44 protein-coding genes (1 of these 44 only partly in view) are annotated in these 57,671 nt (G+C 73.0%); 20 read left to right on the top strand and 24 right to left on the bottom strand.

Features of this window, described 5'->3' with window-relative positions:
* From ACFYWG_RS09440 to ACFYWG_RS09415, 6 genes are all read right to left on the bottom strand, one after another.
* Positions 1-4,398: the 5' portion of a condensation domain-containing protein gene (locus tag ACFYWG_RS09440; protein WP_389200309.1), read on the bottom strand. Its footprint begins 972 nt before the window's first position; the window shows 4,398 of its 5,370 coding nt (coding positions 1-4,398); its start codon is at positions 4,396-4,398; the stop codon falls past the left edge of the window.
* Between the two features lie 5 nt (positions 4,399-4,403).
* Positions 4,404-6,365 (bottom strand): amino acid adenylation domain-containing protein, encoded by a 1,962-nt coding sequence (locus tag ACFYWG_RS09435; RefSeq protein ID WP_389200307.1) that lies wholly within the window; start codon positions 6,363-6,365, stop codon positions 4,404-4,406.
* Positions 6,366-6,373: 8 nt separating this feature from the next.
* The gene (locus ACFYWG_RS09430; RefSeq protein ID WP_383509038.1) at positions 6,374-7,420 is read right to left on the bottom strand and encodes a TauD/TfdA family dioxygenase; all 1,047 of its coding nucleotides are present in this window, start codon (positions 7,418-7,420) and stop codon (positions 6,374-6,376) included.
* 82 nt (positions 7,421-7,502) lie between these two features.
* Positions 7,503-8,291, bottom strand: coding sequence for a thioesterase II family protein (locus ACFYWG_RS09425; protein ID WP_383509041.1), 789 nt, complete (start codon positions 8,289-8,291; stop codon positions 7,503-7,505).
* An 11-nt stretch (positions 8,292-8,302) separates the two neighbouring features.
* A complete protein-coding gene (locus ACFYWG_RS09420) occupies positions 8,303-14,674 on the bottom strand; it encodes an amino acid adenylation domain-containing protein (protein WP_389200304.1) in 6,372 nt (2,123 codons plus the stop codon).
* A gap of 129 nt (positions 14,675-14,803) precedes the next feature.
* Entirely contained in the window at positions 14,804-16,351 is a 1,548-nt protein-coding gene (locus ACFYWG_RS09415; protein ID WP_389200302.1) for an AAA family ATPase, read from the bottom strand.
* 280 nt (positions 16,352-16,631) lie between these two features.
* On the opposite strand from ACFYWG_RS09415, the gene ACFYWG_RS09410 reads away from it, so the two are divergent.
* Positions 16,632-16,826 (top strand): hypothetical protein, encoded by a 195-nt coding sequence (locus ACFYWG_RS09410; protein ID WP_389200300.1) that lies wholly within the window; start codon positions 16,632-16,634, stop codon positions 16,824-16,826.
* Positions 16,827-16,987: 161 nt separating this feature from the next.
* Here ACFYWG_RS09410 and ACFYWG_RS09405 read toward each other — a convergent pair whose 3' ends face one another.
* On the bottom strand, positions 16,988-20,539 hold the full coding sequence (locus ACFYWG_RS09405; RefSeq protein ID WP_389200298.1) for a BTAD domain-containing putative transcriptional regulator: 3,552 nt from the start codon (positions 20,537-20,539) through the stop codon (positions 16,988-16,990).
* Between the two features lie 332 nt (positions 20,540-20,871).
* On the opposite strand from ACFYWG_RS09405, the gene ACFYWG_RS09400 reads away from it, so the two are divergent.
* Positions 20,872-21,204 (top strand): nuclear transport factor 2 family protein, encoded by a 333-nt coding sequence (locus ACFYWG_RS09400; protein WP_385418802.1) that lies wholly within the window; start codon positions 20,872-20,874, stop codon positions 21,202-21,204.
* A 240-nt stretch (positions 21,205-21,444) separates the two neighbouring features.
* Here the strand turns inward: ACFYWG_RS09400 and ACFYWG_RS09395 are convergent, their stop codons facing one another.
* Positions 21,445-21,819: a peptidase inhibitor family I36 protein gene (locus ACFYWG_RS09395; protein WP_383507511.1), complete on the bottom strand. Its 375-nt coding sequence runs from the start codon at positions 21,817-21,819 to the stop codon at positions 21,445-21,447.
* Positions 21,820-22,276: 457 nt separating this feature from the next.
* On the opposite strand from ACFYWG_RS09395, the gene ACFYWG_RS09390 reads away from it, so the two are divergent.
* Both ACFYWG_RS09390 and ACFYWG_RS09385 read left to right on the top strand, forming a co-directional pair.
* A complete protein-coding gene (locus tag ACFYWG_RS09390; RefSeq protein ID WP_383507526.1) occupies positions 22,277-22,837 on the top strand; it encodes a class I SAM-dependent methyltransferase in 561 nt (186 codons plus the stop codon).
* A 237-nt stretch (positions 22,838-23,074) separates the two neighbouring features.
* Positions 23,075-23,644 carry a hypothetical protein gene (locus ACFYWG_RS09385; protein WP_376327079.1) on the top strand — a complete coding sequence of 190 codons (570 nt, stop codon included), beginning with the start codon at positions 23,075-23,077 and terminating at the stop codon, positions 23,642-23,644.
* A gap of 26 nt (positions 23,645-23,670) precedes the next feature.
* Here ACFYWG_RS09385 and ACFYWG_RS09380 read toward each other — a convergent pair whose 3' ends face one another.
* From ACFYWG_RS09380 to ACFYWG_RS09370, 3 genes are all read right to left on the bottom strand, one after another.
* Positions 23,671-24,537: a GNAT family N-acetyltransferase gene (locus ACFYWG_RS09380; RefSeq protein ID WP_389200295.1), complete on the bottom strand. Its 867-nt coding sequence runs from the start codon at positions 24,535-24,537 to the stop codon at positions 23,671-23,673.
* Between the two features lie 222 nt (positions 24,538-24,759).
* Positions 24,760-25,176, bottom strand: coding sequence for a CBS domain-containing protein (locus ACFYWG_RS09375; RefSeq protein WP_383507503.1), 417 nt, complete (start codon positions 25,174-25,176; stop codon positions 24,760-24,762).
* Between the two features lie 109 nt (positions 25,177-25,285).
* The gene (locus ACFYWG_RS09370; RefSeq protein WP_385418796.1) at positions 25,286-26,314 is read right to left on the bottom strand and encodes a LacI family DNA-binding transcriptional regulator; all 1,029 of its coding nucleotides are present in this window, start codon (positions 26,312-26,314) and stop codon (positions 25,286-25,288) included.
* A gap of 300 nt (positions 26,315-26,614) precedes the next feature.
* On the opposite strand from ACFYWG_RS09370, the gene ACFYWG_RS09365 reads away from it, so the two are divergent.
* The 5 genes from ACFYWG_RS09365 (at position 26,615) to ACFYWG_RS09345 (ending at position 32,110) form a co-directional block, all read left to right on the top strand.
* A complete protein-coding gene (locus tag ACFYWG_RS09365; RefSeq protein ID WP_383507500.1) occupies positions 26,615-28,120 on the top strand; it encodes an alpha-N-arabinofuranosidase in 1,506 nt (501 codons plus the stop codon).
* Between the two features lie 56 nt (positions 28,121-28,176).
* Positions 28,177-29,535 carry an ABC transporter substrate-binding protein gene (locus tag ACFYWG_RS09360; protein WP_389200292.1) on the top strand — a complete coding sequence of 453 codons (1,359 nt, stop codon included), beginning with the start codon at positions 28,177-28,179 and terminating at the stop codon, positions 29,533-29,535.
* 124 nt (positions 29,536-29,659) lie between these two features.
* Positions 29,660-30,514, top strand: a complete 855-nt coding sequence (locus tag ACFYWG_RS09355; RefSeq protein ID WP_376327090.1) for a carbohydrate ABC transporter permease — start codon at positions 29,660-29,662, stop codon at positions 30,512-30,514.
* A complete protein-coding gene (locus tag ACFYWG_RS09350) occupies positions 30,511-31,425 on the top strand; it encodes a carbohydrate ABC transporter permease (RefSeq protein WP_389200289.1) in 915 nt (304 codons plus the stop codon). Before ACFYWG_RS09355 ends, ACFYWG_RS09350 begins: the two co-directional genes overlap by 4 nt.
* Before the next feature lie 247 nt (positions 31,426-31,672).
* Positions 31,673-32,110, top strand: coding sequence for a hypothetical protein (locus tag ACFYWG_RS09345; RefSeq protein WP_385418784.1), 438 nt, complete (start codon positions 31,673-31,675; stop codon positions 32,108-32,110).
* A 71-nt stretch (positions 32,111-32,181) separates the two neighbouring features.
* Here ACFYWG_RS09345 and ACFYWG_RS09340 read toward each other — a convergent pair whose 3' ends face one another.
* Positions 32,182-32,505, bottom strand: coding sequence for a hypothetical protein (locus ACFYWG_RS09340; RefSeq protein WP_385418781.1), 324 nt, complete (start codon positions 32,503-32,505; stop codon positions 32,182-32,184).
* A gap of 118 nt (positions 32,506-32,623) precedes the next feature.
* Between ACFYWG_RS09340 and ACFYWG_RS09335 the strand changes: the two genes are divergently transcribed.
* On the top strand, positions 32,624-33,358 hold the full coding sequence (locus ACFYWG_RS09335; protein WP_389200286.1) for an SOS response-associated peptidase: 735 nt from the start codon (positions 32,624-32,626) through the stop codon (positions 33,356-33,358).
* A gap of 121 nt (positions 33,359-33,479) precedes the next feature.
* On the opposite strand, the gene ACFYWG_RS09330 is transcribed toward ACFYWG_RS09335, so the two are convergent.
* The 6 genes from ACFYWG_RS09330 to ACFYWG_RS09305 all read right to left on the bottom strand — a co-directional run bounded on the left by ACFYWG_RS09330 (position 33,480) and on the right by ACFYWG_RS09305 (position 41,334).
* Positions 33,480-35,765: a catalase gene (locus ACFYWG_RS09330; protein WP_389200284.1), complete on the bottom strand. Its 2,286-nt coding sequence runs from the start codon at positions 35,763-35,765 to the stop codon at positions 33,480-33,482.
* Positions 35,766-35,893: 128 nt separating this feature from the next.
* Entirely contained in the window at positions 35,894-36,280 is a 387-nt protein-coding gene (locus tag ACFYWG_RS09325) for an SRPBCC family protein (protein ID WP_389200282.1), read from the bottom strand.
* A gap of 43 nt (positions 36,281-36,323) precedes the next feature.
* Entirely contained in the window at positions 36,324-36,587 is a 264-nt protein-coding gene (locus ACFYWG_RS09320) for a hypothetical protein (protein WP_376327101.1), read from the bottom strand.
* 234 nt (positions 36,588-36,821) lie between these two features.
* Entirely contained in the window at positions 36,822-38,240 is a 1,419-nt protein-coding gene (locus tag ACFYWG_RS09315) for a serine/threonine-protein kinase (RefSeq protein ID WP_389200279.1), read from the bottom strand.
* Positions 38,241-38,411: 171 nt separating this feature from the next.
* Positions 38,412-38,828 (bottom strand): STAS domain-containing protein, encoded by a 417-nt coding sequence (locus ACFYWG_RS09310; RefSeq protein WP_389200277.1) that lies wholly within the window; start codon positions 38,826-38,828, stop codon positions 38,412-38,414.
* Between the two features lie 82 nt (positions 38,829-38,910).
* Positions 38,911-41,334, bottom strand: a complete 2,424-nt coding sequence (locus ACFYWG_RS09305) for a SpoIIE family protein phosphatase (protein ID WP_389200275.1) — start codon at positions 41,332-41,334, stop codon at positions 38,911-38,913.
* Positions 41,335-41,498: 164 nt separating this feature from the next.
* On the opposite strand from ACFYWG_RS09305, the gene ACFYWG_RS09300 reads away from it, so the two are divergent.
* The 5 genes from ACFYWG_RS09300 (at position 41,499) to ACFYWG_RS09280 (ending at position 44,073) form a co-directional block, all read left to right on the top strand.
* Complete coding sequence (locus ACFYWG_RS09300) at positions 41,499-41,858, top strand: STAS domain-containing protein (protein ID WP_385418764.1); 360 nt, start codon at positions 41,499-41,501, stop codon at positions 41,856-41,858.
* Between the two features lie 87 nt (positions 41,859-41,945).
* Positions 41,946-42,653: a hypothetical protein gene (locus ACFYWG_RS09295; RefSeq protein WP_389200273.1), complete on the top strand. Its 708-nt coding sequence runs from the start codon at positions 41,946-41,948 to the stop codon at positions 42,651-42,653.
* A 1-nt stretch (position 42,654) separates the two neighbouring features.
* Positions 42,655-43,074, top strand: coding sequence for a phage holin family protein (locus tag ACFYWG_RS09290; RefSeq protein ID WP_376327110.1), 420 nt, complete (start codon positions 42,655-42,657; stop codon positions 43,072-43,074).
* Positions 43,050-43,718: a DUF3618 domain-containing protein gene (locus tag ACFYWG_RS09285; RefSeq protein WP_389200270.1), complete on the top strand. Its 669-nt coding sequence runs from the start codon at positions 43,050-43,052 to the stop codon at positions 43,716-43,718. The genes ACFYWG_RS09290 and ACFYWG_RS09285 overlap by 25 nt, the downstream gene beginning before the upstream one ends.
* Before the next feature lie 115 nt (positions 43,719-43,833).
* On the top strand, positions 43,834-44,073 hold the full coding sequence (locus ACFYWG_RS09280; RefSeq protein ID WP_389200268.1) for a hypothetical protein: 240 nt from the start codon (positions 43,834-43,836) through the stop codon (positions 44,071-44,073).
* Positions 44,074-44,154: 81 nt separating this feature from the next.
* Here ACFYWG_RS09280 and ACFYWG_RS09275 read toward each other — a convergent pair whose 3' ends face one another.
* Together ACFYWG_RS09275 and ACFYWG_RS09270 are read right to left on the bottom strand one after the other, a co-directional pair.
* The gene (locus ACFYWG_RS09275) at positions 44,155-45,891 is read right to left on the bottom strand and encodes a serine/threonine-protein kinase (RefSeq protein WP_389200266.1); all 1,737 of its coding nucleotides are present in this window, start codon (positions 45,889-45,891) and stop codon (positions 44,155-44,157) included.
* Positions 45,892-46,150: 259 nt separating this feature from the next.
* Entirely contained in the window at positions 46,151-47,338 is a 1,188-nt protein-coding gene (locus ACFYWG_RS09270) for an MFS transporter (protein ID WP_389200264.1), read from the bottom strand.
* 88 nt (positions 47,339-47,426) lie between these two features.
* Here ACFYWG_RS09270 and ACFYWG_RS09265 point away from each other — a divergent pair, with 88 nt between their 5' ends.
* On the top strand, positions 47,427-48,188 hold the full coding sequence (locus tag ACFYWG_RS09265; RefSeq protein ID WP_389200261.1) for a DeoR/GlpR family DNA-binding transcription regulator: 762 nt from the start codon (positions 47,427-47,429) through the stop codon (positions 48,186-48,188).
* A gap of 114 nt (positions 48,189-48,302) precedes the next feature.
* Here ACFYWG_RS09265 and ACFYWG_RS09260 read toward each other — a convergent pair whose 3' ends face one another.
* Complete coding sequence (locus ACFYWG_RS09260) at positions 48,303-48,809, bottom strand: MarR family winged helix-turn-helix transcriptional regulator (protein WP_389200259.1); 507 nt, start codon at positions 48,807-48,809, stop codon at positions 48,303-48,305.
* Between the two features lie 50 nt (positions 48,810-48,859).
* Between ACFYWG_RS09260 and ACFYWG_RS09255 the strand changes: the two genes are divergently transcribed.
* Entirely contained in the window at positions 48,860-49,276 is a 417-nt protein-coding gene (locus ACFYWG_RS09255) for a nuclear transport factor 2 family protein (RefSeq protein ID WP_389200257.1), read from the top strand.
* Positions 49,277-49,366: 90 nt separating this feature from the next.
* On the top strand, positions 49,367-51,538 hold the full coding sequence (locus tag ACFYWG_RS09250) for a hypothetical protein (RefSeq protein WP_389200255.1): 2,172 nt from the start codon (positions 49,367-49,369) through the stop codon (positions 51,536-51,538).
* 376 nt (positions 51,539-51,914) lie between these two features.
* On the opposite strand, the gene ACFYWG_RS09245 is transcribed toward ACFYWG_RS09250, so the two are convergent.
* From ACFYWG_RS09245 to ACFYWG_RS09235, 3 genes are all read right to left on the bottom strand, one after another.
* Positions 51,915-52,118, bottom strand: a complete 204-nt coding sequence (locus ACFYWG_RS09245) for a cold-shock protein (RefSeq protein WP_307039491.1) — start codon at positions 52,116-52,118, stop codon at positions 51,915-51,917.
* Positions 52,119-52,361: 243 nt separating this feature from the next.
* Positions 52,362-53,087, bottom strand: a complete 726-nt coding sequence (locus ACFYWG_RS09240; RefSeq protein ID WP_389200252.1) for a GAF and ANTAR domain-containing protein — start codon at positions 53,085-53,087, stop codon at positions 52,362-52,364.
* A 256-nt stretch (positions 53,088-53,343) separates the two neighbouring features.
* On the bottom strand, positions 53,344-53,730 hold the full coding sequence (locus ACFYWG_RS09235) for a gas vesicle structural protein GvpA (RefSeq protein WP_383508866.1): 387 nt from the start codon (positions 53,728-53,730) through the stop codon (positions 53,344-53,346).
* Positions 53,731-54,061: 331 nt separating this feature from the next.
* Here ACFYWG_RS09235 and ACFYWG_RS09230 point away from each other — a divergent pair, with 331 nt between their 5' ends.
* Together ACFYWG_RS09230 and ACFYWG_RS09225 are read left to right on the top strand one after the other, a co-directional pair.
* A complete protein-coding gene (locus ACFYWG_RS09230; protein WP_385418741.1) occupies positions 54,062-54,739 on the top strand; it encodes a hypothetical protein in 678 nt (225 codons plus the stop codon).
* A 104-nt stretch (positions 54,740-54,843) separates the two neighbouring features.
* Positions 54,844-57,552: an ABC transporter substrate-binding protein gene (locus tag ACFYWG_RS09225; RefSeq protein WP_389200250.1), complete on the top strand. Its 2,709-nt coding sequence runs from the start codon at positions 54,844-54,846 to the stop codon at positions 57,550-57,552.
* Positions 57,553-57,671 lie beyond the last annotated feature (119 nt).

The raw sequence follows: 57,671 nt of genomic DNA, 5'->3' as shown, positions 1-57,671 counted from the left end.
TTCCAGGAGGGTGCCGAAGCCGGGATCGCCGGAGGTGTCGGTGCGCAGGACGAGGGTGTTGACGAAGAAGCCGACCAGGCCGGACAGCGCGTCGTCGCCGCGCCCCGCCACGCTGGTGCCGAGCGCCAGGTCGGTCCCCGCGCCCAGCCGGGTCAGGCAGGCCGCGAGCGCCGCCTGCACGGCCATGAACAGCGTGGCGCCCCGGGACCTCGCGGTCCGCGCCAGGGCCCGGTGGGTGGCGGTGGGCACCGTGAAGCCGGTCAGCGCACCGCGTCCGGACGGCACGGCCGGGCGCGGCCGGTCCGTCGGCAGGTCGGTCAGCGGCGGCAGCTCCGCCAAGGTGTCCTGCCAGAAGCGCAGTTCGTCGTCGGCGCCGCCGTCGGCGAGCACCTGCCGCTGCCACAGGGTGTAGTCGGCGTACTGGAGGGGCAGGGCGGGCCGGTCCGGCGCCTGTCCGCGCGCCCGCGCTTCGTACGCGGCCGCCAGGTCGGCCAGCAGCGGGCCGGTGGACCAGCCGTCGGCGGCGATGTGGTGCAGCAGCAGGACGAGGGTCTGCGGGCCGTCGCCCTGCGGGTGCAGCAGCCAGGCCCGCAGGGGGATGTCGCGGGCCAGGTCGAAGACGTGCGCGGCGGCGGCGTCGACGGCCGCCGCGGGATCGGCGGGCCGGCCCAGCTCGAGGTGCGGGCGGGCCCCGTCCAGCACCTGCTGGTACGGCTCCCCGCCCTCGCTGCCGTAGACGGTGCGCAGCACCTCGTGCCGTTCGGCGACGTCCGCGAGCGCGTCGGCCAGCGTCATCGGGTCCAGCGGCCGTTCCAGCCGCCGTACCAGGGCGATGTTGTAGGTGGCGGACGGGCCTTCCATCTGGTCGACGAACCACAGCCGGCGCTGGGCGTACGACAGCGGCAGCCGCGCGGGACGCCGGTCGGCGGGGACGGCCACCGGGCGGGGCCGGGACACCGTGTCGTCCGCCCCGGTCTCGGCCAGCCGCCGGTGCAGGGCGAGGGGGGTCGGTGCGAGGAACAGGTCGCGGATGCCCACGTCGACGCCGAGCACCGCCTTGACGCGGTTAACCAGCTTGCTGGCGAGCAGCGAATGCCCGCCGGACTTGAAGAAGTTGGCCTCGGCGGTGAACGTGTCGCGCCCCAGCGCCGCGGCGAAGAGCCCGGCGAGGATCTCCATGCGCGGGGCGTGCGCGGCGGCCCCGGCGGTGGCGGCTCCGGCGGTGTCCGCGGCGGGCTGCCGCGCGGCCGTCGCCGCCAGCCGCTCGCGCCGGGCCGTCAGGGACCGCTCCTCCTCGGCCGTCAGCAGTCCGAGGTCCGACACCCGTGCCGCGGCGTCGGTGGCGACGGACCGCAGCGCGCGTGTGAACACCTCCAGCAGCAGGCGGGCCGTGTCCGCCTCGAACAGGTCCGTGGCGTACCCGAGGTGGAGGTCCATCCCGGCGGGGCCGCCGTCCGCCGTGCGGCGCACGGCGCAGTGGAACGACAGGTCGAACTTGGCGGCGCCCAGATCGGTGGTGGTCGCGGTGGCGGTCAGCGCGCCGAGAGCGGCCCGTTCGGCGGCGGTCTCCTGCACGGTGAGCATCACCTGGAAGAACGGGTGCTCGCCCAGGGCGCGCCCCGGCCGTGCGAGCTTCTCGACGAGCAGGTCGAACGGGAGGTCCTGGTGGTCGAAGGCGGCCAGGTCGGCGTCGCGCACCCGGTCCACGAGTTCGGCGACGGCCGGATCCCCGGACAGGTCCGTGCGCAGCACCAGGGAGTTGACGAAGCAGCCGACCAGTTCGTGCAGGTCCTGGTGGGAGCGGCCGGCCACCGGAGTTCCGACGGCCAGGTCCGGGCCCGCGCCGACGGCACGGAGCGCGGCCGCCAGGGCCGCCCTGACCACCATGAACAGGCTGGCTCTGCGCTCCCGCGCGAGTGCCGTCAGCGCGCGGTGGGCGCCGGCGTCCAGGACGGCCGTCACCGCCGCTCCGCGCCCCGACGGCTCGACCGGCCGCGGGTGGTCGTACGGAAGGTCCGTCCGCTCGGGCAGGCCGGACAGGGTCTGCTCCCAGAAGGCCAGCAGCCGCTCCCGTGCCGGCCCGGCCAGCAGTTCGCGCTGCCACAGGGCGAAGTCGGCGTACTGCACGGGCAGTGCCGGCCAGGCGGGTGCGCGGCCCGCGAGGCGTGCCGTGTAGGCCTCGCCCAGGTCGCGCACCAGCGGGGCGAGGGACCAGCCGTCCGTGGCGATGTGGTGCACGAGCAGGACGAGGACGGCGGTGCCGTCACCGGGCAGGAACACCCGCGCGCGCAGGGGGCCTTCAGACGCGAGGTCCAGGTGCGAGCGGCCGAAGGCGGCCACCCGCCGGTCCAGTTCGCCGGGCGGGCAGGGTTCCCACTGCGGCGGTCCGTCGGGGATCAGGTCCGCCGGCATCACCCGCTGGAAGGGTTCGCCGTCCTTGGACCCGTACACCGTGCGGAGCACCTCGTGCCGGGCGCGGACGTCGGCCAGCGCGGCGGCGAGCGCCCGCCGGTCGGGCACCCCGTCGAGGCGCAGCACCAGTGGCGCGTTGTAGGCGGCGGAGGCGCCCTCGATACGGCCGAGCAGCCACAGGGCGCGCTGCGCGGCCGACAGGGGCAGCAGGGCGGGGCGTTCCCCGGCCGGTACGGCCGTCAGCTGCGGCCGGTCGTCGGCGCGGTCGGTCCGTGCCGCTTCGTCGAGCCTGCGGTGCAGCGCGGCCGGGGTGGGCGCGAGGAAGAGGTCGCGGATGCCCACGTCCGTGCCGAGCGCCCCGCGGATGCGGTTGACCAGCTTGCCGGCGAGCAGGGAGTGGCCGCCGTTGCGGAAGAAGTTGGTGTCCGCGGCGACCGTCTCCCGGCCGAGCACCTCGGCGAACAGGCCGCACAGGATCTCCTCGCGCGGGGTGAGCACGTCGGCCCGGACGGCCGCGGGCGCGGGCCCGGCGCTCGCGGTACGCCCGGTGCGGGCGGGGCGCCGCCGCAGGGCCTGCCGTTCCCCGGCACTCAGCAACCGGAGCTCGCCGACGGGTCGCCGCGGGTCGGCGGCGAACGCGGCCAGAGCCTCGAGGTAGGCGCCGAGCAGCAGCCGGGCGGTGTCCTCGTCGAACAGGTCCTCGGCGTACGTCAGGGCCACGTCGATGCCGTCCGGGCGGCCGTCCGCGGTGTGGTGCTCGGCGCAGTACCAGGTCAGGTCGAACTTGGCCGCGTCCAGGCCGGTGTCGGCGGTGCGTCCGGTGATGCCGCCGGTGAGGAGGAGGGGATCCGGGCCTGCGTCGTCCGCCGCCACGGTCAGCATCACCTGGAAGAACGGGTGGTGGCCGAGGGCCCGTTCCGGCGCCAGGTGCTCCACGAGCACGTCGAAGGGCAGGTCCTGGTGTTCGTAGGCGGCCAGGTCGGCGTCGCGGACCCGGTCGACCAGTGCGGACACGGCCGGGTCGCCGGACAGGTCGGTGCGCAGGGCGAGGGAGTTGACGAAGAACCCGACCAGGTCGTACAGGTCCTCCTCCGGGCGGCCCGCGACGGGCGTGCCGATCACGATGTCCTCGCCGGCCCCGGCGGCCGCCAGGGCGGTCGCCAGCGCGGCCCGGGCCACCATGGTCGGCGTGGCGTTCCGGGCGCGGGCCAGGGCCAGCAGGCCCGCATGGGCGGCCGCGTCCAGCCGGCCGGTGACGGTGGCTCCGCGGCCGGACGGCTCGGCCGGGCGGGGCCGGTCGGCGGGCAGGTCGAGCAGCGCGGGCGCTCCGTCCAGTGCGCCGCGCCAGTGGGCCAGTTGCTCGGCGGCCAGGCTGTCCGGGTCGGCCGGGTCGCCCAGCAGTTCGTGCTGCCACAGCGTGTAGTCCCGGTACTGGACGGGCAGCGGCTCCCAGGCCGGCGCCCGGCCCGCGCACCGGGCGGCGTAGGCCACCGCCAGGTCGCGCAGCAGGGGGCGTACGGACCATCCGTCGGTGGCGACGTGGTGGAGCAGCAGGACGAGCACGGAGGTGGCCGGGGAGGGGACGGTGGCGGTGCCGGCGGTGGGGGCGGTGCCCGTGGTCCCGTCACCGGTCCGGAACAGCCGGGCGAGCAGCGGCGGCCGGGCGGTGATGTCGATCGGCTGCCGGACGAACGCGGCGACGGCCGCTTCGCGTTCAGCGGGTGCGCAGTCCTCGACGGCCAGCGGCTCGACGGCGGAGGCCGGCCGCACCTGCTGGTAGGGCTCCCCGTCGGCGCCGGCCGCCAGGACGGTCCGCAGCACCTCGTGCCGCTCCACGACGTCGGCCAGGGCGGTCCGCAGGGCATCGGGGTCCGGCACGCCGTCCAGGTGGAGCACGACGGGGGCGTTGTAGGCCGCGGAGGGCCCGTGCAGGCGGCCCAGGAACCACAGCCGGCGCTGGGCGAACGACAGCGGGATCACGGTCATGGTCCTTACGCGTCCTGGCCCGGCGCGGCGGCGACGAGCGTGTCGATGTGGGCGGCGAGGTCGCGCAGCCGGGGGTTGGCGTAGACGGCCTTCACCGGCAGGGCGACGCCGAGTTCGGCGCGGACCCGCGACACCAGCTTGATCGCGAGCAGGGAGTGTCCGCCCAGTTTGAAGAAGTTGTCGTCCGGCCCGATGCGGGAGGCTCCGAGCACGGTGGACCAGACCCCGGCGATCAGCGCCTGGGACCGGGACAGCGCCGGGTCGGCGGCCTCGGGCGCCGCCTTCCGCACGGCGGGAGCGGGCAGTGCGGCCCGGTCCAGCTTGCCCTGCGTGGTGGTGGGGAAGCGCTCCACGGCCACGAAGGCCGCCGGGACCATGTACGCGGGCAGCGTCGCCGCCAGGTGTGCGCGCAGGGCCGCGGCGTCCGCCGGGCCGGCCGCCGGGTCCTGCGGGCGGTGGTAGGCCACCAGGCCGGGGGCGCCGTTGACGTCGTCGCGCAGGACGACCACGGCTTCGGCGACCCGTGCGTGTCCGGTCAACGCGGCTTCGATCTCGGGCAGTTCGATGCGGTGACCGCGCAGTTTGACCTGCCCGTCGGCCCGTCCGAGGCAGACCAGCCGGCCGTCCGGCAGCAGCCGCACGAGATCGCCGGTGCGGTACATGCGGGCGCCCGAGCCGTCCGGGTCGGCGATGTAGCGGTCCGCCGTCAGGGCCGGGCGCTTCCGGTAGCCGCGGCCCACGCGCGGGCCCGCCAGGTACAGCTCGCCGCTGCCGCCGGGCGGCACCGGGCGCAGCGCCTCGTCCAGGACCCGTCCGCGCAGGCCGGGCAGGACCGTGCCGATGTGCGGTTCGTCCGCGCCGTCGATCCAGCCCGCCGTGGCGTCCACGGTGCATTCGGTGGGCCCGTACAGGTTGACCGCGCGCAGCACGCCGGCCGTGGTCCGCTCGCCGATCCGCCGCCACAGGGCGGGGCCGATCGCCTCGCCGCCGACGAGCAGGGTCAGGGGGCGCGGCCCGCCGTCGGCCGTCAGCAGCTCCAGCAGCGGTTCGGCGTGGGCGGGAGTGATGTCCAGGGCGGTCAGGGCCTGCTCGTCGACGAAGCGGGCCAACAGCGCCGGGTCGGCGCGCGTGTCGTCGTCGACCATGACCAGGGTGTCGCCGCGGCACAGCCGTACCCACTGCTGTACCGAGGCGTCGAAGGAGGGCGAGGCGTTCCAGCCGACCCGGCCGGTGCCCGGGCCGGCGATGCCCTCGGACTCCAGCTCGGCCAGCAGCGCGGAGACCGCGGCCCGGCCGATCTCGACGCCCTTGGGGCGGCCGGTGGACCCCGAGGTGTAGATGACGTACGCGAGTCCGTCCCCGGGGACGGGCACGGGCTCGTACGGCGTCTGCGTTTCGCCCGTGGACGCCGTGAGGTGGCCGACGGTGACATGCGCGGTGCCCGGTGCAAGGACGTCGGTGCAGCCGTCGGGGACGACGACCAGGTCGGCGCCGGAGTCCGCCACCAGGTAGCGCCGCCGCTCGGCGGGGAGTCTCGGGTCGACCGGGAGGTAGGCGGCGCCCGCGGTGAGGGTGCCGATCAGGGCGGTCACCAGGTCGGCGCCGCGCGGCAGGGCGAGGGCGACGACGCTCTCCGGGCCGATGCCGCGGGCGGCGAGCCGGCCGGCGATCCGCATGGCCTCGGCGCGCAGCCCGGCGAAGGTCAGTTCGCGGTCGGCGGCGACCACGGCGGTGCGGCCGGCGGGCGCCTGGGCCAGGCGGTCCAGCAGGTCGGTGACGGACGGGGCCGGGCGCTCAGCGGTGTCCGCGACGGCGGCGCCGCGCTCCGGGGTGCGCGTGGCGGTGGCGAGGTGCTCGGCGGTACGCGCAGCGGTGGCGGGGACCTCGGTGGTGTGCGTGGTGGCGGTGGCAGGAGGCTCGGCGACGCTCGTGGCGGAGGCGGGGCGCTCGGGCAGGACGGCGGTCATGGCGGCGGTCACTCTCCGGAGAAGACGGTTGTGGCGGGCTCGGTGGTGGGGGCGCAGTCGGCGAGCGCGATCGGCTCGCCCATGGCGACGAGGATCTTGCGGTCGCCCTTGAATGCCTCGCGGCCGTGTGCGCACAGGACGTTGTCGACGAGCATGAGATCGCCCTCCTGCCAGGTCTCGCGGACCGTCACCCGGTCGTAGACGGCGTTGATGGCGTCGACCTCGTCGTCGGTGAGGCGGCTGCCGTCGCCGAGGTAGGTGTTGAAGGGCAGGCCGTCCTCGCCGTACGTCTCGACCAGCACGTCGCGGACGTCCGGGTCGAGGGTGCGGCTGTTCCAGAACGCGAAGTGGTTGAACCAGCTCCGCTCCCCCGTGACCGGGTGGGTGACGATCGCGGAGCGGCGCTGACGGGTCACGAGCGAGTCGTCGTCCCGCCACTCGAAGCCGACGGTGTTCTCCGCGCAGTACGCCTCGGCGACGCTCCTGTCCTCGGTGGCGAACGTCTTGTACCAGGGCAGCCCGGCCAGTTCGGAGTAGTTGCGCACCAGCAGCCAGCCCATCCGCTCGAAGCGCGCGACCAGGTCCGGCGGGAGCAGGCGCAGCGCCTCCCGCATGTCGCCGACCGTGGTGGCGCCGCCCTCCTCGGGCGCGATGACGCAGCCGAACAGCAGGACGCCGGGGAAGTCGAGGGTGTAGCTGTTCTCGTTGTGCAGCCGGATGGGCTGGACGGCGGGCAGGTCGGTGGAGGAGAAGACGCCCTCGCCGAAGTCGGTGCGCGGGGTGGCCTTCTCCTTGTAGCCGGCCCGCTGCGAGATCAGCGCGTCACGGGCGGCGGCGAAGCTCGCCGCGTCCCGCACGGGCAGGCCGCGCAGCAGGACGGCACCGGAGCGGTGCAGCTCGGCCTGGATCTGCTCGCGGTGGACCGTCAGCCAGGCCACGGCCTCGTCGAGTCCCGCGGCAGCCGGAACGTGCACGACGACGGGCTTGCCCGGTTCGCGGACCGGGGTGATCGAGCCCGTGGCGGGAACGGCCGGGGCGTCTGCGTAAAGGGTCATGAGGAATCCTTGGAAGTGAGGAAAGCGGGAGGCGGATCGGGTCGGCCGCGGGGCCCGTCAGGCGGCCGGGGTACGGGGCCCGTCAGGCGGCCGAGGCGGTGACGCGGGCGCCGACGACGGAGGACAGCACCGAGAAGAACCGCGGCAGCTGGTCCTGGAAGTAGAAGTGGCCGCCCGGCAGGACGTGCTGGGTGAACGCCCGGCCGGTGACCTCGGCCCAGCGGCCGAGGGAGGCGGCCGGGGCGACCGGGTCGGCGTCCCCGCCGATCACCGTCACGGGGCACTCCACACGGGCTTCGGCCACCGGGCAGCGGTAGACGTCGTCGATGGCGAAGTCGGCGCGGATGGACGGGATGACGATCTCCCGCAGCTCCGGGTCGTCGAGGATGGCGTCGTCGGTGCCGCCGCGCTCCTTGATGGCGGCCACCAGCTGGTCGTCGTCCAGCCGCTCGGGGTGGACGACGGCCGGGTTGTCGAGGAACGGCGCCCGGCACGCGGAGGCGACCAGCGCCCGCGGCGTGCGGCCGGCCGCCTGGAGCAGCCGCACCACCTCGAAGGCGACCAGGGATCCCATGCTGTGTCCCAGGACGACGAGGTCGTCGGTGGCCCCGGGAGGCAGGCAGGCGGCCACCGGTCCGGCCAGGTCGGCGATGTCGCGCGGCAGGTCCTCGGCGAACCGGGCACCGCGCCCCGGGTACTGGCCGATGAGCAGCCGCACGTCGGCGGGGAGGTGCTCGCGCCAGTCGGCATAGGCGTGGGCGTTGCCGCCGGCGTGCGGCAGGACCAGCAGTGCGGTGCGCTGCGGTCCTTCACCGGGCAGGTCCCAGACCACGTCGTCGGGCGCGGGAGTCGGTGCGGTGTGGTCGGTCATGCGGAACTCCGTTACTGGTCGTCGGTGCGGCGGCGGAGGGTGGGCCGCACGCGCTTGGGTGCGGCGGAGCCGGTCGCCCGCCGGGATTCGATGTGCTGGGCCAGGGCGGCCGGGGTCGGGTGCCGGAAGACGTCGCGCAGGGTGAGCGACGCCCCGAGGGCGGTGCCGATGCGGTGGATGAGGCGGGCGGCGAGCAGGGAGTGCCCACCGTGGTCGAAGAAGCTGTCGTCGATCGACAGCACGCCCTTCACGGGCAGCGTTTGGGTGAACAGGTCGAGCACGGTCGTCTCGAGCGGGGTGCGCGGGGCACGTCCACCGCCGCTCGGCTCAGGCGCGCGGACGGCGGGCAGCGCGCGCTTGTCGATCTTCCCGTTGGGCGTGAGCGGCAGCCGGTCCAGCGCGACCACGAACGCCGGGACCATGTGGTCCGGCAGCCGCTCGGCCAGCCAGCGGCGGATCTCCTGCGGGTCGGGGCCGGGAGCGGCGGTGGGCACCACGTAGGCGGTGAGGTGGTCGGTGGCCAGGAGGACGGCCTGGGCGATGCCGGGGTGCCCGGTCAGCACGGTCTCGATCTCGGTCGGCTCGATCCGGAAGCCCCGGATCTTGACCTGCCCGTCACTGCGGCCGGCGTAGTGCAGCTTGCCGTCGCCGTCCCAGTGCGCCCGGTCACCCGTGCGATAGAGCCGACTGCCTTCAGGGCCGTAGGGGTTGGGCAGGAAACGGGTGGCGGTGGTGGCGGGCTGGGCCAGATAGCCGTGCGCGATGCCCTCACCGGCCAGATACAACTCCCCCGTCACACCGGGCGGCACCGGACGCAGACGCTCGTCCAGGACGTAGGCGAACTTGTTCACCAACGGCCGGCCGATGGACACACTCGCGCCCAACTCGACGCCACGGTCCACCGTGTGGGTGGTCGTGAACCCCATCGACTCGGCCGGGCCGTAGCCGTTGGTGACCGTCAGGTGTGGGTGAACAGCGTGCAGGCGCTTGATGTGTGTCGGAGAGGCCGGCTCACCACCGGTGAACACGATCCGGGTCGTCCCGAAGGTGTCCGGGTGCTCGTCGACGAGGTAGTTGAACAGGCTCGACGACAGTTGCAGCATCGTCACCCGGTGCCGGACCGACAACTCCGCCACCCTCGCGGGCTCCGGCCGCTGACCGGCCTGGAGCACCGTCGTCCCGCCATGCAGCAACGCACCCCAGAACTCCAGACTGAACGCGTCCCACGACACCGGCGAACACTGCAGGAACACCTCCCCCGGCCCGAACCGGGCATACGACTGCGCCGTCACCGTCGACACCAGATTCCGGTGCGACGACACAATCCCCTTCGGACGCCCCGTCGACCCCGACGTGAACATCACACAGGCGGTGTCCTCACTCGCGACCGGAAGGCGCAGGTCTTGCCCGTCACGTGCGGCGATCGCCCGATCTTCGCGGTCGATCAGCACCGACGGACCGCCGATCCCCCGCGCGTGCTGCGCCGCGTCCGTGATCAGGACACGCAGTCCCGCCTCCTCGACCGTCCCGCGCAACCGCTCATCGGGAAACTCCGGATCCAGCAGCACATACCCGGCACCCGCCTTCACCACCGCGATCAGGGCCACGGCGAAGTCGAGACCGCGCTCCAGCAGCACACCGGCCAAGTCCCCACGCCCGAGCCCCTGCGCCCGCACATGCCGCGCAAGGCGATTGGCGCGACGGTTCAACTCTCCGTAGGACAAGGTCGCGTCACCGAAGACCACCGCCGGAGCATCCGGCCGGCACCGCACCTGCTCCTCGAACCCGGTCGTCAGCACAAGCTCCTCACTGTGCCGCACCGACCTGCCGGACCACTCCCCCACCATCCGCCGGCGCTCCGCGGTGTCGAGGATCTCCAGTTCCGAGAGGGCGGTCTCGGGGGCGGCCACCGCGTGCTCCAGCACGCGACGCAGGATGGCCACCATCCGTTCGACGGTCGGGCGGTCGTAGAGGTCGGAGCTGTACAGCACTGTCCCGGCCAGGCCGGCGTCCTCGTCGGCGGCGAGCAGGAACTCCAGGTCGAACTTGACCGACCCGGTGACCGGTGGCTCGGCGGCAACGACCTGGATCCCGGGGAGGTCAGGAAGCACGGGTGCGCCGGATTCCAGTGTGAGACAGATCTGGAACAGGGGATGCCGGGCCAGGGAACGCGCGGGGTTCACTGCCTCCAGGACGAGGTCGAACGGCGCGTCCTGGTGGCTGAAGGCGTCCAGGTCGGTCGTCCGCACGCGGGTGAGCAGCTCCCGGAAATCGGGGTCGCCCGAGGTGTCGGTGCGGAGCACGAGGGTGTTGACGAAGAAGCCCACCAGGTCCGTGAGCGCCTCGTCGGGACGGCCCGCGACGGGGGAGCCGAGGGGGATGTCCGTACCGGCGCCCAGCCGCGTCAGGGTCGCGGCCAGTGCGGCCTGGAGCACCATGAACGGGGTGCAGCGTTCGGCACGGGCCAGTTCGAGGACGCGCTTGTGCAGGTCCCGGCCGAAATCCACCCGGATTCCGTCACCGCGCCGCCCGGCGACCGCCGGCCGCGGCCGGTCCGTCACCAGAGCCAGTTCCTCGGGCAGGTCGGCAAGCGCAGTGCGCCAGTACGCCAGTTGCTCGTCGAGCACGCTGCCTTCCAGCGCCGAGCGCTGCCAGAGAGCGTAATCGGCGTAGTCGAGGGGCAGCGGCTCCCAGTCGGGGGCGCGGCCCGCCGTCCGGGCCGCATAGGCGGCGGACAGATCCGCGAACAAGGGGCGCAGGGACTGCCCGTCGGTGGCGATGTGGTGCAGCAGGACGAGCAGGGTGGACCGACCGTCGGCTTCGCGCAACAGCGTGATCCGCAGCGGGTGTTCGGTGGCCAGGTCGAAGGCGTGCCGGGCCGCAGCGTGCAGCTCGGTCTCGGCCTCTGCCGGCGTCACTTCACGGATCTCCACGAACACGCCGGCCGCGGCCTCCTCGGCGGGCGTGACGACCTGGTACGGCTGTCCTTCCGCGGTCGCGAAGCGGGTCCGCAGCGGTGCGTGCCGCCGCACGAGATCGCCCACGGCGGCCCGTAGCGCCGCGGTGTCCACCTCGCCGCCGCTCAGCCGGAACGCCATCGGCACGTTGTAGGCCGTGTCGGGTCCGTGCAGCCCGGCCACCAGCCACAGCCGTTGTTGTGCGGAGGAGAGCGGCAACCGGTCGGGGCGTGCGACGGCTCGGGTGAGGGCCGGAAGGGCCGGGCGGCCGGTGGCTTCCGTGATGCGCCGGGCCAGGGCGGCGGGGGTGGGGTGCCGGAAGACGTCGCGCAGGGTGAGCGTGACGCCGAAGGTGGCGGTGATGCGGTGGATGAGGCGGGCGGCGAGCAGGGAGTGCCCGCCGTGGTCGAAGAAGCTGTCGTCGATCGACAGCGGCGCGGCCGAGCCGAGCACCTCGCCGGTCATGTCGCGCACCAGCTCCTCGAGTTCGGTGCGGGGGGCACGGCCGGATGAGGTCAGTGGGGCTTCCACCTGCGGCAGTGCACGTCTGTCGATCTTCCCGTTGGGGGTGAGAGGCAGCCGGTCCAGCAGTACGAAGTGGGCGGGCACCATGTGCTCGGGGAGCCGCTCGCGCAGCCAGGCGCGGAGGGCGGCGGGCGTGAGGGGGGAAGTGGGCACCACGTAGGCGGTGAGGTGGTCGGTGGCCAGGAGGACGGCCTGGGCGATGCCGGGGTGCCCGGTCAGCACGGTCTCGATCTCGGTCGGCTCGATCCGGAAACCCCGGATCTTGACCTGCCCGTCACTGCGGCCGGCGTAGTGGAGCTTGCCGTCGCCGTCCCAGTGCGCCCGGTCACCCGTACGGTAGAGCCGACTGCCTTCAGGGCCGTAGGGGTTGGGCAGGAAACGTGTGGCGGTGGTGGCGGGCTGGGCCAGATAGCCGTGCGCGATGCCCTCACCGGCCAGATACAACTCCCCCGTCACACCGGGCGGCACCGGACGCAGACGCTCGTCCAGGACGTAGGCGAACTTGTTCACCAACGGCCGGCCGATGGACACACTCGCGCCCAACTGCTCGGACCGGTCGACGGTGTGGGTGGTCGTGAACCCCATCGACTCGGCCGGGCCGTAGCCGTTGGTGACCGTCAGGTGTGGGTGAACAGCGTGCAGGCGCTTGATGTGTGTCGGAGACGCCGGCTCACCACCGGTGAACACGATGCGGGTCGTCCCGAAGGTGTCCGGGTGCTCGTCGACGAGGTAGTTGAACAGGCTCGACGACAGTTGCAGCATCGTCACCCGGTGCCGGACCGACAACTCCGCCACCCTCGCGGGCTCCGGCCGCTGACCGGCCTGGAGCACCGTCGTCCCGCCGTGCAGCAACGCACCCCAGAACTCCAGACTGAACGCGTCCCACGACACCGGCGAACACTGCAGGAACACCTCACCCGGCCCGAACCGGGCATACGACTGCGCCGTCACCGTCGACACCAGATTCCGGTGCGACGACACGATCCCCTTCGGACGCCCCGTCGACCCCGACGTGAACATCACACAGGCCGCATCCTCACCCGTGAGCGCCACGTCGAGATCGCCCTGCTCGCGCTCCTCGATCGCCTCGTGTTCGCGGTCGATCAGCACCGACGGACCGCCGATCCCCCGCGCGTGCTGCGCCGCGTCCGTGATCAGGACACGCAGTCCGGCCTCCTCGACCGTCCCGCGCAACCGCTCGTCGGGAAACTCCGGATCCAGCAGCACATACCCGGCACCCGCCTTCACCACCGCGATCAGGGCCACGGCGAAGTCGAGACCGCGCTCCAGCAGCACACCGGCCAAGTCCCCACGCCCGAGCCCCTGCGCCCGCACATGCCGCGCAAGGCGATTGGCGCGACGGTTCAACTCCCCATAGGACAACGACGCGTCACCGAAGACCACCGCCGGAGCATCCGGCCGGCACCGCACCTGCTCCTCGAACCCGGTCGTCAGCACAAGCTCCTCGCCGTGCCGCACCGACCTGCCGGACCACTCCCCCAGGACCTTCTGCCGTTCACCGGCGTCCAGGACCTCCGTGCGGGACAGCGCGAGGCCGGGCCCGGCGAGGAGGCGTTCCGCGAACCTCACGAAGCGGTCCTGGTGTCCGGCCACCGCCTGGAGGTCGCAGACCTCGGGGGAGGCGTCGAAGTCGATCCGCAGGCCGAGGTCGGGCCCGAGGTCGTAGACCCCGACCGCCAGGTCCTCCACCGGACCGTTGCCGAGGTTGTGCTGGACGGTCGGCAGGCCGAAGAAGCGCTTGCCGGGGGCGAACGCCATGATGTTGACCTGCGGGGAAGCGATCCGCCGGGCCGTCTCGCCGAGGCCCAGATCCCGGCAGACGTCCTCGTAGCGGGCCCGCTGGTGCCTCAGCCCTTCGCGGGCTTGTGTCCGCACCGTGGTGAGCAGCTCGGCGAGGGAGTCGCCGGCGCGGACCGGGACCCGCAGGGGAATGACGTTCGACATCATGCCGGGGGTGCGGCGGGCCAGTTCGGTGCGCCGGCTCGTCACCGGCAGCCCCAGCACGGGTGTGTCCGCGCCGCCGACCCGGTGCACGTAGGCCGCGACGAGGGCGAGGACGAGCATCGTCCAGGGGGCCCGGTGGGCGCGGGCGATCTCCTTCAGCCGGTCGGACCGTTCGGCTCCGAGGAGGACGGTGCGGCGGGTGAACGGCAGGGCTCCGGCCCGGGTCGCAGCGGTGTGGCCCTCGGCGAGCCTCGGCGCGGGCTCCACGTCGGCCAGGTGCGCGGACCAGTACGCTCGGTCCTCGGCGGCCTCCGGGGACGCGCGGTACGACGCGTCCTCGTCGAGCAGGTCGGCGAGCGTCCCGAACGGTGTCTCTCCCCACGGTCGGCCCGCCGCCGCGTGGTCGTACAGCTCGACCAGGCGCTCGTCGAGCAGGGCGATGCCCATGCCGTCGATCGCCAGGTGGTGGAAGGCGTGGAAGTAGAACCAGCGCTCCTCCCCCGCCTCGGTGCGGCCCGCGCGGATCAGCGCGTGGCGGGTGAGCCAGTCGTGGGCCAGGTCGAAGGGGCGGGCGAGTTCGGCGTCCATCCAGGCGCGGGCCGCCGCCACCGGGTCGTGCTCGCCGCTCAGGTCGACGATGCTCAGACTGCGTCCGAGGGGCTTGGCGTGCACCTCCTGCCACAGGGTGCCGTCGTCGTCGCTGCCCACGCCTCGGATGCGCAGCGCGTCGGCTTCGCAGGCGAGCCGGTACCAGCAGCAGGCCAGCAGGCCGGTGTCGAGCGGTCCGGTGAGTTCGCGGTACTCCCCGATGTTGTAGCGGCAGCCGGAGGTGTCGAGGCCGTGTGCCATCCAGATGTCGCGCTGCGCCGCCGACAGCGGCAGCCGCACAGTGGAGGGCCCGTACGCGGTGCCCTGTTCCGACGCGGTCGGGGACATGGGGGTGCTCCTCGGAGTCGTGGGGCTGCTGGAGGCGGGTGACGGCCCGGGCGGTCGTCGCGGCCGGATGCCATACAAGCCCTGGCCGGCACGCGGGAGCGGCAGTTGTTCCGGCAATACGGGAGCAGGTCAGGAGGCGGCGGCAGTTGCCTCGGCAGGCCGGGCGAGAGCAGCGCGGACCAGGCCGAGGACGTGGAAGCGGGCGGCACCGTCCCGGTACACCGCGCTCACCGTGCCGCTGAGCAGCAGGTCGCGCAGGAAGCGGCCGCACTCGGCCGGGGTCAGGCCGGTGAGCCTGGTGAGGTCGCTCAGCTCGTGTCCCCGGTCGCGGGTGTCGCCGTGGGGGGCGGCCGGCGCGGACAGGGCGTCGAGCAGGGCGCGCGGGCCGGGCTGCAAGCGGGAGAGGCGGTCGCACAGTTGGGCGCGGAAGTCGCCCGCGCCCCCGGCCGGGTCGAGGTGGTCGAGCAGGGCGGTGGGGTCCGCGGCCAGGCAGCCGCACAGGGTCTCCAGGTCGTACACCACCAGCCAGGACGCGGCCGCGACGAGCGCCCCGGGGTGGCCGTCGAGGAGGCGGCAGACGGTGGCGGCCCGGTCCCTGTCCGCGGGGGTGGCCGTGAAGTCGGGCCGGGATCGCCTCACATGGTCCAGGAAGAGCCGCACGGCCGGGGACTCGCCCGCCTCGGTGCCGTCGCCGGGCAGCCCCAGCGGGGAGAGCAGGAAGATCCGCTCACCCGGCATGCCCCACGGTGCGTCGGACGTCACGAGCAGCCGCAGTCCGGGGCAGGTGCGCAGGAGCGCGGTCAGCCGGTCGATCCTCGGGGGTGCGGCCGGCGCGCCGTCCAGCACGAGCAACGCGGGCCCCTCACCGACCACTTCGGCCAGGGAGGCAGCGGCTGCCGCACCCCTCACTGCCGGGTCGGCTCCGGGACCGTCCGGGGCGAACAGCTCGCCGGCCAGGGCCGCGAGGCGGGTGGTGAGGGCGGCGTCCTCCGGGGCCAGGTAGTCGCCGCGGTGCCCGGGGAACGCGTACCAATGCACGGGGAGACCCGTGCCGTGGAGCCGTTCGGCCACCGCGAGGGCCAGCCGGGTCTTGCCCACGCCGGTCAGCCCCACCACGTTGACCAGCCGTTCCGTACCCGACTCCGCCAACTCGGCTGCCAGGATGTGTGTCTCCCCCTCGCGTCCCGCCATCGCGTGCAGCGCGGTCGGGGGTGCCGTCGGCTCCTGCCGCCCGGGGCCCGTGCCCCGGCCCTGCTGGGCCGCCTCCTCCAGCGCGGCCCGGGCTCGCGGACCGAGCCGCAGGGCGTCCGCCACCAGCTGGACGGTGCCGGAGCGCGGCCGTCTCGCCTTGCCCTGCTCCAGGTCCCGCAGGGCCCGGACGCTGATGGTGGACAGGTCGGCGAGTTCCTGCTGTGTGAGGCCGATCCGCAGCCGGTGGGAACGGATCAGCGCGCCTATCGCGGTCGTCTGCCGGGCGGGCGTGTCGCGAGCGGGGGCGGGAGCCGCGACGACGGGCGCGGCCTGGGGGAAGGTGCCGACCGGGCGGACCTGCGTCTGAAGGGGGATGACGGAGGCGGCGTGGGGAGGGCCGAACGCGCCGGCCGGGCGAGCGGGTGCGGTGCGGGCGGGGTCGGCGGCACGGGCGGCGCGGGTGGCGAGGGCGGCGAGGCTGTCCATGGTGACGCTCCCGGTGAAGGCGGTGGTCGGTGGCGGGACGGGACGGCACGGCCCGGTTCCCGCTTCCCATCGTCCGCAGGGCACTATCCCGCCGACATCGCGCGGCGGGTGTCCGCCCGCCGCGCCGCTATCACCGGCCGTCCCCACGCCGGCGCGGGGCGTGATAGCGCGGCGATAAGGGCGGGGGCGGTGCCGGGATTCCGGTCGTTCCTAGCGTGGTGCCCACGAAGAAGGAAGCGCCCCGGAAAGCCGGGGACGCCCTACCGGAAGGACACCGATCATGGCCGTCACCCCCGTTCTCCGCGCCGCCCTCGTCACCGTCGCCGTTGCCGGAGCCACCCTCCTGGGGGCGCAGATCGCCCAGGCCGACGGCCCGGCCGCCACCACCTCCGGGACGGCCGGCACGACGGCCGTGACCTCGCCGCAGGCCACCCCGTCGCCCACCGCGTCCGGTGACACCAACCCGTGGGACTGACGTCGTCGAGGCCGGCACCCGAAGCCGGTCCCGTATCCGAACTCCGCAGCCGGCGCAGCCATCACAGCCACCGGGCTCGCCGCAGCCACCGGTGCCGCGGTCACCGTACTCACCGCGATCGCAGCCTCACCGGCGTCTCGAGGTCGCAGGGACCGGGGTGATCACCCGACAGCCGAGACGCTCTCCCCCGCCGGTCCCTTCGCACGAGCCGGCCCCATCGCGTCGAGCAGCCGCTCCGCCTCCGCCAGCTCCGCGACCATCCGCCGTTCACGGAACGCGGCCGCCGCCTTCCCCAGCTGCTCGCGGGACCAATGCCGGTCCGCCGCCGCGTCGCTCGCCGTGAGCATCCGCGCCAGGTCCAGCCGGATCAGTGCCGCCCCGCCGTGGTCCATGATCTGCTCGCGGACCGTGAGGGCCTGCGTGTAGAAGCCGCGTGCGGCCTCACCACGTCCCAACTCCGCGTGCGCGTGCCCGAGATCGCGCAGCAGGTGCCCCTCACCGATGACGTCGCCCTGGTCCCGGCACAACTCCAGCACCTCGATGAACGTGCGTACGGCGTCCTCGTGCCGGCCCTGTCCCTGCTGCAGCTGTCCGGCACGGCGCAGGGTGCGCGCCACTCCGCCCGTGTATCCGACCGACCGGTAGATCGCGAGGGCCTCGTCGAGCCGGGACTGCGCCCCGGGGATCTCTCCGCGCCGCATCCAGATGTGCGCGCTCTGCGTGAGCACGATGGCCCGGCCCACGACGTCACCGGCCTGGTCGAAGTCCCTCAGGGCCCGGTCGTACAGGGTCAGGGCCCGGTCGTCGTCCCCGCGCATCCGCGCCAGCAGGGCGAGGTCGCGGTGGCACAGGGCGAGGCCCTGGCGGTCGCCGAGCACCTGGAAGAGGTCGAGGGCGGAGGTCAGCGCTCCGTGCGACTCCTCGTGCTGGCTGCGGCCGAGGTGCAGGACGCCGAGGGAGCTGAGCAGGGCCGCGGTGCCGCGGGTGTTGCCGGCCGCGCGGGCGCAGTCCAGCGCCAGTTGGTGGGTGCGCTGCCAGTCGTCGAAGTATCCCTTGCCCTCGAACAGGGTGGCCAGGGTGGCCGCCAGGTCCCAGCACAGTTCGTCCATCCCGGCGGCCGCCGCCTGCTCGACGGCCTGGACGAGGCCGGCGTGCTCGCTGTCCAGCCACTCCAGCGGGTTGACGAGCAGTTCGTCGACACAGTTCTCCGGCGGCACCCAGCGGGGGGCCGTGCCGTGCAGCACGGTGAAGTCACCGCCGTAGATCCGGCGGTGCGCCTGCTCGGCCAGGGACAGCCAGCCGCCTGTCATCCGTTCCAGGGCCGCGGCCTGCACGGCCGGTTCGTCGTGCAGGCCGAGCTGCTCCCGCGCGAACACCCGGATGATCTCGTGGAAGCGGTAGCGGAAGCCGCCGGTGGACTCGACTCCCACCACGTCCAGCATCTGCACGTCGACGAGGGGCTCGAGCAGGTCCGACGGGTAGGGGCGGTGATCGTCCAGGAGGGCCCCGGCCAGCCAGCCCGGCAGCGTCGCCGCCTGCGCAAGGCTCAGCAGTCGCATGAGTCTGCGGTCCTCGGGTGCGAGACCGTCATGGGTGAGGGAGAGGCTGGCCCGCATGGTCATCTCGCCGTGCGTCAGCTCGTCGAGCCGGTGCCGTTCGTTCGCCAGCCGCTGGACCATCGACGCGAGGCTCCAGTGCGGGCGGGCGGCCAGCCGGGCCGCGACGATCCGCAACGCCAGCGGCAGCCCTCCGACGGTGCGGATCAGCATCTCGGCCGCCGGCTTCTCCCGGCCCACCCGGTCCGTGCCGATCACCCGGCCGAGCAGGTCCAGCGCCCGCCCGGTGTCCATCACATCCAGCTCGACGCGTTCGGCTCCGGGCAGGCCGGTGAGCCTCAAGCGGCTGGTCACCAGCACGGCGCAGTGGCTGCTGCCGGGCAGCAGCGGCCGCACCTGGCTCTCGGACACGGCGTCGTCGAGCACGACCAGCACCCGGCGCGAGGCCAGCAGCGTGCGGTACATCTCGGCGCGCTCGTCCTGGGACTCCGGGATGACGGGCCCGGGGATGCCCAGTGCCCTCAGGAACCGCCCGAGCACCTCGTTGGCCGCGGCGGGCGCGCCGGTGGTGCCGCGCAGGTCGCAGTACAACTGCCCGTCCGGGTAGGCGTGCTGGGCGAGCAGGTGGGCGACGTGGGTGGCCAGCGTGGACTTGCCGGTGCCCGGCTTGCCGACGATGACCGCCAGCCCGACGGAGCGGCGCAGGCCGTCGCCGAGCAGGGTGGCCTGGATCCTGGCGATCTGCTCCGGGTCGCCGACGAAGTCGGAGGTGTCGGCCGGGAGTTGCCGCGGGATCTCCTCGCCGGGAGGCGCGGTGAAGGGGTGTGCGGCGGACGTCCCCGCGGCGCCCGAAGGAGTGCTGGCGGCGTCGGGCGAAGTGGCTCTCCCCGACCGTGCGGCACCGGCTCGGCCGGGCTCGTTCGGGAGTGCCCCTGCCACGCCGGTCGCGCCCGGCACCGGGATGCCGCCGCCGTCCGCCGACCGCGGCCCGGGCACGGCCGACAGGATCGGGCCGGGCCTGCCCTGCGCGTGAGCATCCCCTCCTGCCCCTGCCCCTGCCCCTGCCCCTGCCCCTGCCCCTGCCCCTGCCCCTGCCCCTGCAAGGATCTCGCGCAAACCCTCCGACGCCGCACTCGCATGCGGGGCCGGCCCGACACCGACTGGTCTTCCGCCTGCCGTCCCGCCGGTGTGCGGGCCGCCGGTGTGTGAGCGGTCGCTGTGTGAGCGGTCGGTCTGCGGGCCGCCGCTGTGCGGGCCATCGGCCTGCCCGCCGTCCGCGTGCGACCCGTCGTCCGTGTACGCCGTGCGGCCACCTCGCGCATCCCGGTCGGCGCGTGACACAGGGCCGGCCGGCGCAGGGCTTGCGGACGCCGGCGGCACCTCGCCCGCAAGGATGGCCGCCTCCAGAGCACGCAGCTCACCGCCGGGCTCCAAGCCCAGTTCCTCGACCAGCAGTTCGCGCCCGGCGCGGTAGGTCTCCAGCGCCTCGGCCTGCCGCCCGGACCGGTACAGCGCGAGCATCAGCTGGCCGCGCAGGCGTTCACGCAGCGGGTGCACGTGTACCAGCGTCCGGATCTCGGCGACGAGATGACGGTGCCGGCCGAGGTCCAGCTCCAGGTCGATGCGGGTCTCCGCCGCGGTCATCCGCTCCTCGTCCAACTGGAGCGCCTTGCTGCGCAGCGTCTCGCTCGGCACACCGTTGAGGCAGGTCCCCTGCCACAACTCGTCGGCGGCGCGCAGGAGATCGGCGGCGCTGTGGAGATCGCCCTGCCGCGCCGCGGAGCGCGCGTCGGCGACGTGCCGCGCGAAGAGCAGGGCGTCGACCGACTCCCCCTCGGTCCTGAGGACGTAACCGGGCGGGCGGGTGGTGATGGCCGCGGCGATCTCGGCCTTGGTGAAGAGCTTGCGCAGGCGCGACACGCAGATCTGCACCTGGGTGCGGGCGGTGTCCGGCGGCTCGTCGTCCCAGATGAGGTCGACGAGGTAGTCGGTACTGACGACGCGGTCGGCCTCGAGCAGCAGCGCCGCCAGGATGATCTCCTGCCGTCCGGGCGGAACCCGCACGGGACCGCTCGCGCCGACGACCGTCAACGGGCCGAGGATGCAGAAAGCCACCGGTTCGGGGGCGCTCGGAGCCCCGCCGGGCGAAACGGTCATGAGTCTCCCAGCAGGAGCCGCACCTGGACAGATGGTGGAGCGGGCACAGTCTTGCTGAAACGTTCAGGCGTTGTCCATGGTGTGGAGATTTCATGACGATGAAGCGTCGTTGGCCGGATTTGATCGCCCCGCTCACGCGGACGACGGGCGAGTCTCCGCAGGCCACGACCGCACGGGGTGCGGGGTCCGGCGCGGGCCGGCGGCCGGCGTCCGGGGCGCGTTCGACGGTGATAGGCGTGCGATAGCAGCGGAATGCGGGAATCCCCCAGCCTGGTTCGCACGGCACCGCACTCACCGTCGCCACGCGGAGCAGCCGAACGAAAGGACCCGTCATGAGCATTCCGCCGCCCCGCCGCCCCGGCACCAGCCGCGTCATCACCGACTCCGGGGTCGACCACGTCCGCCTCGCGTACGACTATCTCGACGCCGGAGACATCGACGGTTACGGCTCGCTCCTGGACGCGGGCACCCTGGGGGCGGAACTGGAGCGACCCCGGCCGCCGGGCGCCCGCCACCTGATCAGCCGGATCGTCGCCGACGGCAACTACGTGGTGGTGATGGGCCGACTGGCGCCCCAGCAGCGGGAGTTCGTGGACGTCTTCACCCTGTCGGCGCAGGGCATGCTGCGCACCTGTCACCGCTACTACGCGGCGACGGACGGATGAAGGTGTGAGATCCCCACGTCACCTCGTCCCCGCGCCGCACACCGTCTCGACGGCACCGTCACCTGGGGGAACGGTGACAACCGCACCGTCGTCACCCCGCCCACCGGCACCCTGTCCGTCCAGGACACCTGACGCTGACGTCCAGCAGCAGGGCCGAGGGATATGTGAGGGACAGCCCTCGGCCCCGGCGCCGGACACCCATGCAGCCGATCTGTCACGGCCTGCCGACTGACTTGTTGATCAGCACTCGCCACGCCAGACGAGGCTCTTCAGCTCCACTCCCGTCGGGAAGGAGAGCTTGTACTCCCCGGGTCCCGGATTGAAGTGCAAACACCTGTCATAGGTGCGGCCGTCGAAGACCCAGGTGGCCTGGATGTGGTCGGACCCAGGGCTGGGATGCCCGTTGTTCATGATGAAGCCCACGCGCAGCGACCCGTACCAGTTGCCCTCCGTCTTCAAGATCGTAGGACCGTGGTAGCCGGAGGACGACCACGCGCAGACGTTGCCGGTGGGGCAGTCCGGAGGGCTGGGCTCGGCGGCTGCGTTCGGCGCGACGGCGACGACGCCGAGAACGGCGGCAGAAGCAGCAAGGGCTGCGGAGCTTCGCTTGAGCATGATGATCTCCAATGCAGTGCGACGGTGAGCAGGCGTCGACCACAGCCGCCTCAGCGGCCAGACGTCGTCCCGACTCGGCGCCTCACGGTAGGCCGCGTCGAGCCCGTCAGGTCCTGACACATGTCAGGGGTGGCATCCGTCGCCGATCTCCTGCGGGCGCCGCGCCCGTCCCGTCACCATCGCCTTCTCCCGGCTGCGGCAGCAGGCAGCGGGCAGCGGGCAGCGCCGACCACTCGGCAGGTGCCTGTTCCCGGCTGTTCCTCCCCTCTCGATCGCCGTATTGCCAGAGCGGCAACAGGAGTGGCGTGACCGGGCCAGGACGGGTGACGTTGGGCCGGTGAACGACAACATCACAGCGGGATCGCCCGCGTCTGACAGTTCCCTGCCCGGCGACGGATACGTCGGAGACCCCGCGGTGCGGGCGGAGTAGGACGACCGGTACGCCGACCGACGACAACTGTGGAGCGGCCGGCCCAACGGCGCGCTCGTGGCCGAGGCCGCCGGGCTCACACCCGGGCGGGTACTCGACGTCGGCTGCGGTGAGGGCGCGGACGCCGTCTGGCTCGCGCGCGGCGGCTGGGACGTGACCGCGCTCGAGGTCTCGGGCGTGGCGCTGGAGCGGGCGGCCGGGCACGCGCGGGACGCAGGCGTCGCCATTCGCCGGGTACATGCCGCGCTGACGGAAGCGGCGCTCCCGCCGGCCTCCTTCGACCTGGTCTCCGCGCAGTATCCGGCCCTGCTCCGCACCCCCGACGCCGCAGCCGAGCGAGCGCTGCTCGCCGCCGTGGCGCCCGGCGGCGTGCTGCTGCTCGTGCACCACGCGGGGATGGACACCCAGCAGGCGCACGACAGCGGCTTCGACCCGGCCGATTACGTCTGGCCCTCGATGGTCGCCGCTCTGCTCACCGACGACTGGAAGGTGGAGGTGAACGAGCAGCGACCACGTGTGGCACCCGACGGCGGGGCCGGCGCGCACCACACCGACGACCTGGTGCTGCGTGCGCGCCGGCTGCGCTGAGCCCTTCCGCGTGCCATGCGCTCTCCTCGTGCCGCGCCACCCCGGCAGATCCGGCCGCGCCTCCGAGTACGGGGTGCGAACTTCCTGGTCCACCGTGCGTCCCGAGGGCCCCTGCCCTGGCCTGCATCCGACTGGCCCGCCGGTGATGGCGGGATGCCCGGAGCCGGGTGAGGGTGGTCCGGTGGCCCGCGTCCGCCCGGCCACACCCCTGTGACCGCCGGACCGAGGAGCACTGCCATGTCCGAACGCAACACCGTCATCCGCAGTTTGCACGACCTGGGCCTGGCGGCCTGGTTCGGAGGCTCGCTGATGGGGGCGGTCGGCCTCAACGGAGCGGCCCGGGACGAAAGCGGCACCGAGGCGACCCGTGACCGCATCGCCTCCGCGGGATGGGCGAAGTGGACGCCCGTCAACGCCGCGGCGATCGGGGCGCACCTGTTCGGCGGTGGCGGGCTGCTCGCCGCCAACGCGAGTCGCGTCGCCACCCAGCAGGGCGTGACCGCCTCCACCGCGGCCAAGACGGTGGTCACGGCCGCGGCCCTGGCCGCCACCGCGTACGCCCGCGTCCTGGGGAAGAAGGTCGAGCTGGCCTCCTCCACCGACCCCGCCGACGCCGAGAAGGCCGAGAAGCACCCGATCGACGTCGACAAGGCGCGACGGCAGCTGGCCTACGCCCAGTGGGCCGTGCCGGCGCTGACCGGATGCCTGGTGGTCCTCAACGCCCTGCACGGCGAGCAGCAGCGCCCGGTCGAACAGCTCCCCGGCATGTGGGAGCGTGCGCGTTCCGCGGCACACCTCGCCTGGTAGCACGGGCAGGGCCGCCGCCCGGCGGCTCACTCGCCCCCGTGCTCGGCCTGCTTCACCAGTACGGCGCGGGTGTACAGCAGGTGGAAGCCCTGGCGCTGGACGTTCTGCTGGGATGTCGAGCCCGGTCGGGTCGTGACGACCGCGAGGTCGCAGCCCGCTGCGGCGGCCTCGGCGAGCCGGGCCGCCAGCAGGGCGGTCTGCACACCTCGGCGCCTGTGGGACGGTACGGTGGCCGCTCCCGTCAGCTGCGCGATCCCGTCGGTCATACGCAGGCCGGCACCGCCCACCACCACGCCCTCGGACACCGCGCTGTAGCGCCTCATCCCGGCCGCACTCACGAGATCGCGGATCGCCGCGGCGATCACCTCGCGCGGGAACTCCTCGTGCGAGGCGACCCCTTGCGTGTCGGGATGGGCGAAACCGGTCGCGATGGTGTCGAGCCATTCCTCGAATTCGGCGTCACCGCTGGGCCTGATCTCGATTCCGTCGGGCTGGAAGCGCGGGTGCTCGCCGGGCAGAGGGAATCCGAGGACATTCTCGAAGGACGTGAGGCGGTATCCCCGCTCCGTCAGCCTGGCACCGATCTGCGGGTCGGCCAGGTGGGCCAGCTCCACCTGCACCGGGGCGCCCCGTTCGGCGAAAGCACACTCGACCTCGTCGAGCAGGCCGTCGTCCGGTACGCCGCCGAATCCGAGCCCCGCGACCTTGTTGAGGGGCGAGTCGTCCTCGGCGAAAGACGCCACGCCCCCCATGACGGGCGCGAGGAACCCCGGCCCTTCTCCCTGCCGGCGATGGGCGGCCGTACTGCCCTGGGTGATGAGTTCCACCTCGGCCCGCTCGATGCGCGCGGCCAGGTCGACGTCACAGAAGAGGGGCATTCCCGTCGTATCCACCGCGGAAGAATACCGGCGACCCGGTCAGGAGCCCATCGCATTTCCGCGGCTTCGGGTGCGGGGGGGGCACAGGGACATTTCCTGGTCCACTGGCGGTGCCGGCCGCACACGCACCTGCCCCCGCGCACGGCCGGATACTTGCTCCCGCAGACACCTTGCTCGCCCGGGCGGCCCGTCCGCCCTCGCGCACGGCGGGACGCCCGGGAGCCGGCGGGTCGTGCGTCAGTCCGTCGACAGCGCCTGGAGCAGGTCGCCGACCTTCGGTTCCGGCAGTGCACGGGCGACATCCGCCTGGGCCACCACGCCGACCAGACGGTGGCCGTCGATGACGGGCAGGCGGCGCACCTTGTGCTGGGTCATGGTGCTCAGGATCTCCTCGGCGTCGTCGTCGGCGCCGATCGTGACCGCCTCGCCCTGAGCCAGGTCCCCCGCCTTCACCTGGGCGGGGTCCTTCCCGACGCCGAGGACCTTCACCACGACGTCCCGGTCGGTCAGCATGCCCTTGAGCTTGTCGTCCGTGCCGCAGATCGGCAGGGCTCCGACGCCCAGCTCGGTCATCTTCTTCGCGGCGTCGAGCACACTCTCCTCGGCGCCGACGCACTCGGCGCTCTCGGTCATGATCTCGCGGGCCGTCGTCATGAGGCACTCTCCTCGGTCTCGGTGAACGGAGGGCTGCAAGCAGCCCGGGCGCGACGATGAGTGCCCCGTGCGCCCGGGAGCTAACACGCGGTGCCGCCGGTTCCCCGCCTCATCCGTCGTGGCCGCTCGTGCTCTCCCGGACGAGCAGCCTGTGGGCCGCCGTCACCTCCCGGGGCAGGGGGCGGCTGCCCGGGGGGCGGGAGCCGTAGATCTGCTGCTCCAGCATCTCGACCGCGACGCGGGCGAGTTGTTCCTTGTCCGGGGAGACGGTGGTCAGCGTCGGCGTGCTGTAGCGGCCGTCCTCGATGTCGTCGAAGCCCGCGACCGCCACGTCGCCCGGGATGCGCAGGCCACGGGCGAGTGCGGTGCGCTGGGCGCCGAGGGCCAGGAGGTCGTTGAAGCAGAAGACCGCCTGCGGGGGTTCGTCCAGGGCCAACAGCCGCGCCATGACCTCCGCGCCGTCCCTGCGGTGGTAGGAGTCGGTCGGCGGCGCGAGCGTCTCGTCGTAGGGCAGTCCCGCGGAGGCCAGGGCCTCCTTGTAGCCGGCCAGCCGCAGGTGGGCCGTGTTGGCGTTCGGGCTGGTCTGGCGCCCGATCGCGGCGATGCGGGTGTGTCCGAGCGACAGCAGGTGCTCGGTCACCTCCCGCGCCGCGCGCTGGTTGTCGATGGCGACGTGGTGGGTCGGTCCCTCGAAGATCCGCTCGCCGAGCAGGACCAGCGCGGTGGAGTCGCTGCGGTCGGCCAACTCGTCGCGCCCGATGGTGATCGGGCTGAAGATCAGGCCGTCGATGCGCTGTTCACGGATCCCTGCGAGGACCTGCCGTTCGCGCTCCGGCCGCCCGTCCGTCTGCTCGATGATGACGGTCCAGCCGCGTTCGGTCGCCGCGTCGATGACGAAGCGGGTCAGTTCCGCGAAGTACGGTGCGTCGAGCTCGGGCAGGGCGAGGGCGACCACACCGGTGCGTCCCTGGCGCAGATTGCGGGCCGACAGGTTGGGGCGGTAATCCAGTTCCGCCAGGGCGCGTTCGACCTTCTCCCGGGTCGGCGGGGCGACGTAGGTGTAGCCGTTCACCACGTTCGACACGGTCTTCACCGAGACTCCGGCCAGGGCTGCGACGTCCTTGAGACTGGCTGCCACCAGATCACCTCCACTGCGCCTCGCGGGGCGCTCTCACTCACGCGGCGAGCACCACCCTGGCACAGGCGTTGATCGCTCCGGTCGTCGTTCGCCCCGCCCGTGGTTCGAGGCCACGATTCGAGCAACTGTCGTCCGACCACTTTACGACGCTGTTTCAACGATGTAATCGTACTCCCACAAGCAACGCACCGGTGGCGTGCGTGTGTCGTGGTCGTCCCCGTTCCGCCCTGTCCGCGGCGGCGGAACGGACGGCGGCGGCGTCCGGCTTCCCCTTCGTCACACCCCCAGGAGATCTGCCGCATGGTCACAGCCCGACTCACTCTGGACCCGGCCTTCGAGGTCGGCACCGTCGACCGCAGGCTGTTCGGTTCCTTCGTGGAGCACATGGGCCGATGCGTCCACACCGGTGTGTTCGAGCCCGGGCACCCGGCCGCCGACGAGGACGGGTTCCGCACCGACGTCCTGGACCTCGTGCGGGAACTCGGCGTCACGACCGTGCGCTACCCGGGCGGCAACTTCGTCTCCAACTACCGCTGGGAGGACGGGGTCGGGCCGGTGTCCGAGCGGCCCCGGCGGCTGGACCTGGCGTGGCGGAGCCTGGAGAGCAACGCGTTCGGGCTCAACGAGTTCATGGCGTGGGCCGGCAAGGCCGGCGTCGAGCCGATGATGGCCCTCAACCTGGGCACCCGCGGTGTCGCCGAGGCGCTCGACCTGCTGGAGTACACCAACTACCCGCAGGGCACCGCCCTGTCCGACCTGCGCCGCTCCCACGGCGTGGACCGGCCGCACGACGTGCGCATGTGGTGTCTCGGCAACGAGCTCGACGGCCCCTGGCAGATGGGCCACAAGACCGCGCACGAGTACGGGCGCCTGGCTGCGGAGACCGCCCGGGCCATGAAGCGCTTCGACCCCGATCTGCACCTGGTGGCCTGCGGCAGCTCCAACGCCTACATCGACACCTTCGCCGCGTGGGAGGCGACGGTGCTGGAGCACACCTACGAGTTCGTCGACTACATCTCGCTGCACGCCTACTACCAGCCCGAGAACGGTGACGTCGACTCCTTCCTCGCCAGCGGCGAGGAGATGGACCGCATGATCTCCGCGATCACCGCGACCGCCGACCACGTGGGCGCGCGGGTGCGCAGCGACAAGAAGATCAAGCTGTCCTTCGACGAGTGGAACGTCTGGTACCAGCACCGGTTCGGCGGCGAGTCCTCCCTGCCCTGGCGTGAGGCGCCCGAACTGATCGAGGACGTCTACGACGTGACCGACGCCGTCGTCGTGGGCAGTCTGCTGATCACCCTGCTCCGGCACGCCGACCGCGTGGGAGCCGCCTGCCAGGCCCAGCTCGCCAACGTCATCGCGCCCATCATGACCCGGCCCGACGGCCCCGCGTGGCGCCAGACGATCTTCCACCCCTTCGCCCGCACGGCCCGTCACGCCCGCGGCACCGTGCTGCGCGTGGAGCCGGACTCCCCGCTGGTCGACACGGCCAAGTACGGCCCCGTTCCCGCTCTGTGGGCGACCGCCACCCACGACGAGGAGAGCGGCGAGGTCGTGCTGTTCGCGGTGAACCGCAGTGCCCGGGAGGAGCTCGCGCTCTCCGTCGATCTGCGGGCCTTCCCCCGGCACCGCGTCGCGGAGCACATCGTCCTGCACGACGCGGACCGCGAGGCGGCCAACACCGAGGCCGCACCCGACCGGGTCAGGCCGCAGGACGTCAGCGGCACCAAGATCGACGACCACGTCCTCAGCGCGGACCTCCCCGCGGTGAGCTGGAGCATGATCCGCCTCACCGCGGTCTGAGCCCGCAGCGGCACCGCCCCTCCCTCGACACCGCACTCCCACCTCAGGAGCACGACATGACGCACAGCACCGCTTCCCCCGTCTCCCCCGTCCACCGCCGAACGTTCCTCGGCGCGGCCGCCGGTGTCACCGCGGCCGGCGTCCTCACGGCGTGCGGCGGCGGGACGAAGGTGGGTGCCGGTCAGAACAACACCGACGACGCCCCCGCGTTCAGCGGCGACGAGTACAAGGGCCCCAAGGTCACCCTGGAGTACTGGAACGGCTTCACCGGCGGCGACGGCCCGCACATGCAGGCCATGCTCGCCTCGTTCAACAAGAAGTACGAAGGCCGCATCACCGTCAAGAACACCACCCGGCGCTGGGAGGACCTCTACCCGGCGATGCCCACGGCCATCAGCGCGGGCAAGGGCCCGGACATCGCCGTGATCCACAACGACCAGATCGCCACGTTCGCCGTGCGCGGCACGCTCATGCCGCTGGACGACGTCGTCTCCGCCCTGAAGCTCAGCGAGTCCGACTTCATCCCCGCGGTGTGGCAGGCCGGCATCTACGACGGCAAGCGCTACAGCGTCCCCCTGGACGTGCACTGCCTGGCCGACTACTGGAACGCGCGGCACCTGACCCGCGCCGGACTGGACAAGGCGCCCGACGACCGGGCCGGTTACGAGGCGGCGCTCAAGGAACTGAAGTCCGCGGGCATCGCGCAGCCCTTCTGGATGCCCAACAAGTGGCCGGCGCACCTGATGTTCATGAGCCTGCTGTGGCAGTTCGGCGGCGAGTTGTACAACGAGGAGGGCACCGAGGCCCTGTGGGGTTCGGACGCGGGCGAGGAGGCCCTGGCCTGGATGACCGAGCAGATCCGCAAGGGCTACAGCCCCGCTCAGGTGGCCCAGGACTCCCAGTACAACGCCTTCAAGAACGACAAGGTCAGCTTCACCTGGGACGGCATCTGGCAGATCAACGACCTCAAGTCGACCGCAGGGAAGGTCAAGTGGAACATGTCGTCCGTGCCCACCATCGGGTCCACGCCCGCGGTGTGGACGGCCAGCCACAACTTCGTCCTGACGTCCCAGGCCGGCCGGGACAAGAACAAGGTGCAGGCCGCGAAGTTCTTCATCGACTACATGAGTGAGCGCTCCACGGAGTGGGCCCAGGCCGGCATGATCCCGGCCCGCAACAGCGTTCGCGCCACTGCCGAGGTGTCCCGGCTGCCGCAGACCCCGCTGGCCCGGAACGTCGACGTCTTCCGCTTCCTGCCGGCCCTGCCCGGTCTGGGCGACGTGCAGAGCAAGGCGCTCGAACTTGCCGTCCAGAAGGCCGTCCTGGGCCAGCAGTCGCCAGGCGACGCCCTGGCCGACGGGGTGAGGACCGCCAACAAGATCCTGGCCGACAACAAGCAGAAGTACGCGAAGTGAGGCGATCCCGGTGCGACGGCTGACGACCCCGTCCGCCACGAAGGACCCGCGAGCGCGGGACGCGGACCCCACCGCGGTCCGGGCTGCCTCACGCTCCTACCAGTGGTGGACACCCTACGTGTTCATGGCACCGTACCTGGTGCTCTTCCTCACCTTCGTGGTGATCCCCATCGGCTACGGACTGTGGATCAGCCTGCACCAGTGGGACATCAACCTGCCGGCCAAGCCCTTCGTGGGGCTGGACAACTACCGGGAGCTGTTCGACCCCGGCAGCGTGGACGCCCCCCGCTTCTGGCAGGCCATGCGCGCCACGGGCATCTTCACCCTGCTCTCGGCGCCCCTGCTGCTGGTCGTGCCGCTGTTCACCGCCCTGCTGATGAACGGCAGGTTCCGCGGCCGCAACCTCTACCGGGCCGTCTACTTCGCCCCGTACGTCCTGGGCGTGGCCGTCGTGGGTCTGCTGTGGCGGTTCCTGCTCGACGGCAACATCGGCCTGGTCAACCACTACCTGGGTCTCGTCGGTCTGCCCGACGACATCCAGTGGACGACCGACACCCCGGCGGCCTGGTGGGCCCTGGTCCTGGTCACCGTGTGGTGGACGCTCGGCTTCAACTCCGTCATCTACCTCGCCGGACTGCAGGACATCCCGGCCGAACTGTACGAGTCGGCCAAGGTCGACGGGGCCGGCGCCTGGCAGCGCTTCCGGCACGTCACGCTCCCGGGGCTGCGGCCGGTCGCGCTGTTCGTGGTGAACTCCACGCTGCTGGCCTCGGCCAACATGTTCGGCCAGTCGTACATCATCACCGGCGGGGCTCCCGCCGACGAGACCAAGACCGCCATCTTCCTCATCGCGGAGACGGGTCTGCGGCGCTTCGAGATGGGGTCGGCGTCCGCGATGAGCTTCATCCTGGCGCTCGCCCTGATGGCGGCCAGCGCGGTGGTCTTCCGTGTCTTCCGCGAGCGTCAGGAGGGGCGATGACCCACACGGAGACCCAGCAGTGGCGGGCGGCCGAGCCCCCCGTCGCCGACCGGAGGAGTCAGGCCGGCGGGCCGCCTCCCGCGGCCGCGCGGCGCCTGCGCCGGTCCCTGCTCCACCTGGTCCTGGCCGTGGTGGCGGCCCTGTACCTGAGCCCGCTCGCGTACATGGTGGTCACCTCCTTCAAGACCGGGGAGGCCGCCGGGTCCACGGATCCCCAGTGGATCCCCTCCCCCGCCACGCTTCAGGCCTACCGGGAGATCCTCACCGCCACGGACAGCCCGGTCCTGCGGTGGCTCGCCAACAGCGTCCTCGCCGCCGCCGCGCACGCCGCGCTGGTCCTGGTCACCGCGACCCCGGCCGCCTACGCCCTGGCGCGGATGCGGTTCAGGGGCAGGACGGTGTTCTTCACCTCGATCGTCGCGACGCTGTTCGTGCCGCCCATGGTGCTGCTCATCCCGAACTTCCTGATCGTCAACGAGCTGGCCTGGGTGGACAGTCTGCCCGCGGTGATCGTCCCGGGCGCGGCCGGCGCGTTCGGGGTGTTCTTCCTCCGCCAGTTCTTCCTCACCGTGCCGGCCGAACTGGAGGAGGCCGCCGAACTCGACGGCTGCAACCGGTGGCAGATCTTCGTGAAGGTCGTCCTGCCGCTGTCCAAACCGGCGTTGACCACACTCGGCATGCTGTCGTTCCTCGCCAACTGGAACGACTTCCTGTGGCCGCTGTACGTGCTGCTGAGCCCCGAGTCGCTCACCCTGCCCGCTGGTCTGGCCAACTTCCAGAACGCCAACAGCATCCACTACGACCTGCTGATGGCCGGAGCGGTGATCGCCAGCGTGCCCGTCCTGCTGCTGTACGTCGTGGCGCAGCGGTGGGTCATCGAGGGTGTCTCCCGGTCGGGTCTGAAGGGCTGAGGCCTCACGGCCGAGGGTCGACGGCCGACCGCACGGCGTACGTCGAGCAGGGGGCAGGTTGCCGACCCGGCGGTCTGCCCCCTGCTCCAACCACCCGGCCACGCTGGCGGGTTGTCGCCGTTGACCACCCCCTCACCTCGTGCGATCTTCGGACCGCCCCCGCGGTCGCGGGTGGTCACTCGACAGAAGGGCGGACGTGGTGACGACGAGCAGGAGCAGCATCAGGCACAGACATACCGCGGCCCTGGTGGCGTTACTGGCCTCGGGTCTCGTGACGGCCGTGGCCGGACCGGCCACGGCAGCGCCGGCCGCCGGACCGGTACGCGCGCCGGTCACCGCCGCACCCGGCGTCCTCGGCGACCCGACCCCCGAGGAGCAGGAGAAGCTGCGGGCGGTGGCCGGTGCAATATGGAGCCCGGAGCTCGCGGCCGGCTGGAACATGAACGCGGAGGTGGCGGACATCCTGTCCACCGCGACCGGCGAGATCCTCCGGTGCAGCGAGGCGTTCGCCCTCGTCCCGCGCCCGCCCGGCTTCGTGCCCGGGCTCGGATACCTGGTCGGCTACTGGCAGAACCTGCGCGACTACTTCCGCGCGGTCCACGCGAACCGGACGTACCGGGCCTGCGTGGTCACCGCCGCCGCCTCCTACCGCTCACCCGTCGAGATCGCCTCCATGGGCATCTGAGTCCCGGGACGTCGAGTTCCCCTGGCAGGACCGCGCGCGAGCAGCCCACGCGGCCGTACCGCCGGTGCCGCTCAGCTCCGCGCCTCCTCGTCGAGGTGCGCCAAGCCCTGCTCCCAGCGTTGCCGGCGCTCGTCCGCGGTCTGGTCCCACCAGGGGGCGCCCCGTTCCCCCAGGGCGATCTTCGCCCGGTTCACGCGTGCGCGCGCCGCCGCCTCGGCGTTCGCGTCCGCCGCACTCGTGGCCGCGCGCACCGCGCGACGGGCCGACATGAGGTGACGGCGAAGACGGGCGGCGGTCTCCTCGGGGATCGCCGGATCGGTGGCCCGCCACTTCCTCCCCTTGACGACGACGAAGTGCCCGTCCGGGGTGTGCTCCGGTGAGCGGTGTGGTTCCACGCGGACGATTCTGCCCGCCCGGCGCGCGGACGGGCGGTCGCCGCCCCGCCGCGTTTCGGGCGCGGCCTCCGCGGCGGTATCCGCACCCGGCGCGGCGCGGTCGTGGCAGAGTGGCGGTATGTGTGGCCGCTATACCTCCACCCGTGCACCCGAGGACCTCACCAAGCTCTTCGACGTCACCGACTGGCGCCCCGAGGAAACCCTCGCCCCGAGCTGGAACGTCGCGCCGACCGACCAGGTCTACGCGGTCCTCGAACGTGCCCCGCGGGACGGGGGGAACGAGGTCCGGCGGGAGTTGCGGGCGCTGAAGTGGGGCCTGGTGCCGTCGTGGGCGAAGGACCCGAAGGCGGGTGCCCGGATGATCAACGCCCGGGTCGAGACGGTGCACGAGAAGCCCGCCTACCGGCGCGCCTTCGCCAAGCGGCGCTGCCTGCTGCCCGCCGACGGCTTCTACGAGTGGCAGCAGGTGCAGGACGAGGCCACGGGCAGGACCCGCAAGCAGCCGTACTTCATCCACCCCGCCGACGGGCAGGTCATGGCCATGGCGGGCCTGTACGAGTACTGGCGCGATCCCGGGGTCGGGGACGACGACGATCCGGACGCCTGGCTCATGACCTGCACCATCATCACCACGGAGGCCACCGACGAGGCCGGCCGGGTGCACCCGCGCATGCCTCTCGCCCTCCACCCGGAGCACTACGCGGATTGGCTGGACCCCGGCCACCAGGACACCACGGACCTCCGCGCCCTGCTCACCCGGCCCGCGGACGGGAACCTGCAGGCGCGCCCCGTCTCCACGGCGGTCAACAACGTCCGCAACAACGGCGCGCACCTGGTGGACGCGGTGAGCTGATCACGCAACCGGCCGCGCCGCGGGCCGACGACGATCGAGGCCGGGTCGCCATCGGATCTCGTCGGCGTCGCAGCGCCTGCGGAGGGCCTCGTCGAGCCGGCGTCGACGGCGCCCCAGGGCGTCAGGGCGTCAGGGGCGTCGAGGCGAAGCGCTCCCACACGCGGTGCGCGGCCAGCAGCTCCTGGATCTGCTCCAGCACCGAGGTGCCGTCCCGGCCCACCACCACGCCCGGCCCGCCGGTCGCAATGCCGACCGCGTCCAGCGCCGCGTCGCCGCCCGCCCAGGCACCGATGGCCTTGCCGTGGCGGAACGCCTCGGTCAGGAGCAGTCCCACCCGCGGGTCCACGGCCCCGGGCACACCGGCCGGCAGGGCCTTGGCGTCGCGGGAGCCGTAGGCGTCGCCCCCCGGCGCGGGCGCACCGGCCACGAGAAGCGCGTCGAACTCGATCGACCGGGCCGTCGCGAACGTCCGCTGCACCGTCACCGCGTCGTCGCCCGCCCCCAGCTTGCCGCCGGTGGGACCGATGACCAGGGGCACCATCCCCGCGTCGAGCACTGCCTCGCGTACCGCCCGCACACCGTCCAGGTCCCCGTCCGGGGTCGTGATCACGCCGATGAGGCGTCCGTCCGTGGGCCAGGTCTGCCCGACCTGCGACAGGGCGGGGCTGGGCTCGACGTCGACCAGCGGCACGGTCGGTTCCGGCGCGGGCAGGCCGAGGCCCTCGGCGACCCGGGCGCAAAGTTCCGCGTCGATGTTGGCGAGCACCTGAAGGGCCCGCGTCTTGACGGCCTCCTCGTAGCACTTGCCCAGCTCGAAGGTGTAGGCGCCGATGATGTGCTCGCGCTCGATCTCGCTCATGCTCAGCCAGAAGCGGCGCGGCTGACTGAAGTGGTCGGAGAACGACTCCGGAGCCTCCCTCACCTTCGTCGCCTCGGGCACACGCACCGGCGTCTCGATGTACGCCCCCGTCTCGGCACCCGCCAGGAACGGGCAGCCGCCGTCGAGCGAGTTGGGCCGGTAGGGGGCCACGCCCCGGTGCACGGCATCCTGGTGGTAGCCGTCCCGCAGCATGTCGTTGACCGGCGAGTGCGGCCGGTTGATGGGGATCTGCGGAAAGTTCGGGCCGGCCAGCCGGGTGATCTGGGTGTCCAGGTAGGAGAACAGGCGTCCGGCGAGCAGCGGGTCGTCCGTGACGTCGATGCCGGGCACGAGGTGACCGACGTGGAAGGCCACCTGCTCGGTCTCGGCGAAGTAGTTCGACGGGTTGCGGTTCAGGGTCAGCAGCCCGATCGGCTGGACGGGGGCGAGTTCCTCGGGCACGAGATTGGTCGCGTCGAGGAGGTCGATCCCCTCGAAGGTCTGGTCGGGAGTGTCGGGGAAGGTCTGGATGCCCAGTTCCCACTGCGGGTGGGCACCGGCCTCGATGGCGTCGGCGAGGTCGCGGCGGTGGAAGTCGGGGTCGACGCCGCCCGCGATCTGGGCCTCCTCCCACACCAGGGAGTGCACGCCGAGCTTCGGCTTCCAGTGGAACTTCACCAGCGTGGTGGAACCGTCGGCCGCCACGAGACGGAAGGTGTGGACCCCGAAACCCTCCATCGTGCGGTACGAGCGCGGGATGCCCCGGTCGGACATGTTCCACAGCGTGTGGTGCGTGGCCTCGGTGTGCAGCGTGACGAAGTCCCAGAAGGTGTCGTGTGCGCTCTGGGCCTGCGGGATCTCGCGGTCGGGGTGCGGTTTGCCCGCGTGGATGATGTCCGGGAACTTGATGGCGTCCTGCACGAAGAAGACCGGGATGTTGTTCCCGACCAGGTCGAAGACGCCTTCCTCGGTGTAGAACTTGGTCGCGAAGCCGCGGGTGTCCCGCACCGTGTCGGCGGAGCCCCGGGAACCGAGGACGGTCGAGAAGCGCACGAACACCGGCGTCTCCGCGCCCGGGGCGAGGAAGGCCGCCTTCGTCACGGCGGACGCGGTTCCGTAGCTCTTGAACACGCCGTGTGCCGCCGCGCCTCGGGCGTGCACGACCCGCTCCGGAATGCGCTCGTGGTCGAAGTGCATGACCTTCTCGCGCAGGTGGTGGTCCTGCAGCAGCACGGGACCGCGCGGGCCCGCCTTGAGCGAGTGGTCGGTGTCGTGGAGCCGTGTGCCCTGTGCGTCCGTCAAGTAGGCGCCCGACTGCGCCATACGGGCCTGGGCGGCGCCGGTCGCCTGCCCGGTGGGCGACATCGTGTCGGGTCCGCTCTGGTCGGGCTTGGGCGGCAGCGGCTCACGCGGCTCCGTCGGCTCGGCGACGGAGGGGGACTGCGGGGCCGGCTTGCCGGGGATGCCCTCCTCCGGTCCCGCTCCGGTGCCCTGGATGGCTTCGGTGACCTTGTCCGCCGCCCGCTTGATGGGGTTGGGCTGGCTCATCGGTATCGTTCCTCTGCTTCGTGACGACCCCGGCCGGTACGGCCACGGCGGGGTGGGACCTGTGATCCGGCGCCGGGTACCCCGCTGCACGGGACGAATCCCTGGTCAGCTCGGCTCTTGAGGCACGGTCAGGGCCGCACCAGCCGGTGCAGGGCGAGTCGGGCCAGGGGGGCGTAGGCCAGCAGGGCGAGTCGGGGGCCTTGGGTCGTGAGGGTCGTGGTGCTGCCGTCGGCTTGGGCGCGGACCTCGTGGCCCAGCCGGAGCGCGACCGGCCCGAGCCGGACCCGCCAGGACCACTGCCGGCCCTGGTGGTCGACGGCTTCCACGGTGAACGCGGCGCGGACGCCCGCCACCGATTCGACCGTGCCGCTCATCCCGGAGGTGAGCCGCCGCCGGGGGCAGTGCACCGCCTTGATCTGGGGGGACCAGGCAGCCCACTCGTCGAGACTCGCGTACCGCTCCCAGACCAGCTCCGGGGAGGCCCGTCCGGTGGCGTGCAGCGTCAGACGGGCCATGGCCGCGCCTCGGGCCGACGCGGCGGCCGGTCCTGTGCACCGGTCACCGGGTCTGCCCCCGCAGGTACTCCGTGAGGGCGGTGCCCGGCCGGAACGTCGCCGCGCCGTCGTCCGCCCGGAAGCTGCCGAAGCTTCCCAGCGTGACGGTCTCCTGCCCCTTGAGCGCCTCGGCGATGACACCCGCCCGTTCGACCGTGCCGAAGAGCAGATCGAGAATCCGGCTGATGTCGTCCGTGCCGAGCTGCCCGCCGTCCGGGGCGTCGGCGGCACGTCGAGCGGTCATCTGGCTGAGCTGCGACTTGTCCACGATCACGTTCCCGTCGGCTGAAGGGGGGCGGTGCCTCGACGCTTCCACGATCGCGGCAGGCCGCACCGGGCGCATCTTCGGACTGCCGCGAGCGGGAACGCCCCATTGGGCCCGGCGCGCGCGCGACACACGTGCGTCCGCGCCATGGGCCGCCGCCGCCGGGTCGGGGCCCGATCGGCTCCGACGCCTCCGCCCGAGCCGGCCGCCGCCCCGCGCCTTCGTGGCCCCGTGGCCTCACCGGGCGTGTGCCGGCTTCTTGCCCTTCGAGCGCGCTCGCGCATGGGCGGGTGGTTGGCCCTGAGCCGCGGGCTCCCCCTTCGCGACCTCCTCCTCGAGGGGCTTCTCCGACGGAGGCCGCTCGGCCGTGACCGACGCCGGGGCGGGCCGGCCGGCCGGCTCCGAGCCGGAGGTGGGCGCGTCGGCGGCGCGCTCGGCGCCGGAGTCCCGCACCGGGCGGGCGGAGACCGAAGGGCTGCCCGAAGACGGCGTCGCCGGCGCGGACGACGAGCCCTTGTCGCGCAGGACGGCGGTGTCGTCGGTCCGCGACGAGCTGTCCCGGCCGGGGGCCGACGGGGCCGCCTCCCCGGAGGCGTCATGGGGCGAGAAGCCGTCGGTGACCACCAGACCGGCCGCGACCACGGCAGCAAGCGCGGCCGCGACACCGCCCGTTCGCAGACGGCCGGGCCTGGCGGCGGGCCGGGCCTCGGCATCGGCGGCACCGGGTGCGGCGGTGGAGGCACCGGACGCCCGCGCCACGAGCGGCAGGCTCCGATGGGTGCTGTCCGCCTTTTCCGTCACCACGGCAGGGACGACACTGAGAGCGCGCTGCGGAGTGGATGCGGCCGGGCCTGCCGTGTCCGCCCCGGCGAGACGGGTCAGCGCCCGGGAGCAGTCGCCCGCGGTGGGCCGGTCGCCCTCCTCCAGGCTCGTCATGCGTTCGAGGAGGGTCGCGAAGGCGTCCGGCAGGAAGCCCGGTATCACGGGTGGGCGGTGCAGGCGTGCTATGGCGGCCTCCAGGGGGCCGCCGTCGTACTCGAGCCGTCCGGTGAGGCATTCGAGGAGGACCAGGCCGAGGGCGTAGACGTCGGCGGGCTGTCCGACGCGCCGGCCCAGCACCTGCTCGGGCGAGAGGTAGGCCGCGGTCCCGGTCAGGGTGCCGGTGGCGGTGCGGGTGGTCGCGTCCAGCAGCCGGGAGATGCCGAAGTCCGTCAGGTGGGGCCGGCCCGCGGAGTCCAGGAGGATGTTGGACGGCTTGACGTCCCGGTGGACGATGTCGGCCTCGTGGGCGTGGGCCAGGGCATCGGCCAGTGCCGCACCGAGTCCGGCCGCCGCCTGCCACGCCAACGGCCCCTCGGCGATGCGCGACTTCAGGGTCGGCCCGTCGATCAGCTGCATGACGAGGAAGGCCTCGCCGTCGTGGCGCCCGGCGTCGAAGGCGGTCACGAGCCCCGGATGCTGCAACCGGGCCAGGATGACGGCCTCGCTGCGCAGGGCCTCCTCGGTGTCGAAACCCGTGCCGGCGCGGAACACCTTCACGGCGACCGGCCTGCGCAGTCGCAGGTCGAACCCCCGGTGGACGTCCGCCGCACCGCCCGAACCGATCAGCGCGTCCAGCCGGTACCGGCCCGCCAGAATCCGCGCGCATCCCCGCAATACCCGTGCACCCCGCACCTCGCGCAACCCCACCTCGATCTCCCCACCGCGCCCACGCGCACCGCTCGGACACCCGCCGGCGGCGGGCCACCCGACGCAGGTACCCCGCCGGCGCCAGCTTGCACACGGCGCCTCGGGGACCCGCCCTGCACGTCGAACCCGCAGGTCGTCTCAGGCCGGCAGGGCCTCGTCGACGCTGCCGTACAGCGGCAGCACCGTCGTCAGACGCGTGAGTTCGAGGATGCGCAGGACCTCCGGCTGCAGCCCGGTCAGGCCGAAGCGGCGACCCGCTTCGGTGCGGCTGCGGTGCAGGGCGACGAACGCGCCGAGGGCGCTGGAGTCGCAGAAGTCGACCTGGCTCAGGTCGAGGACCAGGAGGGGAACCTCCTGCATCTCCTTGGTTCCCAGGTGCCCGAGCAGCTGGGGGGTGGTGTGGTAGTCGATGGGGCCGGTCACGGCGACGACCGCGTGCCGCGGGCCGCGATGGGAGGCGAGGGTCAGGGAGGGCCCGGTGGGGAGCAGACTGCCTGAGTCGGCCGGTGCCGGGCTGGTGGGCTGGTGCGCCTCGGGTTCCTGGGGCGGGGTCATCGGGGGCGGCTCTCGGGTGGAGGGGGCGGGCAGGGCGGTGGGCGGTGCGTGCAGCGGCGGGCGGACCGGGCCGGGGCGGAGGTCATGCGGTGGCGACCTCGGCCCAGACGACCTTGCCGCCGTCGACCGAGCGGGTGCCCCAGCGTGTCGCGAGGGCGTCCACCAGGAATATGCCCCGGTGCCCGAACTCTCCCGGACCGGAGACGATCAGACGCGGCTCCTCGGTGCTGCTGTCGGTGACTTCGAGGACGACGCGTTCGCCGCTGCGGCGGAGTTCGACGCGCATGGAGGTCCTGGCGTGGCGTACGGCGTTGGCCACCAGTTCGTCCGCGATGAGCATGAGGTCGTCGGCGAGGTGGGGCAGCCCCCAGGCGCGCATGGTCTGCGATGCGAGATCCCGGGCCTCGGGGACCGCGCCGGAGACGGGCGGGTAGTCCCGCACGACGGACACCACCTGGTGGGCGGGGTCCTCCGGCCGGTAGAGGTACAGCAGGGCGATGTCGTCGTCGTGCTGCCCGTCGGCCAGGGCCTCCAGCCAGGAGTCGCAGTCGGCCTCGATCTCGCCCACCGGGCCGGCCAGGAGTTCGCCGAGTTGCCGCAGGCCCTCGTCGATGGACCGCCCTCGGCGTTCGACCAGGCCGTCGGTGTACAGCAGCAGCCGGGCACCGGAGTCCAGGCGGGCCTCCGTCTGGGCGTACTGCCGCCGTCCCACGCCCAGGGGCGGGCCCACCTGTTCGTCGAGGAACCGGACGCCTCCGTGCGGATCGCGCAGGGCGGGCGGCAGGTGACCGGCCACGGCCGCGCGCAGGTGGGTGCGGTCCCGGTCCAGCAAGGCGTAGACGCAGGTGACGATGGAGCCGGGCGCGATGTCGTCGACGAGGTCGCTCAGTTGCTCCAGGGCCTCGCCGGGGCTGAGGGCGAGGTGGGCGTAGGCGCGGCAGGCCGTGCGGATCTGGCCCATCACGGCGGCCGCCTTGACGCCCTTGCCCATGACGTCGCCGACCACCAGGGCCACTTCGCCGTCGCGCAGCGGTATGAGGTCCACCCAGTCTCCGCCGGCGCCGCGGCTGCGGGCCGCGGGGAGGTAGCGGGACGTGGTGGCGACACCCTCCACCCGGGGCAGGCGCGGCAGCAGGTGCTGTTGCAGTTCCATCGCCGCTTCCCGCTCCTGCCGGTAGCTCTGCGCGTTCTGCAGGGCCACCGCGGTCTGCGAGGCGACGCCCGTGACCAGGCGCTCGTGGCGCGGGGTGAACATGCCGGGCTCGGCGTGCCCGAAGAAGAAACCGCCGAGCACCGTGCCGCGGGAGACGACGGGGACGGCGAGGTAGCTGCGCACCGGCAGATGTCCTTCCGGCATGCCGTGGTGCGGTGCGTTGTGCCCGTAGCGGGGGTCCGCGGTGATGTCGTCCGACCGCACGACCCCGAGGCCGCGGAACGTCGGCTCGAACACCTGAGTGTTGCGCGGCATGGGGAACTTCTCGAACGCCGACCGGTCCACCCCCGAGATGACGTAGAGCAGGTACGACTCGCCGGTCTCGCCGAGGACGTTGTAGAAGAAGGCTCCGAACGCCGCCCCGGCCAGGCGGGTCGCGGTGTCGACCGCACGCTGGACCAGTGCGTCGAGGTCCAGTTCCGCGGCGAGCGTGCTGCCGATCTCCTGCAGCAGTTCCACGATGGCCGCTTCCTCGCGCAGTTCGCTCTCGCGCTGCTGGAGGTCCTGCTGCGAGCGGCGCAACCGGGCCTCGGTGGTGCGCAGTTCGGTGACGGCGTCCTGCAGGCGGGCGGCCCGCTCCGCCACTGCGCCGTCCAGGCTGTCCGCCAGGGTGTCCGCGGCCTCCGCCCGCAGCGCGGGCGGGGCGCCACCGGCCGACAGCAGGGCCAGGCGCGCGCCGGCTGCCAGGGGGCGGAACAGTTCCACGGTCGTGCCGGGCAGTTCGCCGGGGCAGGTGAGCGTCACCACGAACCACTCCCCCGCCGTCAGGGGACCGCCGAAGACCAGGGCCCAAGGGGAACCGGGTCGCCTGCCGTGCTGCGGCGAGTCGCCGTCCGCGCGGTCCAGCTGCAGAACGGCGGCGCCCGCTTCGTGCACGGGTGTGTCGTCAGCGGTGCCGGTCCGGCCGTCGGCCCGTTCGAGGAACCGGCGCGCCGGGGACGCGCCCGCCGCGGCTCGCGACGACGGGGAGGAGACGGCGGCACCCCTCGCGTCCGGCGGATCGGCCGGCGGCTCGGCGGCGTCCGGGCGGAACTCCCGCAGCGGGCCGAGCACTCCGCGGGGAGCGAGACACACGCTGACATCCGGGCGCCCCGTGCCTGGGCCCGTACGCAGACGGCCGTGGAGGAAGTCGGCCAGCGCCTGCGCCCCCGCGTCGAGCGTCGGCGCCGGCCGGACGGCCTCCCGTAGACGCGCACCGCACTCGGCCATGTCGGCGAGGTCGAAGGCGGAGAGGTCGTACGAAGCCGGGTCGCCGACCGGGTGTCGTCCGTGGGCCGAATGCCGTGCAGCCATGGTCAGACGATAAAGCACGTCGGTGAGCTTCCGGTGAGCTTCACGGGGCGCCGGTGACGTGATCCCGGCATGCCTGGGCGGCACACCTGCGGTGCTGCCGGTGTCATGGCGATCACACCGGGGGGCACTGGATCTTCGTTTCGCTCCGGTGTGAGGATGAGCCGATGTCTGCGCCCTTCGAGTCGACGAAAGTACACGTCACCCACCTTGATCAGGTGGTGTGCGTCGCTGTGCGCGGCGAGCTGGACTTCGAGGACGCGGAGGACGTCGAGGCCGCTTGGACGGCCGCCGACCGCAGCGGGCTGCCCACCACGGCCGTGGACCTCTCCCGGGTGGCCTTCGCCGACAGCATGCTGTTGAACGCACTCCTGGACGCCCGGCGCCGCCACGAGGCAACGGGCCGCACGTTCGTCCTGCTCGGCCCGCTCAACGCCCCGGTCAGCCGACTGCTGGAAGTCACCGGCACTCTCGGACACTTCACGGTCCAGAACAGCACACCGCAAAATTGGACATATTCGCATTAAAGGTGTGTGAATCACCTCAGGGCAGTCACTCGGACGGAGCAGGTTCCCACGAGATCCGTGGAGCCGGGGTGCCGAGGAGGGTGTCCGATGAGTGAGTCCACGCACAACGGCGGCGGGACGCTGCAGCAGGCCGGGCAGGCGGCCAGGAGCGAGGCGTCCGCCACGGTCGATCAGACCAGACAAGCCACCGGGCAGGTGGCGACGACGGCCGCGCAGCAGGCCAAGGAGGTCGCCGGCGAGGTACGGCACCAGGCCGGCTCGGTCGTCCAGGATCTGCGTGGCCGCGCCATGCAGGAGGCCGAGGGACAGGCCCACCGCGCCGCGGACGTCCTGCGGCAGTGGGCGAAGGACGTGGCCGGGCTCGCGGAGAACGCCCCCGGCGACTCGCCCGCCCGCAGCGTCGCCGGCCAGGTCGCCGACCGCGGGCACCGGGCCGCCGACTACATGGACAAGCAGGGCGTCGAGGGCATCCTCGCCGACGTGCAGGGTTTCGCCCGCCGGCGCCCCGGGCTGTTCCTGGGCGGGGCGCTGCTGGCGGGGCTGGCCGCGGGGCGCATGGGCAAGGCGGCGAGCAAGGCCAAGCAGTCCGGCGACAACGGGCAGGGCGAACCGGCCCAGGGGACGCAGCCGCAGTACCAGGCCGACCCCGACATGCCGACGCCCGCGCCGGGTGGTGGTGCATGGACGCCGCCGCAGCCGGTGTCGCCGCCGTCCGGGGCACCGGCAGCACCGCCCATGCCGCCCATGACCCCGGCCCCGGGCCGCACGCCCGCGCCGCCGCATCCGGGGGTGTGAGGTGTCCTCGATCCAGCCGAACCACCCCACCCGTCCCTACGACGGCGAGGCTTCCGTGGGGGACCTGGTCTCGCAGGTGACGTCGGACGTGCAGACCCTGTTCCACCAGGAGGTGGAGCTGGCCAAGACCGAGGTGCGGCAGGAAGCGGCCAAGGCGGGCAAGGCGGCCGGCATGTACGGCGGCGCCGGATTCGCCGGGTACATGGTCGTGCTGTTCGCGTCCCTGGCCGCCGTTCTGGGCCTGTCGAACGTCATGGACGGCGGCTGGGCCGCCCTCATCGTCACCGCCGTGTGGGCCGTGGTGGCAGCCGTGCTGTACGCGCGGGGCCGCGCCGGAATGCGCACCGTCTCCCCCAAGCCCGAGCAGACCATCGAAACGATGAAGGAGAACACCCGATGGGCACGTCACCCGACCAGATGAGGGCGGACATCGGCGCCACCCGCGACCGTCTGTCCACCGATGTCAACCGGCTCGCCGACCGGGTCAGCCCCCGGCAGATGGTGCGGCGGCGCACCGACCGGGCCCGGGGCAGGGTCACCGGCCTGCGGGAGCGGGTCATGGGCTCCGCCCACGACACCGCACAAGGCGCCGTCGGCAGCGCCCGCTCGGCGGCCGGGTCCCTGCAGGAGGGCGCCGGTCAGGCCACCGACACGGCCCGTGACGTGGCCCAGCAGGCCGGTGACGCGGTCCGGCAGGCACCCGAGCAGGCCATGCGGCAGACGGAGGGGCATCCCCTGGCCGCGGGGCTGATCGCCTTCGGTGCCGGTGTGCTGGCCTCCTCCTTCCTGCCGGCGTCGCAGGCCGAGCAGCAGGCCGCTTCCAGCCTGATGGACCAGGGCCAGGAGGCCTTCGAACCGGTGAAGCAGGCCGCACTCGAGTCCGCGCAGAACCTGAAGGAAGGTGCCCGCGAGGCGGCACAGAGCGCGGCGGAGGAAGTGAAGGGCACCGCCGGTGAGGCCGTCCAGGCCACCCAGGAGGAAGCGCGCAGTCAGGCGGGGACCGTGGCCGACCAGGCTCGTGACTCGGCCGGGAGCGTCGCCGATCAGACACGCCGACAGCGCTAGGCATCCGCTCGTCCCGCCGGGGAACCGCGCCGGGCGCCGGTCACGGACCCGCAGGCCGTTTTCGGCGCCGCACCCCGGGGCACCCGCCGACGACCCGACGGCGAAAGGCACCGACATGTCCGGCCACGAAGACCAGTCCGACCACCGCTACGATCGCGCGCGGGACCCCGAGGAGCCCGGCTCGCACTCCGGTGCGGAGAGCCAGGCGCAGGACCGCTCGATACCCGGCACGGCGAGCAACCGCGAGGGGTACCGGACGGACCAGGGCACGACGGCCGGCAAACCCCTGGAGGGAGTCGAGGCCGAGGAGGGAGCCGGGCGCGAGTCCGAGGGAACGGGAACGCAGGAGGGGTAGCCGGCCCCCGGCGGACCCACCCGCACACCGCCACCCGCACATCGCGCGTCCGGCCCTTCTCGGCCGGACGCGCGGCGGCGCTCAGTCCTGGGCCGGGAAGACCTTGGTCACCTTGCCGCTCAGGTCGGCATCCAGGTAGCCGCTGACGTGTTCGTCGGCGAAGTACACGGCAAGCCCCAAGGGCGTGTCGAAGGTGTCGTCGGCGGGCCGGACGAGGAGATAACGCAGCGTCGGCTCCGCCACGTTGAGGTCCTTCTCCGCTCGCTTCAGCAGCGGGGGAAGAACGTCCCAGTCGAAGTCGTCCAGGCTGAACGGCCGGTCGCCCCCGATGATCGCGCCGCTGATGATGCCCTTCTTGACACCTTCAGCCGGGCGGTAGGTGTAGGTGTCGTACTTGGTGCCGCTCCCCTTCAGCATGATCTTCGCGGACACGTATTCCGGATAGACGGAGAAGTCGCACGCGCGGTTCGTGCCGGTGGCGGCCTTGATCTCCTTCACCGCGGTCCGGATGCCGTCCGGGGTGAGGAGGTCCGTCCTGGCGTCCGCCTGTGCGGCGGGCGCCGACCGCGACGCTCCGGGCGCTTCCGGGGTGGGGTCGTTCGTCCGGGTCGAGGAGGCACCGGGCCGATCGGCCGCCTTCCCCTTGCCGTCGTCCTCTCCGTCCGGCAGCAGCGTCCACACCAGCACGCCCGCCAGCACCGTGCCGACGACGGACGAGGCGATGGTGAGACGGCTCCTCGCGCGGCTGCCCGGCCGCAGCGCCGTCGGACGGGTGGGACCCGCCGGGTAGGGCGTCGGCGGGGCGACGGCCCCGGGGACGGCGTCGTACGGGCCCGCCGGCCGGAATCCGGCCGGCGGCGGCCCGAAACCCGTCGGAGGTCCGAACCCGGCGGGCACGGGTGCCGGGTCCGGCGGAGCCGCCGGCCGGTAGGACGTGGCCCGGTCTCCTCCGCCGGGTACGCCGGCGGCAGGCGGGGAGCCGTCGGCCGCCTCCGCGAGCATCCGGTCCGCCGTCGCCGCGTCGGCCCGGGCGGCCGGGTCCTTGACGAGCACGGCGTTCAGGAAACCGGTCAGCACCCCGGCCCGGCGAGGGGGTGGAAGTTCTTCGCTGAGGAGGGCCGCGAGCGTCGCGAGGGTGGTGCCCCGGCGCAGCGGGTGATGCCCTTCGACGGCGACGTACAGCATCATCGCCAGTGACCACAGGTCGGAGCCCGGGCCGCCCTCGCCGCCGGAGATGCGCTCGGGGGCCATGTAGTCGGGCGTGCCGATGATGGAGCCGGTCGCGGTCAGGGCGGTCGACTCCCTGATGGCCGCGATGCCGAAGTCGGTGAGCACGGGGCGCCCGTCGGGCCGCATCAGGACGTTGGCGGGTTTCACGTCCCGGTGCTGGATGCCGGCGTCGTGCGCGGCGCGGAGTGCGGCCAGCACCTCGCGTCCGATCCGAGCGGCCTCGGGGGGCGCCAGCGGGCCCTTGTCCAGCCGGTCTTGGAGTGATCCTCCGGTCACCAGCTCCATGACGAGCCACGGGTAGGTGTGCTCCCCGGCGTCGACGACGTGGTGGATGGTGACGACGTTCGGGTGGTCGACGCGGGCCAGTGCGCGTGCCTCGCGCAGCACCCGGGCCCGCAGCATCGCCGCCGCAGCCGGGTCGTGTTCGGCGAGGCCCGGATCGGACGGCCGTACCTCCTTGAGCGCGACCGCCCGGTCGAGGACGACGTCGCGAGCCCGCCACACCAGGCCCATGCCGCCGCCACCGAGTCGCGCCTGCAGTTCGAACCGCCCGTCGATGATCCGTCTGCCGGATTCCCCCTCGTTCATGGCCGGGAGCCTACGGGATGTGGGTGACACGGCCCTTGCCAGGTGGCACGCACGCGCAGCACTGCTCCCCGGCGGTCCGCGCGCACGGCTCGGTGGCCAACTCCCGGTCCCTCGAGGGGACACCCCGCAGCGGCCCCGTCTGCTCGACCTGGACAACGGCGCACCGTCGGCCGTCCGCATCGGACGGACCCCATCCCTCGCCGGGCGCGCGGTGCGGCGAGCCTGCGCGGCGCGGGGTCAGGCCGCGCCGCGCAGGCGGTCAGGAAGCCGGTTCGGCCGCGCGCGTCCGCTCCGGAACGGGACGCAGGACGCCGGCCGCGACGACGGCGGTCACACAGAAGAGGGAGAGCAGCAGGAAGGTGTGGTTGAGCGCAACGAGGTGGGTCATCCAGCCGATGACGGCGGGGCCTGCCAGCATGCCGATGTACCCCAGCCCGGCGACCCGGGATACGTTCGTGCCCGCGGCCGCGGGGTCGGCGTGCCCGGCGGCGCTGAACAGCTGCGGGACACAGCCCGACAGCCCCAGACCGAACAGCGCCCATCCGGTCAGCGCCGCCCAGACCCAGGGGGACAGGGCCGCGACCGTGATGCCGACCGCGGCCAGAGCCGCGCCCCACCGAAGCACCGCGACCGGACCGAAGCGCCCCGATATCCCGTCCGCCAGCAGCCTGCCGATGGTCATGGTCGTCGCGTACGTGCCGTAGGCGAAGGCGGCGGTGCTCTCGGGCGCGTCCAGCACGGTCTTGAGATGCAGGACGCTCCAGTCGTTGGCGGCGCCCTCACACAGCATGATCAGCAGGGCCAGGACCGCCAGGAGCCGGATGCGGCCGGAAACAGGCGCCTCGGGCCGCTCGGGGCCCTTCACCTCGTCGGCCCCGGGGGCGGTCGCCGTGCCGGGCAGCAGGCCGCGTGCCGAGACCAGGGCGACGACGACTCCCGCTGCCGCGGCGACGCCCAGGGTGGTGGCCGGGGACCAGCCGATGTCGACGGCCGCGGCGCCGGCGAGCGCGGCGAGGACGCCACCGACGGAGAACGTGGCGTGGAAGCCGGACATGACAGGCCGCTCGTACGCCTTCTCGACCTGCACGGCGTGCGCGTTCATGCTGACGTCGAGGGTGCCGTTCCCGAAGCCGAAGAGCAGGAGGGACGCGCCCAGGGCCCAGGGCTCCTGCGCCAGGCCGGGCAGGACGAGGGTGGCGCTGCACAGCACTCCCGCCAGGGGTACGACGGTGCGGGTGCCGAGCCGGTCGGACAGGCGGCCCCCGACCTGCATCCCGGCGAAGGCTCCGGCGCCGAGCAGCACGAGGAAACCGCCCAGGGTGGCGTGGGAGATGCCGACGCGCTCCTCGACCGCCGGGATCTGCACCACCCACATGCCGAGCAACGTGCCGTTGAGGACGAAGTAGACGACTGTCACAGCGCGGGCGACGCGCAGCGTTCTCTCCATGCACCCACCCTAACGAACATGCTCTCTGTTCAAAACCGTGAGGTTCGAACACCTTCTGTGTTCGACGATCGTGGTGTTGAATCGCCGTATGAACACCGTGGAGCGTCATCGGCTGATCACCCAGGCCGTCCGGGAGGCCGGCCGGGCGACCGTGACCGAACTCGCCGAGCTGACGGCCGCCTCGGAGATGACCGTCCGCCGGGACCTGGACCACCTGGCCGCGCAGGGTGTCCTCGAACGGTTCCGCGGTGGTGCGCGCACTCTCCTGCTGCGAGGGGAGGAACCGCCCTTCTCGCTGCGCGCCCACGACGCCGTCGAGGCCAAGCGCCGGATCGCGGCGGAAGTGGCCTCGCTGATCTCCGACGGCGAGACGGTGCTGCTCGACAGCGGCACGACCTGCCTGGAGGTCGCGCGACTGCTGCGGGGACGGCAGGTCACGGTGATGCCGCTGTCGCTCCAGGCGATCCACGCGCTCAGCGACGCGCCGGAGCCGACCTCGCTCCTCGTCCCGGGCGGTCGTCCGCGCGCGGCCGAAGGGGCCCTCATCGGGCCGCTGACCCTGGCCTCCCTGGCGGCGCTGCGCTTCGACACGGCCGTCCTGGGCCTGTGTGGTCTGACCGCGGCCGACGGCGTGACCGCCTACGACCTCGACGAGGCGGTGGTGAAGAAGGCCGCGATCGCCTCGGCCCGCCGCGTCGTCGCCGCCGCCGACGGCAGCAAACTGGGCCGCACCGCTCAGGCCTACGTCGGCCCCCCGACCGCGGTGCACATCCTCGTCACGGACGCCGACGCCCCCTCGGACGAGACCGGCGCGCTGGAGAACAGCGGCATCACGGTCAGGCTCGCCTGAGTCGCCCTCGGGCGCACCCCCGGCGGTGATCCGGCCGGTCCGGCCCGGCCCGGCGGCCGCGCCGCGCTCGCCGGACGGAGAGCGGTTCACCTCCCGCGCGGACCACGACCCTGCTCAGCGCGGCGGCCTGACGTCGCGCCGGTGGACGGCCGCGGTGCCGCCCAGTTCACCGAGGAGGTCGACGAGCACCGCCCGGGTCACGTCGAAGGCCGTCCCGCCCGCCCCGTCGACGGCGGCCCGCTGGGACCGCTCCCGCAGGCGCACCTCCAGCCGCTCGCGCGCGTGCCGTGCCGCGGCGACGGCGTCCCTGCCCTTGGCCGTCAGGGCGACATGGCGGATCCGGGCGTCGCGAGGGCTCGGCAGGCGTTCGACGTAGCCGAGCCGCTCCAGTTCCGCGACGGCCTTGGAGGCTCCCTGCTGCGTCATGTCGAGCTTCGCCGCCAGGTCGCTCACGGTCGGTCGGCCGTCGACGAGGTGCTGGAAGACGTAGCCGTGCGACATCCGCAGGTCGCCGTAGCCCTGCGCCGCGAGATCGGCCTGGACCGCGGTGCCGGCGGCGAGGCCGACGAACAGGGCGAGGCTCCCCAGGTCGAGGGCGGAGGGGTCAACTGGTTCGCGCATGCCCCCACTCTCCCTTTGACAACCATGGTTGTGCAACTAAGGTTGTTCATATGACGCAGACGACCGAACAGCATCCCCACGTCCGTACGGCGCTCCGCTATCACGAGGCGGTGGCCCGGCTGGCCGCGCCGGAGGAGCTCGCGGAGTTCCTGCACCCGGACATGACGCACTCCCAGTTGCCCAACACCCTGTTCCCCACGGGGGCCGACCGCGATCTCGCCGAGACGCTCTCCGCGTCCGCCCGGGCCCGCACGCTGCTGGCCGCACAGAGCTACGACGTCGTCACCGCGGTGGCCCGCGGTGATCAGGTCGCCCTGGAGATCAAGTGGTCCGGCACGCTTGCCGTCGGCTTCGGCGAGCTGCCCGCGGGCCACGTCCTGCGCGCCCACATTGCGGCCTTCCTCGACTTCCGGGACGGCAGGATCGTCGCGCAGCGCACCTACGACTGCTACGAGCCCCTCACCTGACGACGGCCGGCGCGCGGAGGCCCCGCAGGACGCATCGGTCAGCAGGAAACTGCCGTGCGCCGGTTCGCACACCTCTGCGATCATCCCCGGATGGCGCACGGTCTGGAATCACTCGTCCTCCGACACACCCACCGCATCCCCTCCCCCAAGGGCTCCGCCGGGGAAGGCGCCACCGCCGCGCGGCAGTTCGACGCCACGCTGGCGTCCGTGGGCTTCAAACTCTCGGCGGAGCTGCTGGCGCGGCTGTCCGCGCTGTCCGGGGCCGCGGTCGTGCACACGGCCAAGCGGACGCTGCGCACGGTCCAGGAGATGGTGGGCGACCACGTCCGGCACAACGCGTACTTCATCGACTTCCCGGCCAACGTGCCGGACACCGAGGAGTTCTGGATGCGGTGCGTGGCCCGGGCGCTCGGCGACGACACGTCGCGCGGACGCGTGCTGAAGCACCTGGCGCACGGCGTGCTGGATCTGCTCAGCCTGCCCGCGTACGGCCGCTACCAGCACACCTACGAGGAGATGCTCGCGGCGCAGGACGAGCTGATCGCCTCCGCGGGCGACCGGGTGACCGTCCTGCACCTCGGACGGGACCTGGACGACGAAGTCACCGATCTCTACCTGGCCCTGGCGGGAAGCACGACGCCCCTGGGCGAGGAGCACCTGCGCGACCTCCAGGTGCTCGCCGAGGCGTGCGCGCTCGGACCGCAGCCGGAGTCGATCCCGGTCAGGGAGAACCGCGCCGTCGTCAACGCGGCCCGTCTCGCCGTCGGCGCGGACCCGCTGCTGGACACGGTCGTCGACGTGCTGCGGCTGGCGTGTGCCCTCTCCGGGGGTGACGTGACGCTGCAGGAGCCGACCCGGTTCCGGGGCTTCCCCCGGCCGGTGCGCCGCATACTGCTCGCGGGCCTGGACGCCCTGGTCGAGGCGAACCCCGCCAAGCTGGCCGACGTGCACCCCCACCGCGAGCCGTTCAAGCGGCTCGGGGAGCGTCTGCACCCGCACGAGTACCCGCAGTGGCCGCACGCGGCCGATGTGTTCGCCGTGGCCCGGGGCGAGAAGGAGGCGCGGTCGTTCGACAGCCGCGTCGAGCAGCTGCTCGGCGAGTCCGATGTCGTCGGCGCCGCGCACCTGCTGCGGGCCGCGCCCGGCAAGCTGTTCCGCGCCCTGGACCGCCTGCTGCGTGCCGCTGTCAGCCAGGAGGAGCGGGACGCGGTGGTGGCCGCCGCGGTGCAGGCCGCTCCCGAGGTCTCCGGCCGGGTCGTGCTGTCGGTGCGCGAGCACTTCCAGAACCGGGAGCGCGACAGCGGACGGTCCCGGCTCTTCGTCAACCGCCGGGGCCGCGGCTGGGTCGCTCCGGACGCGCGACCGCCCGTGCCCGCGGCCGCCCGCGAGCGCCTGATCGGCGCGCTCGACGCCGAGATGCGCCGCAGGCTCCCCGCCCCGGGCCGGCTGCTGCTCGACCCCGACGTCCTGGACGTGGCACTCCCGCTCAGCGGCAAGGCGACCGCGGCCGGTCTCGGGGTGCTGCCGCGCGGTTCGCTGTCCGCGGTCGACGGCGAGCGCCTGCGCTTCTTCGTGTACTGGAAGCAGGACCGGCGGCGCACGGACTACGACCTGTCGGCCCTGCTGCTGCGCAGCGACTACAGCACCGACTCCTGGCTGTCGTACACCTCGCTCCGGGCTGTCGGGGGGCGGCACTCGGGCGATGTGACCGAAGCACCCGACGGAGCCTCGGAGTTCATCGACCTGTCCCTGGGCCGCGTGCGCAGCACCTTCATCGTGCCGCAGGTCAACGTCTACGCCGGGGAGGGCTTCGACGAGACCGAGGAGTCGTTCTTCGGCTTCATGGTGCGCGACGGCGAGCAGAAGGGCCGGCCGTTCGAGCCGCGCACGGTGCGCATGAAGTCGGAGCTGCGCGGGGTGGGCCGGGTGGCGCTGCCGCTGGCGTTCCGGCAGGAGGACGACGGCCGGTGGTCCGCGAGGTGGCTGCACCTGTATCTGCGGGGCGTCGCGTCGGCCAACCGGGTCGAGGAGAACCAGGTGTCGGTGTCCAAGGCGGTGCGCGCCCTGGTCGAGCGCGAGTACCTGACGGTGCGCTACCTCGCCGGTCTGCTGTCCGGCGGCGCCACCGCCGTCGAGCTGTGGGACGGCGGGGCCGTCCCGGACGAGCCCGTGACGTACATCGGTCTCGAGCGTCCCGAAGGGCTGGCCGCGGGCTCCCGGGTCATCACCCTCGAAAACCTGCGCGACCTGATCCCGGACTGAGTGCTAGCGTTGGCTTCGGCGAGGCCATGAAGGGGCTTCCTTCTCATTCCTTTCTGCCTCGAGTTCCTTCGCTTTCCTCGCCCTTGACGTCGCTGCGGGCGGCGTCCGCGCTCACGGCGCGGGCGCCGCCCGCAGGCGTCTCACGGCCCTGCCGTCCCCAGCCGTGTCACAGCCTTGGCGCCCCTCAGGGCGGGGCCGACCGGCCGGAGAACGCGTGGAGTACGCGTCAGGGGCCCGGCCGGTGCCGGGCCCCTGACGTGTGCGATGCGGGATTCAGACCTGCGGCCTCTGGACAGTGAGCCGGTGTGCCGCCGAGCTTCTCCACCACGTCGGTGGTGTCACTGCGCGGCCGGGCTCCAGGGGCCGGCGGGGCACGTCAGCCGCGGACGATGTTCTCGGCCTGGGGGCCCTTCTGGCCCTGGGTGACGTCGAACGTGACCTGCTCGCCCTCGACCAGCTCGCGGTACCCGTTGCCCGAGATGTTCGAGTAGTGAGCGAAGACGTCCGGTCCGCCGCCGTCCTGGGCGATGAACCCGAAGCCCTTTTCGGAGTTGAACCACTTCACGGTGCCGCTGGCCATACAGAGTCCTTCGATCTCGCCGGGTGTACCGGCCGGGTGAGTGACGGGCCCTTCCGCTCCGGGAAGAGACCCGAGCACCGTTCTACCCCGAAGTCGGCTCGACTATTCGATCTTCCGCACAAGAGTCGGGCACTTTCATGCTCCCGGTGTCTCCCGGCTCCCCGCCCCGGCCGTGGCTGCCGTGCTTCCCGGTACACGGGGACCCGGCCCGGCTGCCCGCCCGGCGTCGGCTGTCCGGTGGCGTCAGGGGCGGTGACGCAGGTCGGGCGTGGTGGGAGGGCGGCCGCCGAGGCTGGTGATGAGTTCGGTGCACAGGTCGCGCATCTTGATGTTGCGGTGCTGCGACGCCGAGCGCAGGATCTTGAACGCCTCCTCGGCGGTGCACCGGTTGCGGCCGATGACCACACCGATGGCCTGGTCGATGACCCCGCGGGAGCGCATGGCGTTCTGCAGCTGCTCGGCGAACTCCTCCGCGTCGGCGATGCGCTGGGCCAGGGCGATGCCACCGGTGGCCTGCGAGGCCAGGTCGCGCAGCGCGGAGAGATCGGCCCCCTCGAAGGCGGCCGGAGACTCGGCGTACAGATTGAGAGCGCCGGCGGTGTGGGTACGGGGGGCGATCGGCAGCGACAGGGACGAGCGGATGCCGTGCGAGGCGGCGTACGCGGGATAGTCGCCCCAGCGGCTCTCCTCCCGCATGTCGCGGACGGCGACCTCCTGGCCCGTGCGCAGCGACTGCAGGCAGGGGCCGTCGTCCTGGCCGTACTGCTTCTCGTCCAGCTTCGGTGCCGGTGGCCCCGAGCTCACCACGGTCGCGGGCCGTCCGTGGCGCTCCAGGGTGAGTCCGACTCCCTCGCAGCGGGCCAGCTCCAGGGCCGTGTCAGCCAGCGCCTGGAGGAAACCCTCCAGCGAGTCGGTCCGGAGCAGCAACTGGGGGATGCGGTTGCCGTCGTAAGCGTCACCGGGGCTCATCGGGGGTTCCTTCACTGGCCTTCTCGGTCGGCTTCCTGTCGTGCCACCGGGGCGACGGACTCCGCGATCCGAAGGAACACCTCAGTGCGACCGTCACCTCACTCCGGCACAGTCGCAGGAGCGGCGCGGCCTCCTCTCCTGCGGACCGGTCCGGGGAGGTGGGAGGGAGCGGACATCGCATCCGCTGCCTCCGGACGCCGGAGCGGGCGGCAGGAGCCCTCGGGTCCCCTGCCCGCAGCGGTGCGAAACACGTCTCCTACGAGCGGCCGCGTCCCGTCTGGCGCTCGCGGCCCTCGTCGCGGGCCTGCTGGAAGGCGTCGGCGATGGTCTCGGCCGCGCCGGACAGGACGCCCTTGGTCTTGCCGCGGGCGCCGGACTCGGTGACCTTGCCCGCGAGCTCCGTGAGCCCGGCCGGCTTGCGCGGCCCGGCCTCCAGGTCGAGGCGGTTGCACGCCTCGGCGAAGCGCAGGTAGGTGTCCACGCTCGCCACCACGATCCGTATGTCGATCTTGAGGATCTCGATGCCGACGAGGGAGACGCGCACGAACGCGTCGATCACCAGGCCACGGTCGAGAATGAGCTCCAGAACGTCGTAGAGACCGCTGGAACCGCCCCCGCCACCCTGCTGTGTCGCGACGGTCATCGCGTCTCACCCCTCGTCGTCCGCGTCGTCTCTGGGCATGGCCCTGTCCGGGCTGCTCCCGCCGGGAGGCAGGCATGGCATGCGGATGACCCCTATTCGCCGAGTCAAACGCGCGTGCGACGCTCCGGCGGGCAGGTCGCGCGGTGCCGCCCTTCCACCCCGGGGCGTGTGCAGGGCCGTGGAGATCGATTGCGTAACCGTTCGGCACACGGCCGATCACACCTGCTCCCCCGCTCGCCGTTCCCTCTTCCCCGGTGATCAGGATGAGCCTTCCACACCGCACACGGCCCGGCCGCCTTCCGCCCGGGCCCCGCACACCACGGGGGACCTCTTGATCCAGCACCGGACGGTGACCGCCCTCCTGGCCCTGGCGGGTCTGATGCTGACGGCATGCTCCGCCGGCCCGGCCGGGCGACCGGCGGCCGACCGCGAGGCGGTCCGCGACCGGCTGGCCTCGGCCGACGGCGCCCCTTACTCGGCCGCGCTCCGGGCCGTCACCCGGTCCGGCTCCCAGCGCCTTCAGCTCACGGTGGGACGGATCAACCTCAACGCCCCGCTCACCGGTCGCACGACGGACAGGACCCAGCAGTACACCGAGGACGTGGTCATCACCGAGCGGACGGTGTACCGCCGCGCGGTCGGGGCCCACGGCGCCTGGCAGGAGTTCCCCGCGTCGACCGCCAAGGGCGGCCTGCCCGTGGACCGGCTTCCGCAGTACGTGCGCCTGATGCTGGACCACAGCACCTCGATACGGCAGGGCAGCGAGGCCGTGCGCGTGTCCGCCCGGCTCACCCCGCGGGAGATCGCATCGGTCGACGAGATCGCCGGGCGCAACCTGGGCCCGGCCGGCGCGATCGACGCCGACGCCTGGATCGACGGGCAGGGCCGCGTCGTGCGCGTGCGGCAGATCATCCACGTCGAGTCCGGGTCCGGGTCCGACATCCACGCCACCGTGACGCTCACCGATTTCGGCAAACCCGTCCCGGTGCGCCCACCCGTCACCCGGTGACGGACCTGATGGTGCGTCAATACCCGTTGTAAGCAGACTTGTTCGGGGCATACCCTCTGCACTCCGCAGAGCGCGGACAGCAGTCGGCAACGGGGGCCTTCCGCATGACGTCGTTTCGTGGTGCATCCGACGAGCTCTTCCCGGACCCGGTGAACGCCCGGGCTGAGATCTTCGTCAGCGACTATCCGACCGCCATCACCCCGGCAGACCCGGCCCGCCTGGACACCCGGCCACCCCTGTTCGTCTTCCGCGTCGCCGCGGACGGCCCCGCCGGCGAGGAGGGCACGAGGCGGGTGCTGGGCGCGCTGCGCGGGCCCCTGGACGACCGTGGTCCGCTCGTCCCCTACGCGCTCGTGCCGGCCGCGGAGGAGCCGGTGCTGCTCACCGAGCAGGCGGGGCAGTTGCTGGAGAACGGCACGCCGCGGCGCATGACGCCGGACAGGTACCCGCACTTCGCGGTCGTCCGGTCGCTCGTCGCCCACATCCGTGACCATCCCCAGCAGTCGGCCGGCGGCTACGCCGAGGACCTGCGCCGGCACGCCTGCGACCGGCAGCAGGCGGAGCGGCGAGGTCTGCTCGGACGGCTGCCGAGGGCGGCCTCGACCGACGTGGCGCCCGACGGCGGAGACGTGAAGGGCTGGCTGCTGAGGGTCTTCTGGCTGTCGTTCACCTGCCATCTGCCCCGCTGGGTCTGGTCCCGCCTGGTCTCCCGGAAGGTCATGCGGCGCTGGCTCGGCCGGATGCGGGAGGCGGGCGGGCGCCGCGACCTGTACCAGGTGATGGCGCACGTCGCCACCACCCAGGCGCCGCGGCTGCGCATGGCATCGGACGAGCGGCGCCGGGAGCAGGCCCTGCAGACGCTGGAGAAGCTGCTGCTCAGAGCCCTGCTGGAGGACCTGGCCACACCCAGGACCGGCCGGTACCTGCCCAAACGGCGACGGCGCACCGCGCGCCCGGTGCTGCTCGTCGAGGTGCCGCCGCCCGGCGCCGACGGCGCCCGCCGTGCCGAGCGGTTCCTGCGCGTCCTGCACGAACTGCGCGACACCGCCCCGAGACCGGGCCCCCTCGTCATCGCCGTCGGACGGCCGGACGAGGCGCTGCTGGCCGAACTCGGCGCCCGTGAGTCCACCCTCTCGCACGCCGCCACCGCGCTCGGCTCGCAGGACGCCACCCCCGTCGCGTTCACCTTCGACGAGGCGTCCCTCACCGGTCCGGGGCTGCCCATCGCCCGGGTGGAACCGCACCGCCGCTTCCGCACGAGCTGGCGCACCACCACCGCGTTCCTCGCCGCCACGGCCGTCCTCGCCCTGACGGCGGGCGGTGTCGCCGTCGAGCGGGTCCGGGACGACGGCGACCACAGCTGCGTCGGCGGTGCGGCGTCCGTCGCCGACCGGGCGCGTTCCCGGCCCGTCCCGCTGAACGCCAAGGGCTGGTACACGGGTGCGCTCGACGCCATCGCCGACCAGAACCGGCGCGCGGAGGCCTACGCCGCGAAGGGCCGGGACGTGCGCACCGTCGTCGCCTTCGTCTCCAGCCCTCCGCGCACCGAGGACGACATGCGCTTCGACGGGACGATCCCGGAACTGCGCGGTATCGCCATGTGGCAGCAGCAGCTCAACCAGGACGCGGGCTCGGACGAGAACACCGTGCCCCTGCGGGTGGAGGTGCGCAGTACCGGTGAGGCGTACCGCGACGCCGTGCCGCAGGCCCGGAAGCTGGTCGCCGAGGTGCGCGACGAGAAGGGCACCGAGGACCACGAGAGGATCGTCGGCGTCCTGGCGTACGCGCAGAGCCGGGACGAGACGCGTGCCGCCCTCCAGGTGCTCGGCCAGGAGGGCGTCCCGACCGTCGGCACGACGGCCACCGCCAACGAGATGCTGGCCGGGGACGCGACCAGGAGCTACTGGCCCTTCACCCCGGACAACGAGCGCGAGGCCCGCATCGAGGCGGCCTTCGCCGCCGGCGCCGACATCGTGGCCCGGCGCGACGACCACGACACCTGCTCCCCCGCCCGGCGCGCCGTCGTCATCAGGAACTCCGCCGACCTCTACAGCCGCAGCCTCGCCGGGCGCTTCGTGTCGGCGTTCCCCGGAACCACTCGCGTGTTCGACTTCAACCAGGAGGGCGACTTCGGCCCGCAGCCCCCGGACGGCGCCCCCACGCTGACCAGTGCGAGCGTGCTCGCCGAGCAGCTGTGCAAGGCGCTCGCCGAGGAGCCGCGGTCCGTCGTGTACTGGTCGGCCCGGGCCAAGGACTTCACGGCGTTCATCAGCGCGATGGACAAGCGCGGCACCTGCGTGGACCGGCCCGTCACGGTCCTCGGCGGCAACGAGCTGACGAACGTGGCCCAGACCGGTGCCTACGCCGAGCAGAGCTGGCTGCGGCTGTACTACTCGGCGCACCGGCTGCCCGGCGGTCACCCGTCCCTGAGCGCCGAGACCCGGCAGTTCCTGTCGCGGTACGACGCCTTCGTGCGGACCTACGGTGCCGGGGCGGACCCCTGGAGGCAGGACGGCCACTCCGCGGTCTCGTACGACGCCTTCCACGTGCTGTCCGAGGCGGTGAACCAGGCCCGCTCGCGCGACGAGCGGATCGAGCGCCGCTCGGTGCTGATCACGCTCGCGGGCGGCGTGACCCCCTTCAACGGGGCCACGGGGTACATCGCCTACGCGCCGGACGTCAACGCGCCCCCCGCGGACAAGACGCTGGTCATCCTGCGCCAGCTGGGCACGCAGCCGCAGGCGGTGCTGGTGTGCGGTGCGTTCGACATGGGCGAGTCGAGCCGGAAGCAGGGGCCGCCGTGCGTGCCGTGACCGGTGCGCGCACGGGACGCCGGCGGAGTCGGATGCGCGACTGAGGGCGGGGCCGCCGGTGCGGCACGGCCGGTGCAGTGACGTCCGAACGGGCGACGTCGGCGGCCGTCCGCATCCGG

This window comes from Streptomyces sp. NPDC003456, from assembly GCF_042878735.1.
Taxonomy (GTDB): Bacteria; Actinomycetota; Actinomycetes; order Streptomycetales; family Streptomycetaceae; genus Streptomyces.
This window is presented reverse-complemented; position numbering and strand designations above follow the sequence as displayed.

What these genes read in the sequence shown, in the direction of transcription:
- ACFYWG_RS09240 (WP_389200252.1), bottom strand. Translation starts at nt 53,087, where the DNA reads ATGAGCCCCGGTGACGCTTACGACGGCAACCGCATCCCCCAGTTGCTG.
- ACFYWG_RS09265 (WP_389200261.1), top strand. Translation starts at nt 47,427, where the DNA reads ATGAACACCGTGGAGCGTCATCGGCTGATCACCCAGGCCGTCCGGGAG.
- ACFYWG_RS09410 (WP_389200300.1), top strand. Translation starts at nt 16,632, where the DNA reads ATGGCCGTCACCCCCGTTCTCCGCGCCGCCCTCGTCACCGTCGCCGTT.
- ACFYWG_RS09300 (WP_385418764.1), top strand. Translation starts at nt 41,499, where the DNA reads ATGTCTGCGCCCTTCGAGTCGACGAAAGTACACGTCACCCACCTTGAT.
- ACFYWG_RS09255 (WP_389200257.1), top strand. Translation starts at nt 48,860, where the DNA reads ATGACGCAGACGACCGAACAGCATCCCCACGTCCGTACGGCGCTCCGC.
- ACFYWG_RS09395 (WP_383507511.1), bottom strand. Translation starts at nt 21,819, where the DNA reads ATGCTCAAGCGAAGCTCCGCAGCCCTTGCTGCTTCTGCCGCCGTTCTC.
- ACFYWG_RS09360 (WP_389200292.1), top strand. Translation starts at nt 28,177, where the DNA reads ATGACGCACAGCACCGCTTCCCCCGTCTCCCCCGTCCACCGCCGAACG.
- ACFYWG_RS09435 (WP_389200307.1), bottom strand. Translation starts at nt 6,365, where the DNA reads ATGACCGCCGTCCTGCCCGAGCGCCCCGCCTCCGCCACGAGCGTCGCC.
- ACFYWG_RS09420 (WP_389200304.1), bottom strand. Translation starts at nt 14,674, where the DNA reads ATGTCCCCGACCGCGTCGGAACAGGGCACCGCGTACGGGCCCTCCACT.
- ACFYWG_RS09425 (WP_383509041.1), bottom strand. Translation starts at nt 8,291, where the DNA reads ATGACCGACCACACCGCACCGACTCCCGCGCCCGACGACGTGGTCTGG.
- ACFYWG_RS09235 (WP_383508866.1), bottom strand. Translation starts at nt 53,730, where the DNA reads ATGACCGTCGCGACACAGCAGGGTGGCGGGGGCGGTTCCAGCGGTCTC.
- ACFYWG_RS09335 (WP_389200286.1), top strand. Translation starts at nt 32,624, where the DNA reads ATGTGTGGCCGCTATACCTCCACCCGTGCACCCGAGGACCTCACCAAG.
- ACFYWG_RS09355 (WP_376327090.1), top strand. Translation starts at nt 29,660, where the DNA reads ATGGCACCGTACCTGGTGCTCTTCCTCACCTTCGTGGTGATCCCCATC.
- ACFYWG_RS09405 (WP_389200298.1), bottom strand. Translation starts at nt 20,539, where the DNA reads ATGACCGTTTCGCCCGGCGGGGCTCCGAGCGCCCCCGAACCGGTGGCT.
- ACFYWG_RS09280 (WP_389200268.1), top strand. Translation starts at nt 43,834, where the DNA reads ATGTCCGGCCACGAAGACCAGTCCGACCACCGCTACGATCGCGCGCGG.
- ACFYWG_RS09350 (WP_389200289.1), top strand. Translation starts at nt 30,511, where the DNA reads ATGACCCACACGGAGACCCAGCAGTGGCGGGCGGCCGAGCCCCCCGTC.
- ACFYWG_RS09295 (WP_389200273.1), top strand. Translation starts at nt 41,946, where the DNA reads ATGAGTGAGTCCACGCACAACGGCGGCGGGACGCTGCAGCAGGCCGGG.
- ACFYWG_RS09375 (WP_383507503.1), bottom strand. Translation starts at nt 25,176, where the DNA reads ATGACGACGGCCCGCGAGATCATGACCGAGAGCGCCGAGTGCGTCGGC.
- ACFYWG_RS09250 (WP_389200255.1), top strand. Translation starts at nt 49,367, where the DNA reads ATGGCGCACGGTCTGGAATCACTCGTCCTCCGACACACCCACCGCATC.
- ACFYWG_RS09285 (WP_389200270.1), top strand. Translation starts at nt 43,050, where the DNA reads ATGGGCACGTCACCCGACCAGATGAGGGCGGACATCGGCGCCACCCGC.
- ACFYWG_RS09245 (WP_307039491.1), bottom strand. Translation starts at nt 52,118, where the DNA reads ATGGCCAGCGGCACCGTGAAGTGGTTCAACTCCGAAAAGGGCTTCGGG.
- ACFYWG_RS09325 (WP_389200282.1), bottom strand. Translation starts at nt 36,280, where the DNA reads ATGGCCCGTCTGACGCTGCACGCCACCGGACGGGCCTCCCCGGAGCTG.
- ACFYWG_RS09415 (WP_389200302.1), bottom strand. Translation starts at nt 16,351, where the DNA reads ATGGACAGCCTCGCCGCCCTCGCCACCCGCGCCGCCCGTGCCGCCGAC.
- ACFYWG_RS09260 (WP_389200259.1), bottom strand. Translation starts at nt 48,809, where the DNA reads ATGCGCGAACCAGTTGACCCCTCCGCCCTCGACCTGGGGAGCCTCGCC.
- ACFYWG_RS09430 (WP_383509038.1), bottom strand. Translation starts at nt 7,420, where the DNA reads ATGACCCTTTACGCAGACGCCCCGGCCGTTCCCGCCACGGGCTCGATC.
- ACFYWG_RS09270 (WP_389200264.1), bottom strand. Translation starts at nt 47,338, where the DNA reads ATGGAGAGAACGCTGCGCGTCGCCCGCGCTGTGACAGTCGTCTACTTC.
- ACFYWG_RS09365 (WP_383507500.1), top strand. Translation starts at nt 26,615, where the DNA reads ATGGTCACAGCCCGACTCACTCTGGACCCGGCCTTCGAGGTCGGCACC.
- ACFYWG_RS09310 (WP_389200277.1), bottom strand. Translation starts at nt 38,828, where the DNA reads ATGACCCCGCCCCAGGAACCCGAGGCGCACCAGCCCACCAGCCCGGCA.
- ACFYWG_RS09275 (WP_389200266.1), bottom strand. Translation starts at nt 45,891, where the DNA reads ATGAACGAGGGGGAATCCGGCAGACGGATCATCGACGGGCGGTTCGAA.
- ACFYWG_RS09400 (WP_385418802.1), top strand. Translation starts at nt 20,872, where the DNA reads ATGAGCATTCCGCCGCCCCGCCGCCCCGGCACCAGCCGCGTCATCACC.
- ACFYWG_RS09385 (WP_376327079.1), top strand. Translation starts at nt 23,075, where the DNA reads ATGTCCGAACGCAACACCGTCATCCGCAGTTTGCACGACCTGGGCCTG.
- ACFYWG_RS09225 (WP_389200250.1), top strand. Translation starts at nt 54,844, where the DNA reads ATGACGTCGTTTCGTGGTGCATCCGACGAGCTCTTCCCGGACCCGGTG.
- ACFYWG_RS09305 (WP_389200275.1), bottom strand. Translation starts at nt 41,334, where the DNA reads ATGGCTGCACGGCATTCGGCCCACGGACGACACCCGGTCGGCGACCCG.
- ACFYWG_RS09330 (WP_389200284.1), bottom strand. Translation starts at nt 35,765, where the DNA reads ATGAGCCAGCCCAACCCCATCAAGCGGGCGGCGGACAAGGTCACCGAA.